Annotated in this window: 57 protein-coding genes and 1 tRNA gene (2 of these 58 cut by a window edge); 35 read left to right on the top strand and 23 right to left on the bottom strand. The window is 64.2% G+C overall.

Going from position 1 to position 54221, the window contains the following annotated elements; all coding sequences use genetic code 11:
* From ACTDI4_RS11900 to ACTDI4_RS11890, 3 genes are all read right to left on the bottom strand, one after another.
* Window positions 1–1499, bottom strand: partial view of a DHA2 family efflux MFS transporter permease subunit gene (locus ACTDI4_RS11900; protein WP_442841343.1) — the 5' portion only. Its footprint begins 37 nt before the window's first position; 1499 of the gene's 1536 nt are visible here — the first part of the coding sequence; it begins with the start codon at window positions 1497–1499; its stop codon lies off the left edge, out of view.
* Window positions 1500–1790: 291 nt separating this feature from the next.
* Window positions 1791–3005 carry an HlyD family secretion protein gene (locus tag ACTDI4_RS11895; RefSeq protein WP_442841342.1) on the bottom strand — a complete coding sequence of 405 codons (1215 nt, stop codon included), beginning with the start codon at window positions 3003–3005 and terminating at the stop codon, window positions 1791–1793.
* Window positions 3002–3481: a MarR family winged helix-turn-helix transcriptional regulator gene (locus ACTDI4_RS11890; RefSeq protein WP_442841341.1), complete on the bottom strand. Its 480-nt coding sequence runs from the start codon at window positions 3479–3481 to the stop codon at window positions 3002–3004. The genes ACTDI4_RS11895 and ACTDI4_RS11890 overlap by 4 nt, the downstream gene beginning before the upstream one ends.
* A 290-nt stretch (window positions 3482–3771) precedes the next feature.
* On the opposite strand from ACTDI4_RS11890, the gene groES reads away from it, so the two are divergent.
* The 3 genes from groES to ACTDI4_RS11875 all read left to right on the top strand — a co-directional run bounded on the left by groES (window position 3772) and on the right by ACTDI4_RS11875 (window position 6264).
* Window positions 3772–4068 (top strand): co-chaperone GroES, encoded by a 297-nt coding sequence (gene groES / locus ACTDI4_RS11885; RefSeq protein ID WP_442841340.1) that lies wholly within the window; start codon window positions 3772–3774, stop codon window positions 4066–4068.
* Between the two features lie 60 nt (window positions 4069–4128).
* Window positions 4129–5778 carry a chaperonin GroEL gene (gene groL, locus ACTDI4_RS11880; protein ID WP_442841339.1) on the top strand — a complete coding sequence of 550 codons (1650 nt, stop codon included), beginning with the start codon at window positions 4129–4131 and terminating at the stop codon, window positions 5776–5778.
* Window positions 5779–6084: 306 nt separating this feature from the next.
* Window positions 6085–6264 (top strand): CsbD family protein, encoded by a 180-nt coding sequence (locus tag ACTDI4_RS11875; protein WP_442841338.1) that lies wholly within the window; start codon window positions 6085–6087, stop codon window positions 6262–6264.
* Between the two features lie 72 nt (window positions 6265–6336).
* On the opposite strand, the gene ACTDI4_RS11870 is transcribed toward ACTDI4_RS11875, so the two are convergent.
* Window positions 6337–7476 carry a metallophosphoesterase gene (locus tag ACTDI4_RS11870; protein ID WP_442841337.1) on the bottom strand — a complete coding sequence of 380 codons (1140 nt, stop codon included), beginning with the start codon at window positions 7474–7476 and terminating at the stop codon, window positions 6337–6339.
* Window positions 7477–7623: 147 nt separating this feature from the next.
* On the opposite strand from ACTDI4_RS11870, the gene fumC reads away from it, so the two are divergent.
* A complete protein-coding gene (fumC, locus tag ACTDI4_RS11865) occupies window positions 7624–9021 on the top strand; it encodes a class II fumarate hydratase (protein WP_442841336.1) in 1398 nt (465 codons plus the stop codon).
* Window positions 9022–9128: 107 nt separating this feature from the next.
* Window positions 9129–9551: a DoxX family protein gene (locus ACTDI4_RS11860; protein ID WP_442841335.1), complete on the top strand. Its 423-nt coding sequence runs from the start codon at window positions 9129–9131 to the stop codon at window positions 9549–9551.
* A 67-nt stretch (window positions 9552–9618) separates the two neighbouring features.
* On the opposite strand, the gene ppx is transcribed toward ACTDI4_RS11860, so the two are convergent.
* Window positions 9619–11151, bottom strand: a complete 1533-nt coding sequence (gene ppx, locus ACTDI4_RS11855) for an exopolyphosphatase (RefSeq protein ID WP_442841334.1) — start codon at window positions 11149–11151, stop codon at window positions 9619–9621.
* Window positions 11151–13352 (bottom strand): RNA degradosome polyphosphate kinase, encoded by a 2202-nt coding sequence (locus ACTDI4_RS11850; protein ID WP_442841333.1) that lies wholly within the window; start codon window positions 13350–13352, stop codon window positions 11151–11153. Before ACTDI4_RS11850 ends, ppx begins: the two co-directional genes overlap by 1 nt.
* A 143-nt stretch (window positions 13353–13495) precedes the next feature.
* On the opposite strand from ACTDI4_RS11850, the gene ACTDI4_RS11845 reads away from it, so the two are divergent.
* Entirely contained in the window at window positions 13496–13741 is a 246-nt protein-coding gene (locus tag ACTDI4_RS11845; protein ID WP_442841332.1) for a zinc-finger domain-containing protein, read from the top strand.
* Window positions 13742–13766: 25 nt separating this feature from the next.
* Window positions 13767–14990 (top strand): FAD-dependent monooxygenase, encoded by a 1224-nt coding sequence (locus ACTDI4_RS11840; RefSeq protein ID WP_442841331.1) that lies wholly within the window; start codon window positions 13767–13769, stop codon window positions 14988–14990.
* A gap of 163 nt (window positions 14991–15153) precedes the next feature.
* On the opposite strand, the gene ACTDI4_RS11835 is transcribed toward ACTDI4_RS11840, so the two are convergent.
* The 4 genes from ACTDI4_RS11835 to ACTDI4_RS11820 form a co-directional block, all read right to left on the bottom strand.
* On the bottom strand, window positions 15154–15957 hold the full coding sequence (locus ACTDI4_RS11835; RefSeq protein ID WP_442841330.1) for an amino acid ABC transporter ATP-binding protein: 804 nt from the start codon (window positions 15955–15957) through the stop codon (window positions 15154–15156).
* A 25-nt stretch (window positions 15958–15982) separates the two neighbouring features.
* The gene (locus tag ACTDI4_RS11830) at window positions 15983–17143 is read right to left on the bottom strand and encodes an amino acid ABC transporter permease (protein WP_442841329.1); all 1161 of its coding nucleotides are present in this window, start codon (window positions 17141–17143) and stop codon (window positions 15983–15985) included.
* 3 nt (window positions 17144–17146) lie between these two features.
* A complete protein-coding gene (locus ACTDI4_RS11825) occupies window positions 17147–18331 on the bottom strand; it encodes an amino acid ABC transporter permease (RefSeq protein WP_442841328.1) in 1185 nt (394 codons plus the stop codon).
* 100 nt (window positions 18332–18431) lie between these two features.
* Complete coding sequence (locus tag ACTDI4_RS11820) at window positions 18432–19460, bottom strand: amino acid ABC transporter substrate-binding protein (RefSeq protein ID WP_442841327.1); 1029 nt, start codon at window positions 19458–19460, stop codon at window positions 18432–18434.
* Here ACTDI4_RS11820 and ACTDI4_RS11815 point away from each other — a divergent pair.
* Window positions 19411–19782 carry a hypothetical protein gene (locus ACTDI4_RS11815; RefSeq protein ID WP_442843444.1) on the top strand — a complete coding sequence of 124 codons (372 nt, stop codon included), beginning with the start codon at window positions 19411–19413 and terminating at the stop codon, window positions 19780–19782. The two genes, ACTDI4_RS11820 and ACTDI4_RS11815, sit on opposite strands and share 50 nt — an antisense overlap.
* A complete protein-coding gene (locus tag ACTDI4_RS11810; protein ID WP_442841326.1) occupies window positions 19779–20945 on the top strand; it encodes a cystathionine beta-lyase in 1167 nt (388 codons plus the stop codon). Before ACTDI4_RS11815 ends, ACTDI4_RS11810 begins: the two co-directional genes overlap by 4 nt.
* A 54-nt stretch (window positions 20946–20999) precedes the next feature.
* Here ACTDI4_RS11810 and ACTDI4_RS11805 read toward each other — a convergent pair whose 3' ends face one another.
* Window positions 21000–22661 (bottom strand): alpha/beta hydrolase, encoded by a 1662-nt coding sequence (locus ACTDI4_RS11805; RefSeq protein WP_442841325.1) that lies wholly within the window; start codon window positions 22659–22661, stop codon window positions 21000–21002.
* Between the two features lie 327 nt (window positions 22662–22988).
* Here ACTDI4_RS11805 and ACTDI4_RS11800 point away from each other — a divergent pair, with 327 nt between their 5' ends.
* The 18 genes from ACTDI4_RS11800 to ACTDI4_RS11715 all read left to right on the top strand — a co-directional run bounded on the left by ACTDI4_RS11800 (window position 22989) and on the right by ACTDI4_RS11715 (window position 39780).
* A complete protein-coding gene (locus ACTDI4_RS11800) occupies window positions 22989–24146 on the top strand; it encodes a tyrosine-type recombinase/integrase (protein WP_442841324.1) in 1158 nt (385 codons plus the stop codon).
* A gap of 219 nt (window positions 24147–24365) precedes the next feature.
* Complete coding sequence (locus ACTDI4_RS11795) at window positions 24366–24572, top strand: helix-turn-helix transcriptional regulator (RefSeq protein ID WP_442841323.1); 207 nt, start codon at window positions 24366–24368, stop codon at window positions 24570–24572.
* Window positions 24573–24908: 336 nt separating this feature from the next.
* Complete coding sequence (locus ACTDI4_RS11790; RefSeq protein ID WP_442841322.1) at window positions 24909–26606, top strand: AAA family ATPase; 1698 nt, start codon at window positions 24909–24911, stop codon at window positions 26604–26606.
* A 173-nt stretch (window positions 26607–26779) separates the two neighbouring features.
* Window positions 26780–27844 carry a hypothetical protein gene (locus tag ACTDI4_RS11785; protein ID WP_442841321.1) on the top strand — a complete coding sequence of 355 codons (1065 nt, stop codon included), beginning with the start codon at window positions 26780–26782 and terminating at the stop codon, window positions 27842–27844.
* 245 nt (window positions 27845–28089) lie between these two features.
* A complete protein-coding gene (locus ACTDI4_RS11780; RefSeq protein WP_442841320.1) occupies window positions 28090–28515 on the top strand; it encodes a hypothetical protein in 426 nt (141 codons plus the stop codon).
* Window positions 28516–28588: 73 nt separating this feature from the next.
* Window positions 28589–29884 carry a phage portal protein gene (locus tag ACTDI4_RS11775; protein ID WP_442841319.1) on the top strand — a complete coding sequence of 432 codons (1296 nt, stop codon included), beginning with the start codon at window positions 28589–28591 and terminating at the stop codon, window positions 29882–29884.
* A gap of 14 nt (window positions 29885–29898) precedes the next feature.
* A complete protein-coding gene (locus ACTDI4_RS11770) occupies window positions 29899–31662 on the top strand; it encodes a prohead protease/major capsid protein fusion protein (RefSeq protein WP_442841318.1) in 1764 nt (587 codons plus the stop codon).
* The gene (locus tag ACTDI4_RS11765) at window positions 31663–31890 is read left to right on the top strand and encodes a phage head-tail joining protein (RefSeq protein WP_442841317.1); all 228 of its coding nucleotides are present in this window, start codon (window positions 31663–31665) and stop codon (window positions 31888–31890) included.
* Window positions 31887–32213 (top strand): DUF2190 family protein, encoded by a 327-nt coding sequence (locus ACTDI4_RS11760; RefSeq protein WP_442841316.1) that lies wholly within the window; start codon window positions 31887–31889, stop codon window positions 32211–32213. Before ACTDI4_RS11765 ends, ACTDI4_RS11760 begins: the two co-directional genes overlap by 4 nt.
* Entirely contained in the window at window positions 32213–32368 is a 156-nt protein-coding gene (locus ACTDI4_RS11755) for a hypothetical protein (protein WP_442841315.1), read from the top strand. Before ACTDI4_RS11760 ends, ACTDI4_RS11755 begins: the two co-directional genes overlap by 1 nt.
* Window positions 32349–32606, top strand: a complete 258-nt coding sequence (locus ACTDI4_RS11750; RefSeq protein WP_442841314.1) for a phage tail assembly protein — start codon at window positions 32349–32351, stop codon at window positions 32604–32606. The genes ACTDI4_RS11755 and ACTDI4_RS11750 overlap by 20 nt, the downstream gene beginning before the upstream one ends.
* Before the next feature lie 270 nt (window positions 32607–32876).
* Entirely contained in the window at window positions 32877–35030 is a 2154-nt protein-coding gene (locus ACTDI4_RS11745) for a phage tail tape measure protein (protein ID WP_442841313.1), read from the top strand.
* Complete coding sequence (locus ACTDI4_RS11740) at window positions 35030–36145, top strand: phage late control D family protein (RefSeq protein WP_442841312.1); 1116 nt, start codon at window positions 35030–35032, stop codon at window positions 36143–36145. The genes ACTDI4_RS11745 and ACTDI4_RS11740 overlap by 1 nt, the downstream gene beginning before the upstream one ends.
* A 1-nt stretch (window position 36146) precedes the next feature.
* Window positions 36147–36710: a hypothetical protein gene (locus tag ACTDI4_RS11735; protein ID WP_442841311.1), complete on the top strand. Its 564-nt coding sequence runs from the start codon at window positions 36147–36149 to the stop codon at window positions 36708–36710.
* Window positions 36711–36845: 135 nt separating this feature from the next.
* On the top strand, window positions 36846–37364 hold the full coding sequence (locus tag ACTDI4_RS11730; protein WP_442841310.1) for a hypothetical protein: 519 nt from the start codon (window positions 36846–36848) through the stop codon (window positions 37362–37364).
* Entirely contained in the window at window positions 37288–39075 is a 1788-nt protein-coding gene (locus ACTDI4_RS11725; RefSeq protein WP_442841309.1) for a phage terminase large subunit family protein, read from the top strand. Before ACTDI4_RS11730 ends, ACTDI4_RS11725 begins: the two co-directional genes overlap by 77 nt.
* Window positions 39076–39094: 19 nt before the next feature.
* Window positions 39095–39469 carry a hypothetical protein gene (locus ACTDI4_RS11720; protein ID WP_442841308.1) on the top strand — a complete coding sequence of 125 codons (375 nt, stop codon included), beginning with the start codon at window positions 39095–39097 and terminating at the stop codon, window positions 39467–39469.
* Window positions 39469–39780: a hypothetical protein gene (locus ACTDI4_RS11715; protein ID WP_442841307.1), complete on the top strand. Its 312-nt coding sequence runs from the start codon at window positions 39469–39471 to the stop codon at window positions 39778–39780. Before ACTDI4_RS11720 ends, ACTDI4_RS11715 begins: the two co-directional genes overlap by 1 nt.
* Here the strand turns inward: ACTDI4_RS11715 and ACTDI4_RS11710 are convergent.
* Together ACTDI4_RS11710 and ACTDI4_RS11705 are read right to left on the bottom strand one after the other, a co-directional pair.
* A complete protein-coding gene (locus ACTDI4_RS11710) occupies window positions 39764–40111 on the bottom strand; it encodes a hypothetical protein (RefSeq protein ID WP_442841306.1) in 348 nt (115 codons plus the stop codon). The genes ACTDI4_RS11715 and ACTDI4_RS11710 overlap by 17 nt on opposite strands.
* A gap of 833 nt (window positions 40112–40944) precedes the next feature.
* Window positions 40945–41115 carry a type II toxin -antitoxin system TacA 1-like antitoxin gene (locus tag ACTDI4_RS11705; RefSeq protein WP_442841305.1) on the bottom strand — a complete coding sequence of 57 codons (171 nt, stop codon included), beginning with the start codon at window positions 41113–41115 and terminating at the stop codon, window positions 40945–40947.
* 115 nt (window positions 41116–41230) lie between these two features.
* Between ACTDI4_RS11705 and ACTDI4_RS11700 the strand changes: the two genes are divergently transcribed.
* Both ACTDI4_RS11700 and ACTDI4_RS11695 read left to right on the top strand, forming a co-directional pair.
* Window positions 41231–41431, top strand: a complete 201-nt coding sequence (locus tag ACTDI4_RS11700) for a hypothetical protein (RefSeq protein WP_442841304.1) — start codon at window positions 41231–41233, stop codon at window positions 41429–41431.
* A complete protein-coding gene (locus tag ACTDI4_RS11695; RefSeq protein WP_442841303.1) occupies window positions 41428–41565 on the top strand; it encodes a hypothetical protein in 138 nt (45 codons plus the stop codon). The genes ACTDI4_RS11700 and ACTDI4_RS11695 overlap by 4 nt, the downstream gene beginning before the upstream one ends.
* 135 nt (window positions 41566–41700) lie before the next feature.
* Here ACTDI4_RS11695 and ACTDI4_RS11690 read toward each other — a convergent pair.
* A tRNA-Ser gene (locus tag ACTDI4_RS11690) sits at window positions 41701–41790 on the bottom strand.
* A gap of 288 nt (window positions 41791–42078) precedes the next feature.
* Between ACTDI4_RS11690 and ACTDI4_RS11685 the strand changes: the two genes are divergently transcribed.
* On the top strand, window positions 42079–42324 hold the full coding sequence (locus tag ACTDI4_RS11685; protein ID WP_442841302.1) for a DUF982 domain-containing protein: 246 nt from the start codon (window positions 42079–42081) through the stop codon (window positions 42322–42324).
* 33 nt (window positions 42325–42357) lie between these two features.
* On the opposite strand, the gene ACTDI4_RS11680 is transcribed toward ACTDI4_RS11685, so the two are convergent.
* Together ACTDI4_RS11680 and ACTDI4_RS11675 are read right to left on the bottom strand one after the other, a co-directional pair.
* The gene (locus ACTDI4_RS11680; protein ID WP_442841301.1) at window positions 42358–42660 is read right to left on the bottom strand and encodes a Dabb family protein; all 303 of its coding nucleotides are present in this window, start codon (window positions 42658–42660) and stop codon (window positions 42358–42360) included.
* A 151-nt stretch (window positions 42661–42811) separates the two neighbouring features.
* On the bottom strand, window positions 42812–42946 hold the full coding sequence (locus ACTDI4_RS11675; protein WP_442841300.1) for a hypothetical protein: 135 nt from the start codon (window positions 42944–42946) through the stop codon (window positions 42812–42814).
* Window positions 42947–43126: 180 nt separating this feature from the next.
* Here ACTDI4_RS11675 and ACTDI4_RS11670 point away from each other — a divergent pair, with 180 nt between their 5' ends.
* Window positions 43127–43744 (top strand): 5-formyltetrahydrofolate cyclo-ligase, encoded by a 618-nt coding sequence (locus ACTDI4_RS11670; protein WP_442841299.1) that lies wholly within the window; start codon window positions 43127–43129, stop codon window positions 43742–43744.
* A 27-nt stretch (window positions 43745–43771) separates the two neighbouring features.
* Here ACTDI4_RS11670 and ACTDI4_RS11665 read toward each other — a convergent pair whose 3' ends face one another.
* On the bottom strand, window positions 43772–44245 hold the full coding sequence (locus ACTDI4_RS11665) for an Lrp/AsnC family transcriptional regulator (protein ID WP_442841298.1): 474 nt from the start codon (window positions 44243–44245) through the stop codon (window positions 43772–43774).
* 153 nt (window positions 44246–44398) lie between these two features.
* Between ACTDI4_RS11665 and ald the strand changes: the two genes are divergently transcribed.
* Window positions 44399–45517, top strand: a complete 1119-nt coding sequence (gene ald / locus ACTDI4_RS11660; RefSeq protein ID WP_442841297.1) for an alanine dehydrogenase — start codon at window positions 44399–44401, stop codon at window positions 45515–45517.
* 213 nt (window positions 45518–45730) lie between these two features.
* On the opposite strand, the gene ACTDI4_RS11655 is transcribed toward ald, so the two are convergent.
* The 5 genes from ACTDI4_RS11655 to ACTDI4_RS11635 form a co-directional block, all read right to left on the bottom strand.
* Entirely contained in the window at window positions 45731–46288 is a 558-nt protein-coding gene (locus tag ACTDI4_RS11655; RefSeq protein ID WP_442841296.1) for an OmpA family protein, read from the bottom strand.
* A gap of 79 nt (window positions 46289–46367) precedes the next feature.
* Complete coding sequence (locus ACTDI4_RS11650; protein WP_442841295.1) at window positions 46368–46940, bottom strand: GNAT family N-acetyltransferase; 573 nt, start codon at window positions 46938–46940, stop codon at window positions 46368–46370.
* Window positions 46937–47788 carry a 3-mercaptopyruvate sulfurtransferase gene (sseA, locus tag ACTDI4_RS11645; protein WP_442841294.1) on the bottom strand — a complete coding sequence of 284 codons (852 nt, stop codon included), beginning with the start codon at window positions 47786–47788 and terminating at the stop codon, window positions 46937–46939. Before sseA ends, ACTDI4_RS11650 begins: the two co-directional genes overlap by 4 nt.
* Window positions 47789–47813: 25 nt before the next feature.
* Window positions 47814–48557, bottom strand: a complete 744-nt coding sequence (locus ACTDI4_RS11640; protein ID WP_442843336.1) for an alanyl-tRNA editing protein — start codon at window positions 48555–48557, stop codon at window positions 47814–47816.
* On the bottom strand, window positions 48557–49591 hold the full coding sequence (locus ACTDI4_RS11635) for a cysteine synthase A (protein ID WP_442841293.1): 1035 nt from the start codon (window positions 49589–49591) through the stop codon (window positions 48557–48559). The genes ACTDI4_RS11640 and ACTDI4_RS11635 overlap by 1 nt, the downstream gene beginning before the upstream one ends.
* Before the next feature lie 202 nt (window positions 49592–49793).
* Between ACTDI4_RS11635 and ACTDI4_RS11630 the strand changes: the two genes are divergently transcribed.
* A complete protein-coding gene (locus ACTDI4_RS11630) occupies window positions 49794–50618 on the top strand; it encodes an SDR family NAD(P)-dependent oxidoreductase (protein WP_442841292.1) in 825 nt (274 codons plus the stop codon).
* Between the two features lie 3 nt (window positions 50619–50621).
* Here ACTDI4_RS11630 and ACTDI4_RS11625 read toward each other — a convergent pair whose 3' ends face one another.
* Window positions 50622–52007, bottom strand: coding sequence for a DEAD/DEAH box helicase (locus ACTDI4_RS11625; RefSeq protein WP_442841291.1), 1386 nt, complete (start codon window positions 52005–52007; stop codon window positions 50622–50624).
* A 389-nt stretch (window positions 52008–52396) separates the two neighbouring features.
* On the opposite strand from ACTDI4_RS11625, the gene ACTDI4_RS11620 reads away from it, so the two are divergent.
* Window positions 52397–53929, top strand: coding sequence for an acyl-CoA carboxylase subunit beta (locus ACTDI4_RS11620; protein ID WP_442841290.1), 1533 nt, complete (start codon window positions 52397–52399; stop codon window positions 53927–53929).
* Window positions 53930–54160: 231 nt separating this feature from the next.
* Window positions 54161–54221 carry the beginning of an IS110 family transposase gene (locus tag ACTDI4_RS11615; RefSeq protein WP_442839992.1) on the top strand. The gene runs 866 nt beyond the window's last position, so 61 of the gene's 927 nt are visible here — the first part of the coding sequence; it begins with the start codon at window positions 54161–54163; its stop codon lies off the right edge, out of view.

Here is a 54221-nt window from a genome sequence, read left to right as displayed (position 1 = left end):
AGGGCATATCGCGGCCGGCGCAGCAGAAACACCAACGGCAGGGCGCACAGCGTCACGATCATCATCAGCTTGAAGTCGTTGATGTAGGAGATCATCAGCGCCTGGATGTTGACCAGCCCGTCGATCTGGGACAGGGCGGTCGGGTCGCCCTGCGCGGCGGCCGGCGAAGCCGCCAGCAGATTCGGGTTGTAGGGGTTGATGAAGGCGCCCAGTTCGGCGTGGTTGACCTGCACGTTGCGCGTCAGCATGACCGTGACGATGGAAATGCCGATCGACGAGCCGATATTGCGCACCAGGCTGAACAGGGCCGTGGCGTCGGTCCGGTGGCGTGCATCCAGCGTGGCGAAAGCCACCGTCGACAGCGGCACGAACACCAGCCCGAGCCCCAGCCCCTGGATGACGCCCGTGGTCAGGATCGGCCAGTCGTCCATCTCCGGCGAGAAGCCGGACATGTCGTAGAGCGAATAGGCGGTCAGCAGCAGGCCCGCCACGACCAGCAGGCGAGGATCGACGACGCGCACCAGCCGCCCGACCAAAAGCATCGAGATCATGGTGCCGACCCCGCGCGGCGCCATCACCAGGCCGGTCGTGATCGTGGGATAACCGAAGATCGTCGACAGCATCGGCGGCAACAGCGCCAGGCTTGCCAGCAGGATGACGCCGATGACGAAGATGAAGACCAGGCCGGTTGCGAAATTGCGGTCGAGAAAGATCTTGGGGTCGATGAACGGGTGCTCCGCCGTCAGCATGTGGACAATGAAGACCCAGAAGCCGATCAGCGACAGGCCAAGCTCGATCCAGATCTCCAGAGAGGAGAACCAGTCGGCGTCGGCGCCGCGGTCCAGCATGAGCTGGAGCGCGCCCACCCCGAGCGACAGCATGGCGAAGCCGAAGAAATCGAAGCCGCGCACGCGCTTGGCAATCTGGGGCAGATAGGCGGCCGAGCCGAGGAAGGCGACGATGCCGACGGGAAGGTTGATGAAGAACACCCAGCGCCAGTTCAGCGTCTCGGTCAGCCATCCGCCCAGCGTCGGCCCGATGATCGGCCCGACCATGATGCCGGCGCCCCAGATGGCCATGGCCTGGCCGTGCCGCTCCTTGGGGTTGATGTCCAGCAGGAAGGTCTGCGACAGGGGAACGATGGCCGCGCCGAACACGCCTTGCATGAGGCGAAAGGCGACCATGGAGGTCAGGCTGCCGGCAAGGCCGCAGGCCATGGAGAAGATGACGAAGCCAACCACCGAGATGAGGAAAAGCTGCTTGCGCCCGAGCCGGTCGGCAAGCCATCCGGTCACGGGCGTCATGATTGCCGCCGCGACGATGTAGGAGGTCAGCACCCAGTTGATCGTGTCTTGCGAAGCGCCGAGATCGCCCGTCATCGACGGCAGCGCCACGTTCGCGATGGTCGTGTCGAGCACCTGCATGATGGTGCCCAGCATGATCGAGACCGTGATCAGGCCACGGTGCGGCACTTCGCGATGGGTTTCTTGCGTGCTCATCTGTGGCTTCTGCGCATAAAGCGAGGGTAGTGGGAGCAAAGGGCGGCAGCCTGCCCGTGGCGGGCCTGCCCTTCCCTGCTGGCTTCCCGGACGGCGGGCGACCCGTTGAAGCGCCGATCGACTGGGGGTTTGTCGACCGGCGCCCCGATACAGGACGGCCGCCGCCCGGGAACTCGTAAAGCGGAACGTCGGAAATCGTCAGGAGATGCTCGACGCGGGTTCCGTCACACCCGCCGGCCGGCCCCTTTCAATCTCCGGCGTCATCCGCCGGAAAAGCGCTCCTTGCCCGTTTCAGTTGTTCCTGGCGGGCGCGCCGGTGTTCTGGCCGGCCTCGCCCGCGAAAGCATGGCCGAACAGCGCGCCGAAGCCGCGTGCCACGCCGGTGTCGACCGTAACGGCCGCGCTCATGCCGGTGCGCACGGCAACGTCCGAATCCGGGTCGTCGAGCTTCAGATAGACCGGGATACGCTGCGTGACCTTCACCCAGTTGCCAGTGGCGTTCTGTGCCGGCAGCAGCGAAAATTCCGCGCCCGTGCCCGCACCGACCGCCTGGATGGTGGCCTTGAACGTCTTGCCGGGATAGGTATCCAGCTCCACGTCGGCCTGCTGGCCGGGCTTCATGTGAGTGAGCTGCGTCTCCTTGAAATTGGCTTCTATCCAGGTGTCACCGGTCTCGACCAGGGCGAACAGGGGCGTTCCCACCGTCACGTACTGGCCGACCTTGAAGGAGGACGCCTGGTAGATGATGCCGTCGCCGGGCGACCGCACCGTGGTCTGGGCCAGGTCGTAGGCCGCCTTGTCGCGCGCGGCGAGTGCGGCAAGCACGGACGGGTGCTGGTCGGTAACGATATCCGGATTGCCGCCGAGCGCAGCCTTGGCGCTCTCTATGCCCTGGTTGGCCACCGCAAGCTGCTGCTTGGCCTTGTCGAGGTCGTTGCGGGCCTGGTCCAGCGACGAAGTCGCGCTGATGCCCTTCTGCGCCAGATCGGCGGCCCGGCCATATTGGGATTGCGAGAAATCGACCTCGCTTTGCGCCGATTTTTCCTGGGCCAACGCCTGATTGTAGGCGGCGCGCAATTGCTCAACGTTCAGGCGTGCGGCGGCCAGGGAGGCATCAGCCTGCGCCAGGGCAATGCGGTAGGGCTCCGGGTCGATGACGAACAGTTCGTCGCCCTTCTTCACCACCTGGTTGTCGGAAACGTCCACCTTGACGATGCGGCCGGCGGTGTCGGCGGCGATGGCTACCTTGGCCTGCCGCAGATTGGCGTTGTCGGTCTCCTCATAGCGGCCACCGGTCACCCAGAAATAGGTGCCGCCCACCGCCAGAAGCAGCGGCAACGCCAGCATGAGGGCGAAGCGGCCGGTCCGGCGCTTCTTCTTTTTGGGTGAGGGTGCAGGGGTTTCCTGCACGGCAGCGGGCATAGCCACGGGCGCCGCCGGCTGCGCCGGGGCTTCCATCTCCAGCTTTAATGCCGCGTCCTCGTCTATCTTGGATACCGCATTCATGACGCTACGCTTTCCGTAACCTTGGGCTGTTCGCACGACGGTGTCTCGCCGTCCGAAAGGTTGTCTATGACGCGAGAAAGCCCCTCCACCAGGGCGCGGCGCGCCTCCGCCGACAGGCCTGCCAGAGCTTCCTCGTAAACTTCGCCGGCCAGGCTCTTCACATGCGCATAGGCGTCACGCGATTTGGCCGTGGGATAGATAGTGCGCACCCGGCGGTCCGTCGCATCGGCGCGACGCTCGATCCAGCCGCCCTCCTCCATGCGGTCGATCAGGCGCGAAACGCTGATCGGCTCGATTTCGAGCAGCTCGGCCAGACGGGCCTGGGCCACGCCCTCTTCCTTCGCCACGCGCACCAGCAAGCGCCACTGCGCGGCAGAAAGGCCGAAGCCGCTGGCGCGCGCCTCGAAGCGCCGGCGCATCAGCCGCGCGGCGTCGTGGAGCAGAAAGCCAAGCCTATCAAGACCGTCGGAAACCATGAGCGGCATATATAATAAGCGTGCTCATCATTCAAGTTTCCGCGCCGCACAATTGCCATGCAAAAATGCATGGCTGCCATGCAAGCTTCCCGTCGGAACTCGACCGCCGCTCGCCGGCAGCGGCGAAAAACCGGCGGCAGGCGAGTTTACCAGGCAAGTGCTTATTGACTCCGTCGTGGCGGATGCTTATTTCACTGCAGCGTTAGCACTCACCCGTGGCGAGTGCTAACGAGGTCCAGCCTCGCTGGACGGAGGGAATCCTTTCTCATCATTTTGACCGAGGAAATCAAATGGCAAAGTCGAAGTTCCGCCCGCTTCATGACCGCGTGGTCGTTCGCCGGGTCGAGTCGGAAGAGAAGACTGCCGGCGGGATCATCATCCCCGACACGGCCAAGGAAAAGCCGCAGGAAGGCGAGATCATCGCCGTCGGCTCCGGCGCCCGCGACGAAAGCGGCAAGCTGGTTCCGCTGGACGTGAAGGCCGGCGATCGCGTGCTGTTCGGCAAGTGGTCCGGCACCGAGGTGAAGCTCAATGGCGAAGACCTTCTGATCATGAAGGAATCCGACATCATGGGCATCATCGGCTGATCGAGCCCTTCCACCCGCACCTCAATCTGAATTTCGGGCACAGCGCCCAGGAGCTCAACAATGGCTGCTAAAGACGTAAAATTCTCCCGTGACGCCCGCGAGCGCATGCTGCGCGGCGTCAATATCCTCGCCGACGCGGTGAAGGTCACGCTCGGCCCCAAGGGCCGCAACGTCGTCATCGACAAGTCCTTCGGCGCCCCGCGCATCACCAAGGACGGCGTTTCCGTCGCCAAGGAAATCGAGCTGGAAGACAAGTTCGAGAACATGGGCGCCCAGCTGGTCCGCGAAGTCGCTTCCAAGACCAACGACAAGGCCGGTGACGGCACCACCACCGCGACCGTTCTGGCCCAGGCCATCGTTCAGGAAGGCCACAAGGCCGTTGCCGCCGGCATGAACCCGATGGATCTCAAGCGCGGCATCGATCTGGCCGTTTCGGAAGTCGTGGCCGACCTCGTCAAGAAGGCCAAGAAGATCAAGACCTCCGAGGAAGTCGCCCAGGTCGGCACCATCTCCGCCAACGGCGAGAGCGAAATCGGCGAGATGATCGCGCAGGCCATGCAGAAGGTCGGCAACGAAGGCGTCATCACCGTCGAGGAGGCCAAGACCGCCGAGACCGAGCTTGAAGTCGTCGAAGGCATGCAGTTCGACCGCGGCTACCTGTCGCCCTACTTCGTCACCAACCCGGACAAGATGGTTGCCGAGCTGGAAGACGCCTACATCCTCCTCCACGAGAAGAAGCTCTCCAACCTGCAGGCGATGCTGCCGGTCCTCGAGGCCGTCGTTCAGACCTCGAAGCCGCTGGTCATCATCTCCGAGGACGTCGAAGGCGAGGCTCTGGCCACGCTGGTCGTCAACAAGCTGCGCGGCGGCCTGAAGATCGCTGCCGTCAAGGCGCCCGGCTTCGGCGACCGCCGCAAGGCCATGCTGGAAGACATCGCCATCCTCACCGGCGGTCAGGTCATCTCCGAAGACCTCGGCATCAAGCTTGAGAATGTCGGCCTGAACATGCTCGGCCGCGCCAAGAAGGTGTCGATCTCCAAGGAGAACACCACCATCGTCGACGGCGCCGGCAAGAAGGCCGAGATCCAGGGCCGCGTTGCCCAGATCAAGCAGCAGATCGAGGAAACCACTTCCGACTACGACAAGGAGAAGCTGCAGGAGCGTCTGGCCAAGCTCGCCGGCGGCGTTGCGGTGGTCCGCGTCGGCGGCTCGACCGAAGTGGAAGTGAAGGAGAAGAAGGACCGCGTCGACGACGCGCTCAACGCGACCCGCGCGGCCGTTGAGGAAGGCATCGTCCCCGGCGGCGGCGTCGCGCTTCTGCGCGCCACCCAGGCGATCAAGTCCGAAGGCGCCAACGCCGACCAGGCTGCCGGCATCAACATCGTGCGCAAGGCTCTGCAGGCTCCGGCCCGCCAGATCGCGTCCAACGCCGGTGCGGAAGCTTCGATCATCGTCGGCAAGATCCTCGAGAACAAGAGCGCGACCTACGGCTACAACGCCGCCAAGGACGAGTATGGCGATCTGATCGCGCTGGGCATCGTCGACCCGGTCAAGGTCGTTCGCACCGCTCTGCAGGACGCTGCTTCGGTTGCCGGCCTGCTGGTCACCACCGAGGCCATGATTGCCGAAGCGCCGAAGAAGGAAGCTGCCGGCGGCATGCCCGGCGGTATGCCCGGCGGCATGGGCGGCATGGGCGGCATGGATTTCTAAGAAATCCGTCGCGAAAGAACTGGGAAGGGCGGCTGCAGAGCCGCCCTTTTTCTTTGGGACCACAGCCCCGGAGCCGGAAGGGAACCATGCGCCGCCCACCCACGTTTTCCCGGCTTCACAGGCGGCCGAAGGAGCGATCCGACGCAAGCCGAGGGCACCAGACGCCCTTTGCACATCGATTTGCGTAAGAGGCTTTTTCTATTGAACTCTGCTCGCTATGCGTGAATCTTCATCTGGTTCATGAACTTACGGAACCCTTTCGCGTCAGCCTCGTTTGTCTTGGCCACGTTAACCAGGAGATGCGAAATGGTGAACAAGGATCAGGTTTCCGGCGTTGCCAAGCAGGTCAAGGGCTCCGTCAAGGAGGCGATCGGCAAGGCCACCGGCGACAAGGGCACACAGGCCGAAGGCATGGCCGACAAGGCTGCCGGCAAGGTGCAGAAGACCTATGGCGACGCCAAGCAGAAGATCAAGGATTCCTTCTGATCCTGCCGAAGGGCAGCCGAAAGTCCGGGGCGGCCGCAGAGCCGCCCTTTTCCATGGCGGGCCTGTCTCCTCTCAAGCCGGCAGGGCGCGGCTGAAGGCGTCGGTGAAGACGACGTCGCCATGCGCGCCCGCCGCCTCGCCCAGCACCACGTCCATCGCCGAGGAGGTGATGCGCGCCAGCGCGAAACCGCCCATGAACGCGGCCTTCGGCTTGAAGACGTCCAACCCGTCACGCTGGTAGATCATCGGCGTCTGGTGCTGATGGCCGTGGAAGATGCCGACAACGTTGTAGCCGTGCAGCGTCGCCAGCAACGCCTGCCGCTCCGCCTCGCTCCACCAGTGCGGCTGGCCCGAGCCCTCGTCGTCGAATGTGGATCTTGCCGGGTCCCATCTTTCCGTCGAGAAAGCGTCCCAGCCATAGTGCTGGAAGATCACGACCGGGCGCCCGTCCGCGGCGTAGGCGGCCAGATTGCGCTTCAACCACGGCAGGCTGCTGGGGGCGCCGTGGCCGGTGTCGCCGGCGAAGCGGTGGGTCTGTACCAGATGCAGGCCGCCCCAGTCCCAGGAATAGCAGTCGGAATCGGCGTCGTAGTCGTTGGCCGGCACGGGCGGCTTGAAGAAGACGCCGGGACGGTGGTTGATCTCGACATAGTCGCGCATTTCGCGCCGATACCAGTCGACATGCGGCGCCGGACCGTTCTGGTCGAGGTCATGGTTGCCGAGCCCCACATAGACGGGAAAATGCACCCTGTCGTCGCCGACGCCCTGCTGGTAGCGCTGGCTGAACTGGAGAAGCTGGGTGCCTTCGCTCGGCTGCGTCACCTGTCCGCCGCCGTCGTCCGTCATGTCGCCGCCGACGATGATGCCGAGCGGCGTGCCGATGCGGCTGCCGGCCCCTCGCAAGCCGGTTGCCACGCCGCCTATCGCGGCCGGCCACTGCTTGTCGGCGATGCCGTTCAGCGCCGCCACGTTGCGCAGCAGGTTGGCGTCGGTCTTGCCTTCCTTCTGGCAATTGGGGCTGAGGCCGCCGGCCATGCGACAGGCATGGACATCCGCGACGAACAGGAAGGTGGCATCTATGGGCAACACCTGGCCGGCCGCCCGGGCTCGCTCCGGCCACGGCAGCGCGGCCGATGCCGCCATTCCGGCTAGCCCGGCAAGGACGCTGCGGCGGGGGAGAACGGTTGCGGAAGAAGGGCTCATGGCGGCCATTTCAGCATGGGTCCGGCCTGTCCGTCCAGTTCCGCGGCACGCTCGACGCCCTGAAACGATTTGCATCGGCCGCCGGGGTAATCTTCGCTTGAAGCCCGTTGTGCAACGCGGTAGGCCGGTGCCGAAATATTGAACGGAGACAGGCTCGTGAGCGCTGAAAAGACCAGAATCGAAACCGATACGTTCGGGCCCATCGAGGTTGCCGCCGACCGCTACTGGGGTGCCCAGGCGCAGCGCTCGCTCGGCAATTTCAAGATCGGCTGGGAAAAGCAGCCGGCCTCTATCGTGCGCGCGCTGGGCATCGTCAAGCGCGCCGCCGCCGAAACCAATATGGACCTCGGCAAGCTCGATCCGGCGCTGGGCAAGGCCGTCGTCGAAGCCGCGCAGGAGGTCATCGACGGCAGGCTCAACGACCACTTCCCGCTGGTGGTGTGGCAGACAGGTTCGGGCACGCAGTCCAACATGAACGCCAACGAGGTGATCTCCAACCGGGCGATCGAACTGCTCGGCGGGGTCATGGGCTCGAAGAAGCCGGTGCACCCCAACGACCACGTCAATATGAGCCAGTCGTCGAACGACACCTACCCGACGGCCATGCACATCGCCTGCGCCGAGCGCATCGTCCACGACCTGCTGCCGGCGCTGAAGCACTTGCACGCCGCGCTCGACGCCAAGGCCAAGGCCTTCGACCATATCGTCAAGATCGGCCGCACCCACACGCAGGACGCCACGCCTCTCACGCTCGGCCAGGAATTCTCCGGCTATGCCGCGCAGGTAGCATCCTCCATCAAGCGCATCGAACTGACGCTGCCGGGCCTGTGCGAACTGGCGCAGGGCGGCACGGCCGTCGGCACGGGCCTCAACGCGCCGGTCGGCTTCGCCGAAAAGGTCGCCGAGCGCATCGCCGCCATCACCGGAATCCCGTTCACCTCGGCGCCGAACAAGTTCGAGGCGCTGGCCGCGCACGATTCCATGGTGTTCTCGCACGGCGCCATCAACGCCGCCGCCGCCGCCCTGTTCAAGATAGCCAACGACATCCGCTTCCTCGGCTCCGGCCCGCGCTCGGGCCTCGGCGAACTGTCGCTGCCGGAGAACGAGCCCGGTTCGTCGATCATGCCGGGCAAGGTCAACCCCACCCAGTGCGAGGCGCTCACGCAGGTCTGCGTGCAGGTGTTCGGCAACAACGCCGCGCTGACCTTCGCCGGCAGCCAGGGCCATTTCGAGCTCAACGTCTACAATCCGCTGATGGCCTACAATTTTCTCCAGTCGGTGCAGTTGCTTTCCGACGCCTCGGTCTCCTTCACCGACAATTGCGTGGTCGGCATCGAGGCGCGCGAGGACAACATCAAGGCCGCGCTCGACCGTTCGCTGATGCTGGTGACCGCGCTCGCGCCGACCATCGGCTATGACAACGCCGCCAAGATCGCCAAGACCGCCCACAAGAACGGCACGACGCTGCGCGAGGAGGCCGTCGGCGGCGGCTATGTCAGCGAGGCCGACTTCGACCGCTTGGTGCGGCCGGAGGACATGACCCATCCGGGATAGACCGCCAGAATGCAATATTAAGTGAACGATGCGTTATCGAATTCGCATCTTTGGTGAACAGTGGAGATGGTATATTTAGTGGGCATCGCAACTCCTGGAGAGATCACATGTCCACTATCCCTTCCGCCGCCGGTTCCGGCGTCACCAACGCCCCGGTCGTCGTGCTGGCCGGACGCGTGCTTCTGTCGATCCTGTTCATCATCGCCGGTTTCGGCAAGCTGACCTCGCTTGCCGGCACCGCCGGCTTCTTCGGCAGCATCGGCCTGCCCCTGCCGATGGTAACTGCCATCGTCGTCGGTCTAGTCGAACTGCTCGGCGGGCTTGCCGTGCTGTTCGGCTTCAAGACCCGCATCGCCGCGATCGTGCTGGCCGTCTTCACGCTGGCCGCCACCGCCGTCGCGCATCTGGACTTTTCGCAGGCAGGCAACGCACTGATGCTGCAGAAGAACCTCGCCATCACCGGCGGCTTCCTGCTGCTTGCCGTTCTGGGTGCCGGCCGTCTTTCGATCGACAGCCGTCTGGGCGACTGACCCGACGTTTCGGGGTTATTTTCAGGAGAAAGGCGCGATCTCGCGCCTTTTTTCGTTGGCGCGGACGCTACTTGGCAGATGTGCTCGGCCCGCCCTCCACCGCCAGGGACAGCTTGCGGCCGGTGACCTTGGCCAGTTGTGTCAGCCGGCCGGCCGGCCGCTCTCCATATAATCCGGCAAGGTCCGAGGGAATGACCAGCGCCAGCCGGTCGCCGCCGAACCTCTCCCAGCGCAGCCGCGGCATCACCCCCGGCATGGCTGCCGTCAGCAGATAGACCACGCGCATCATCGCCGCCAGGATGCGGGCGCGCTCCAGGTTGCGCGGTCCGGCCAGTGCGCGTAGTTCCGCCACGGACTCGTTGAACACCCCCTCGTGCCGGAACAGGTTGGTCAGCGCCAGAAAGGCACGGCCGGGATGGTCGACGCCGATGAAGGAGGCATGCGCGATGATGTTGAGCGATTGGGTGCCCCGATATTCGGGATGCGCGCGCCAGCCGATGTCGGCCAGCAGGCAGGCCGCCTGCCGATAGCGCGCTTCGTCCGCCGTCTCCTCGATGCCGAAGGTGGCGAACGCCTTGCCGGACCATTCGACCAGTTCCCGCGCATGCGCGACAGAGCGGGAGCGCAGCCGCGCCAGTTCCTCGGCCGCCGAGATCAGCGGGTCGACCTTCTGCTGCTCCGCATCGAGAAGGGAATAGAGGAAACCTTCGCGCACGCCGAAACCCGAGACGAGGATCTTCGAGGGCTGCATGGCCCTGATGATCTCCTGCATGACGATGGCGCCGTAGGGCAGCAGCGAACGGCGATTCTTCGAAACCCCTTCGATGCCCTTGATCTTTTCCACCTCTCCCTTGGCCACCTGCCTGAGGAAGGCGACGGCGCTTTCCGTCGAAATCTCGTAGCCGTGCATGACCTCGAGCGGATAGTTCGTCATCTCCATGTGCAGCCGCGCGAGATTTCGCCAGGTGCCGCCGACGGCGTAGAACGGCTTGCCCTTTCCGCTTGCCAGCACCTGCGCGCGCGCAACTTCCCGACGCGCGATCGCGGCAGCGGCAGAGAGCGAGCCTCCCGCCATGTCCTGGAGCCGGAGGCCGCCCAGCGGCAACGTGATGCCGTCGCCGACGGAGGTTCCATTCACCTCGACCAGTTCCAGGCTGCCGCCGCCGAGATCGCCGACGACACCGTCGGCCGGGTGGAAGGAGGAAATGACGCCGAGCGCGGAATAATACGCCTCCTGCCGGCCCGACAGGACGCGGATCGGCGTCTGCAGCACCTTCTCGGCCCGATGGATGAAATCCTGCCCGTTTTCCGCCTCACGGGCCGCCGCGGTCGCAAGCACGTGAACCTGTTCGGCCCCCGCCTGATCCGACAGGGCGCGGAACCTGCGGAATTCGTCCATCGACCGCGTCACCGCCTCGGGATCGAGCCTGCCGGTGGAGACGATGCCGCGCCCGAGGCCGGCCAGCATCTTCTCGTTGAACAGGACGGTCGGCGAACGCGCCAGCCCCTCATAGACCACGACGCGGATCGAGTTGGAGCCGATGTCGATGATCGACAGCGGCCGGCGGTCCTGAAGTCGACCCTGCGAGCCTGCGGGCATCAACCGGCCGTCGCGCTGTGCTTCTTGCGGCGCATGAACTGCGCGATACGCTTCGGCGCGTGCGACTTCAGTGCATCGCCCCGTCCAGACAGGCTAGGATTCGTCATGAAATATTCCTGCGCGTTGAACGGTTCTTCTCCCTCGTCCGGAACGATCCGGCGCGAGGTGCCGTCAGCCAATACTTCGAAACTTTGCTGGTTGTCCACAATGTTGCCCAGCATGATCTGGTCCAGCACCTGGGCGTGCACCGTAGGATTGGCGATCGGCACCATCGTCTCGACACGGCGATCGAGATTGCGCGGCATCATGTCGGCGGAGCTGATGTAGACGATCGCCTCGTCCGAAGGCAGGCCATGGCCGTTGCCGAAGCAGTAGATGCGGCTGTGTTCGAGGAACCGGCCGACGATCGACTTCACGCGGATGTTTTCCGAAAGCCCCGGCACCTGGGGGCGCAGACAGCAGATTCCGCGCACGACAAGGTCGATCTCGACGCCGGCGCGGCTTGCATCGTAGAGCGCGTCGATAACGGTGGGATCGACCAGGGAATTCATCTTCATCCAGATGCGCGCGGGCCTGCCGTTGCGGGCATGCCCGATCTCGTCCTCGATATGGCCGAGGATGCGGCTTCTCAGCGTGTAGGGCGAAAGCGCGATGCGCATTTCGCCGGTGGGCTCGGCATAGCCGGTGATGAAGTTGAAGACCTGCGAGACGTCGCGGGCGATGTGCGGATCGGTGGTGAAGAAGGACAGGTCCGTATAGATGCGCGCGGTGATCGGATGGTAGTTGCCGGTGCCCAGATGCACGTAGTTGCGCAGCCGCCCGTCCTCGCGGCGCACCACCAGCGACATCTTGGCGTGCGTCTTCAGCTCCAGGAAGCCGAACACCACCTGCACGCCGGCGCGCTCAAGATCGCGCGCCCAGCGTATGTTGGCCTCCTCGTCGAAGCGGGCCTTCAGTTCCACCAGCGCCGTCACCGACTTGCCCGCCTCGGCCGCATCGATCAGCGCGCGCACGATCGGGCTGTCGTTGGAGGTGCGATAGAGCGTCTGCTTGATGGCCACCACCTCCGGGTCGGCCGCCGCCTGGCGCAGGAACTGCACCACCACGTCGAACGATTCGTAAGGGTGGTGGACGACGATGTCCTTCTCGCGGATGGCGGCGAAACAGTCGCCGCCATGCTCGCGGATGCGCTCGGGAAAGCGCGGATTGTAGGGCGTGAACTTCAGGTCGTCGCGCGCCACCGCCACGAATTCCGAAATCTGGCTGAGCGCCAGCGGCCCCGACAGCACGCTGACGCGATTGCCCGAAACGCCGAGTTCGCCCGCCACGAAATCACGCAGCTCCTCGGGCATCGACCGGTCGAACTCGATACGGATGACCGAGCCGCGCCGCCGCCGCTTCAGCGCCGTCTCGAACAGGCGCACCAGATCCTCCGATTCCTCCTCGACCTCGATGTCGCTGTCGCGGATGATGCGGAAGGTGCCGGCGCCCTTGACCTCATAACCGGGGAACAGCTTGCCGATATAGAGCCCGACCACTTCCTCCAGCGGGATGAAGCGCACCGTGTCCTTGCGGTCCGGCAGGCGGATGAAGCGTTTGAGGGCCGGCGGAAGCCGCAGCAGCGCGCTCATCATCTCGCCGTCCTTGCGGTGGCGCAGTTGCAGGGCGATCGAGAAGCCGAGATTGGGAATGAACGGGAACGGATGCGCCGGGTCGATCGAAAGCGGCGTCAGAACCGGGAATATCTGCTCCTGGAAATGCTCCTCCAGCCACGGCCTTTCGTCCTTGGTGAGTTGGTGGCCGGTGATGCTGGCGATGCCTTCCCGCTCGAGCAGCGCCATAAGGTCGGACAGGCTCTTCTGCTGGTCCTCCTGCAAGCGCTGCACCTCGCGCAGCAGGTGTTCGAGCTGCTGCTCCGGCGTGCGGCCGTCCGGGCTCCTGAGCTTTATGCCCTGCCGCACCTGTCCCGCGAGGCCGGCCACCCGAACCATGAAGAACTCGTCCAGATTGTCCGCAGAGATCGACAGGAAGCGCACGCGTTCCAAGAGCGGATGGTTGGCGTTGTGCGACTCCTCCAGCACGCGCCGGTTGAATTGCAGCCAGGAGAACTCCCGGTTGACGAAGCGATCGGGATTTCCGCTCACTTCAGCGGCCGTTTCGGCGGCGGTGAATTCGGCCTGCACCGGCTTCAGTTCGGTCATAATGCTGCTTCTCTCCAGCGTGCGCCGTTTATCCGGCTCAACTTACCCTCTGACACGCTTTCGCGACAGTTTCATTTCGGCGATCTTGCAAACGCGCCGCTTATGTTCCAAACGCATCGGAACGAAGCGAGACGGAGACGACGATGGCCGGCGAGTCCATCCCCCATTTCCAGAACGACGCGGGACATGCGGCGATCGAGATCGGCGTGAAGGAATTCATGTGCGTAGGCGCCACTCCGCCCCAGGACCATCCCCATGTCTTCCTCGACATGGGCGCCGACGGCGAAAAGATCTGCCCCTACTGCTCGACGCTGTATCGCTATTCGCCGGCGCTCAAGGCGACCGAGACCGTCCCGCCGGGCTGCCTCTACATCGCGGTCCCCGTCTGAGCCCGCGCCGGCATCCGGGACGAGGATGGGCACGGACGAACGGCCGATCCTGATCGCCGGAGCCGGCGTTGCCGGCCTCACCGCCGCACTGGCCTTTGCCCGGCAAGGCTTTCAGGTCCGCATCTTCGAGCGTGTGCCCGAGTTGGAGCCGGTCGGTGCCGGGCTCCAGCTCTCGCCCAACGCCGCCCGCATATTGCGCCGCCTAGGCGTGCTTGACGCCATGGGACCCGTCGCGGTGCGACCGGGTGCCGTGGTGCTGAAGGACGCCGCTTCGCTGCGCGAGCTGGCCCGCGTGCCGCTGGGCGAGGCCGCCGAACGGCGCTGGGGCGCGCCCTACCTCGTGGCGCACCGCGCCGACCTCCAGAAGGCGCTGCTCACTTGCGTCGGCGCGGAACCGGCCATCGAGCTCGTGCTGGGAGCATCCCTGCAAAGGGCGGAGACGAGTTCCGACGGTGTGAACCTGTCCATCGAAGCCGGCGGCAGTCCCCTTCGGGCGCAAGGCGTGCTGCTGGTCGGAGCAGATGGGGTATGGTCGACGGCCCGCGGCTTCGTCGACGGCCGCCACGGCAAAAGCCGCTTCGCTGGCGAACTGGCCTGGCGCACCACGGTGCCGGCGCAAAGTCCCGCGGGCGGGATCGTCAGCCGCCTCGGCGGAGCCGGCCACGTCCTTGCCTTCCTGCATCCGGGCTTTCACCTGATCGCCTATCCGGTCAGCGGCGGGGCGGCCTTCAATCTCGTCGCCTTCACGAAAGGCGAACGTATCGCGGAAAGCTGGTCCGGCGAGGCCGACCCGGAAATCCTGTCGCGCGCGATGCGCGGCACGGCGCCGGAGCTTGCCCGCCTTGCCGGCGAGGCCGCGCCGTGGCTGGCCTGGCCGCTGCACACCGTAGATCCCCGCCGCCCATGGACCCTGCACGGCGGCATCGCCCTGATCGGCGACGCCGCGCATGCCATGACGCCCTTCGCCGCCCAGGGCGCGGCCATGGCCATCGAGGATGCCGAAACGCTGGCCCATGCCGTGGCCGCCGCGCGGCACGGTCCGGCCAACGCGCTTGCAGGGTGGGAGCGGGACCGGAAACCGCGCGTGGCCAAAGTGGCGCGGCGCGGCGCGCTCAACCATCTGGCCTGGCATGCCGCCGGACCCGTGGCGCTGGCGCGGGACCTTGTCCTCAAGCTGCGGTCGCCGGACAGCCTGGCGGCCGATCTCGACTGGCTCTATGGCTGGCGCGCGCCCCAGGACGTTGGATAGCCCCTGTCCGTCATGCCTCTTCGAGGCTCGTTACACTCGCCTCGAAGAACCGGTCCGGACCCCTGGAGCTGTTCCGCTTTTCTCCGAATCGCGAAAACGCTCTATCTTGTTGTTTTTACGCAATTCCGGACGGAAAACCGGTTCCCGCTTTCCTGGAATTGCTCTAGTGCAGGATCTGGCTGAGGAACAGCTTTGTCCGCTCGTGGCGCGGATGGTCGAAGAACTCGGCCGGCGTGTTCTGCTCGACGATCTGCCCGGCGTCCATGAAGATGACGCGGTTGGCCACCTTGCGTGCAAAGCCCATCTCATGGGTCACGCACAGCATGGTCATGCCCTCTTCGGCCAGGCCCACCATGGTTTCCAGCACTTCCTTGATCATCTCCGGATCGAGCGCCGATGTGGGCTCGTCGAACAGCATGATGCGCGGGTTCATGCACAGCGAACGGGCGATCGCCACGCGCTGCTGCTGCCCGCCCGAAAGCTGGCCCGGATATTTGTGCGCCTGCTCGGGAATCTTCACGCGCTCCAGGAAGTGCATGGCGGCTTCCTCTGCCTGCTTCTTGGGAACCTTGCGCACCCAGATCGGCGCCAGCGTGCAGTTTTCCAGGATGGTGAGGTGCGGGAACAGGTTGAAGTGCTGGAACACCATGCCCACCTCGCGGCGCACCTCGTCGATCTTCTTCAGGTCGTTGGTCAATTCCTTGCCGTCGACGATGATCTTGCCCTTCTGGTGCTCTTCCAGCCGGTTGATGCAGCGGATCATGGTCGACTTGCCGGAGCCCGAAGGCCCGCAGATGACGATCCTCTCGCCGCGCATCACCTTCAGGTTGATGTCCTTCAGAACATGAAAGTCGCCATACCATTTGTGCATGCCGATGATGTCGATGGCCACGTCCGTGTCGGACACCTGCATCTTGTTGGTGTTGACCTTGATCTCTTCCGCGCTGACGGCATTTTCCGTGGCCATGGGCCGTTTTCCCCTTCGTGTCTGCCTATCTCTTATAGCTCGTGTCGAGCCGGCGTTCCATGAACATCGAATAGCGGGACATGCCGAAGCAGAAAATCCAGAAGATCGCCGCGGCGAAGACGTAGCCGGTCTTGGCCGTCTGCGGTGTCGCCCAGGTCGGATCGCCCGAAATATTCTGTTTCACCACGCCCAGAAGATCGAACATCGAGATGATGAGAACCAGCGTGGTGTCCTTGAACATGCCGATGAAGGTGTTGACGATGCCCGGGATGACGAGCTTCAGCGCCTGAGGCATGATGATGAAGCCCATCTTCTGCCAATAGCTGAAGCCCAGCGAATCGGCCCCCTCGTACTGGCCCTTGGGAATCGCCTGCAGGCCGCCGCGGACGACCTCCGCCATATAGGCCGAGGCGAACAGCGCCACGCCGATGAGCGCGCGCAGCAGCTTGTCGAAGCTCATGCCCGGCGGCACGAACAGCGGCAGCATGAAACTGGCCATGAACAGCACCGTGACCAGCGGCACGCCGCGCACCGTCTCGATGAAGATCACCGACAGCAGCTTGACGATGGGCATCTGCGAGCGGCGCCCCAGCGCCAGAATGATACCGAGCGGCAGCGACACCACGATGCCGACATAGGACAGCACCAGCGTGACCATGAGGCCGCCCCAGACCGGCGTCTCGACATAGGGCAGCCCGAAGGCGCCGCCGACCAGCAGGAAGAAGGCGACGAACGGGAACACACCGAAGAACAGGATAGCGTTCAGCCCCTTGTAAGGCACCTTGGGGATGAGCAGCGGCGCCAGCAGGGCCACGAAGATCGCCCCGGTCAGGACAACGCGCCAACGTTCCTCGAAGGGATATCGGCCGAACATGAACTGGCCGATCCTGCCGCTGACGAAAGGCCAGCACGCGCCCGACCATCCGGCCGGCAGCTGCCCGCCCTGCTCCGTCGTCAGGCAAGCGGTCCGGTCCGCGCCGACCCACACCGCACTGAAGAAAACCCAGTTCAGCACCTGCGGCACGGCCCAGGCGAGCAAGAGCAGGCTGGCCAGCGTCATGGCGGCATCTGTCGGCGTCGCGAACAGGTTCTTGCGAATCCAGGCGCCGGGACCGACCTGCGAACGGGGCGCAGCCTCGGCCAGGACCATTTCGGTGCGCACCCAGGACATGTCATGTTCGTCCATGGCTCACCTCTCCTTCAAGGCCATCTTGGCGTTGAACCAGTTCATGATCAGCGACGTGGCGATGCTTATGCCGAGATAGACGATCATGAAGATGACGACGACCTCGATCGCCTGGCCGGTCTGGTTCAGGATCGTGCCGCCGACCGCATAGAGGTCGGGGTAGCCGATCGCCACCGCCAGCGAGGAATTCTTCGTCAGGTTCAGATACTGGCTGGTCAGGGGCGGGATGATGATGCGCATGGCCTGAGGGATGACCACCAGGCGCAGCCCCGTCCCCCGCCGCAGGCCGAGCGCGGAATAGGCTTCGGTCTGCCCCTTCGGCACGCCCAATATGCCGGCGCGCACGATCTCGGCGATGAAGGCTGCGGTGTAGAAGGACAGGGCCAGATAAAGCGACAGGAACTCGGGCTTGACGTTGATGCCGCCCGTCAGGTTGAAGGTTCCTTTCTGCGGATACTCGACGGAAACCGGCAGGCCGGCCAGAAGGAACGCAAGAAGCGGCAGGCCGACGATGAGCGCCAGGCTTGTGAGGAAGACGGGAAACCGCTGGCCTGTCGCCATCTGCCGGGCCTTGGCGCGGCGCGCCACGTACCAGCTCAACGCGATGGCGACGACGAAGCCGGCGAACACCAGCCACGATCCGGGCCCCCACATCAATTTCGGGAAGTAGAAGCCGCGATTGTTCAGATAGGAGCCGGCAGGCAGGGACAGACTGTCGCGAACGCTCGGCAGAAGCGCCAGCACACCCTGATACCAGAACAGGATCACCAGCAGCGGCGGAATGTTGCGGAACAGTTCCACATAGGCCGTCGCCAGCTTGCGGATGAGCCAGTTGTTCGACAGGCGTCCGATACCGACGAGGAAGCCCAGTATGGTGGCGGTGACGATACCCGCCGCGGCGACGGCGGCGGTGTTCCAGATGCCGACCAGCAGCGCCCGGCCGTAGGAATCGTCGGACGTGTATTCGATGAGCCGTTCGGAGATATCGAAACCGGCGCGCCCGCGCAGGAATCCGAACCCGGTCGCGATGTTGGAGCGGTGCAGGTTGTCGATCGTATTCTGGACGATCCACCATATGCCGAGCGCGAGGGCAACGACCAGAACCAGTTGGAAAACGAAGCCCCGGACTCTCGGGTCGTAGATCAGGGACGCTCTTGCAGGTGCGTCGTGGATAGCCTCTTGTGCCACATGGTTCCCCTTACCGTGACGTCAACCCGGCGGCCTGTTCTTGTTGTGGCTCGCCGGGCAAGGAGGCCGGAGAGGGCACTCTCCGGCCTGGCCGGGCCGATCAGCGGATCGGCATGCCGTATTGCAGGCCGCCCTTCGTCCACAGGGCGTTGATGCCGCGAGCGATCTTGAGCGGGCTGCCGCTGCCGACGTTGCGCTCGAAGATCTCGCCATAGTTGCCTGTGGCCTTGACGATATTGACCACCCAGTCGTTGCTCACGCCGAGATCGGTGCCGATCTTGGTTTCGGCCTCCGAGCCGAGCAGGCGGCGGATGTCGGGATTGTTGCTGTTCTTCATCTCGTCGACATTGGCCTGCGTCACCCCCGCCTCCTCGGCGTTAAGCAGCGCGAAGTAGGTCCAGCGCACGATATGGAACCACTTGTCGTCGCCCTGGCGCACGGACGGGCCGAGCGGCTCCTTCGAGATGATCTCGGGCAGCACCACGTGGTCGTCCGGCGACGACATCTGCAGGCGCACGGCGTAGAGACCGGACTGGTCGGTCGTGTAGGCGTCGCAGCGGCCGGAATCGTAGGCGGCATTGGCCTCCTCGAACTTCTCGAACACGACAGGGTTGTATTCCATCTTGTTCCCCCGGAAATAGTCGGCGAGGTTGAGCTCCGTCGTCGTGCCGGCCTGCACGCAGACTGCGGCGCCCGAGAGCTGCAGGGCCGAATTGACGCCAGGCAGCTTCTTGGCGTTGATCATGAAGCCCTGGCCGTCATAGTAGGTCACCCCGGCAAAGTTCAGGCCGAGCGCCGTGTCGCGGTTGATGGTCCATGTGGTGTTGCGCGAAAGGATGTCCACTTCGCCCGACTGCAGGGCCGTGAAGCGGTCCTTGGCGCTGAGCCCGGTGAACTTGACCTTGGTGCCGTCGCCGAAGACGGCGGCCGCAACCGCGCGGCAGAAGTTGACGTCGAGGCCGGTCCATTCGCCCTTGTCGTTCGGCGCGGAGAAGCCGGCGAGGCCGGTGTTGACGCCGCACTGGATGAACCCCTTGGCCTTGACATCGTCGAGCGTGTCCGCCGAGGCGGCCGCTGCCATGAAACCGAACGCGGCCGCCCCCAGAATGCCGATTGCAATATTCTTCATCACCCACAGACCCTTTTCTGTTGTTCAGGCAAAACCCTGTTTTTTTCGTGTGAACGCAGCCAAACGTCCCCGGCCCACTTCCGAAGCGCGGCGAAATCTGCCGTTGAAAGGCTACCTCCCATTCACGGTACGTATCGAAGGCGATTATTCAAAGCAGGTCAAGAAAAATGACCAAACCGATAGCCGCACCGTATCAATCCGGCTGCCCGACGGTTCAGCCGCCTGGCCCAGCCCTATCCGCGCCGCTGGCGTGGCGGGTGCGGTTGCGCGGTTTGCGCCGCCGCACTATCCCATTCTTTTCCCATGGGGCACGCGATCATGACGAAGAACGACAGGCAGCAGGGCACCAACACGCGGCTGGCGCATGCCGGGCATGACCCTCATGGCTATTTCGGCTTCGTAAACCCACCGGTGGTGCATGCCTCCACCGTGCTCTATCCCGATGCCGCCACGATGGTCTCGCGCAAGCAGAAATACACCTACGGCACGCGCGGAACGCCGACCACCGACGCGCTGGCACAGGCCATCGACGAACTGGAAGGGTCCGCCGGCACCATCGTGGTTCCCTCCGGCCTCACGGCGGTGACTATCCCGCTGCTCGCCTTCGCCGCGGCGGGCGACCATATCCTCATCACCGATTCGGTCTATCACCCGACGCGGCATTTCGCCGACACCATGCTGACGCGCATGGGCGTGGAGGTGGAGTATTACGATCCTCACATCGGTGCGGGCATAGCGGGCCTGCTCAGGCCCAACACCAGCATCGTCTTCACCGAATCGCCGGCCTCCAACACCTTCGAGGTGCAGGACATTCCGGCCATCGCAAAGGCCGCGCGCCAAGCCGGCGCGGTGGTCATGATGGACAACACCTGGGCGACGCCGCTCTATCTCAGGCCGCTCGACCACGGCGTGGACATCTCCATCCATGCGGCGACGAAATATCCGGGCGGCCATTCCGACGTGCTGCTCGGCACGGTCTCCGCCAACCAGGCGTGTTGGGAACGGCTTCACGAAGGCTTCGTCACGCTGGGCTGCTGCGCCGGGCCAGACGACGTTTATCAGGTTCTGCGCGGCCTGCGCACCATGGGCGTGCGCCTGGAGCACCACCGCAAGAGCGCTCTGGAGATCGCGGGCTGGCTGGAAGGCCGGCCGGGCGTTGCGCGCGTGCTCCACCCTGCCCTGCCCAGCCATCCGGACCATGCATTGTGGAGACGCGACTTTTCCGGTGCCAGCGGCGTCTTTTCGATCGTGCTGGACGGCGGCGGGCAGAAGGAGACGCACGCCTTCCTCGACGCGCTTGAGATCTTCGGCCTGGGCTATTCCTGGGGCGGCTACGAGAGCCTGGCGGTGCCGGTCTTCCTGGGCGACCGCATCATCGCCAAGGGGCCTTACGAAGGCGGCCTGATCCGCCTGCAGATCGGGCTGGAGGACGCCGAGGACCTGAAGGCAGACCTGGAAAGGGGTTTGGCCGCGGCGGCGCGCTGAGGGGCCAAATCTTCGGGCCGAAGGGCCCGAGCCTGGATCGGGACTCTCAAGGTCCTAACCGCCTCTGCCATCATAGGCCTGGTCCGTCGCGCCGGCCGGCGCTCTCGCGCGCGCCGCAAGATACGCCTTCAGCGACTCGATCGCCGCGGGCGACCAGCCGTCCGCGCCCGCGACCGCGACCCAGGCATCGACATAGTGCTCCGGGGCATAGACATGGCCGTAGCCCATCGGCGTTCCGGTGGCCACCGCCATGTCGAGCGCCAGTTGCAGCATGGTCACCACCGGATACCATTTCAGTTCCGAAGAGACATCCGGGCCGCGCGGGGCCTCCAGCCAGGCCGGCCGGCGATAGAGATCGCGATAGTCGAAGAAGACGATCGGATCGCTGGCATATTGCAGGTAGACGATGCGCATCGGGCCCCAGGGCGAGCCGGGAGGAACCGTTCCTCCGGCCTGGTTCATGAAGCGGAAGAGGCGCCCGTCCCTGTATTCGGGCAGCCATTCGGGCGAGCCGGCGTTGCGGGCGTCCGTCACCGAGCGCCAGATCCTGCTTGCGAATGGCGGGCCGCTCCACAGCGCGCCGTCAACGGGGTCGCCGATCATCTCGAAGAGGTCCATCGATTTCTCGGAATTCATCGCACCGAGGCTGAGCCCCTGGAGATAGAGCTTCGGCCGGCGGTCCCTCGGCAGGCCGGTCCAGTAACGGTAGATCTCCCGGAAAAGTGCCCGGGCCGTTTCGCTGCCATATTCGGGTTGCACCAGGAGCGACAGCGGACTGCTCAAATAGGAATATTGCACCGCCACGCTGGCCGTATCGCCGTGGTGGAGATATTCGACCGGGTCCATGGCGGCCGGATCGACCCAGCCCGTCCCGGTCGGGGTGATGACGATCAGGATCTTGCGCTCGAAGCCCCCTGCCCGCTTCAGTTCCTCCAGCGCCAGTCCGGCGCGGGCCTCGGCCGTGTCGGCGGCGCGAAGGCCGACATAGACGCGAACGGGCTCCTTCGCCGGCTGGCGGGTGAAACTGCCGATCTCTTCGGCTGTGGGCGCCGAAGCGATGAATTCGCGGCCGGCGCGGCCAAGCTCGTTCCATCTTATCAGCGAAGCTGCGCTGCCGGTCTTGTTCGCATCGGTCGGCTGCGGACGCTCGGGCTCGATCAGGGCGTCATATTCGCGATAGGACGAATCGAGCACGCGAAAGACGGTGTTTGCCAGCAGATTGTTGCCCAGGGACCAGAACAGGACGGCGGTGAGGGCGAGGCCGGCCAAGGTCGCAACCCGCCTGGGCAGGAAGGACTGCATGCGGCCGGTTGAAAGGCGGGCCGCCAGGCCGAACAGGCGCGCGATCGCCAGCAGCACCGAGAATGTAACCAGCGCGATCACGCTCAGCTTCAGCGGATGCACGCTTTCGACCGGCTCCATGCCCATCGCCATGCGCACCGCGTTCTGCCATTCCGTCGCCTGCCGGAGAAAGACGATGGCCACGCCGATGCAGCACGCCAAAATCACCATATTGGCGACACGGCGCAGCTTCCCCCCCGGTTCGGGCAATTCCAGATAGGCCCAGACCCGGCGGCAAAGGACGCCCATCCCGTAACCGGCCGCAAGGCACGAGCCGGCCAGGATCCCCTGGGTGAGATAGCTTCTCGGCACGAGTGTCGGCGTCAGCGCGGCCGCAAAGAACAGGATGCCCAACGCGGCTCCGACGCCGGACATGGATTCCGCTCTTCGATGGAGGACTGTCGCCAGGTGCGCGCCGAACCGCAATTTCGCATGCCTTTCAAATCTTGACCGGCCGGCGGAGCCCGGCGGGTCGCAGGGTGCAACCCGCTTCGGGATACTGCCACAGGCCAGCGTGGCTGCAAGCGCCAAGCGGAAACCTGGCGATCCCATGGGCAACATTGGCGAAGCTAGAAGGAACGGTTGATGGCGGAGGGAGTGTCCGCGCCCGCGTGTAAACTATTGATATTGCGTGCTTAATTTCTTGCAATTTACCGTATTTTCCCTATTTTCGCTATGCCGGTTATGGCAACTGGAATCGGTATGGCCAGAAACAAACTTTCCGAAACACGGATTCGAACCCTTCCGGCAGGCATCCATTCGGATGGAGATGGCCTTTTCTTGCGTGTGCGCAAGGGCGGCTCGCGCCAGTGGTTTTTCATATATAGGCGAGGTACGGATCGGAAGGAGATCGGCCTCGGCGGATACGGCCAAGGCACCGCTCCAGTATCGCTGGCGCTTGCCAGAGAGAAGGCCGACGCCATCCGCGATCGTCTGGCACGCGGCGAAGACCTGATCCGGCGCCGCACCTTCTCCGAGGTAATGGAAGACGTCATCGCCGTGAAGACGGCCGGCTTTCGCAACGAAAAGCACAAGGCCCAGTGGAGGATGACGCTCGACAAGTATGCTGCGCCGCTCCACGCCAAACCGATTGCGGACATCACGCGCGACGACATCGTTGAGACGCTGAAGCCGATCTGGACGGAGATCCCGGAAACCGCCGACCGCACCCGCATGCGCATTGCCGCTGTCCTTGATCATGCCAAAGCGCGTGGACTGTACGCCGGCGACAATCCGGCCGACTGGCGCGGCGGTCTGAAAGAGCTATTGCCGGCCCGGCAGAAGCTATCTCGTGGTCATCACGCTGCTGTCGGCTACAAAGACCTGCCTGCCGTGATAGCGCGCCTACGCGCCTCAACGGGCGTTTCTGCGCGGGCTGTAGAGTTCGCCGCGTTGACGGCTGCCCGTTCCGGCGAGGTGCGCGGTGCCGTCCGCAGCGAATTTGATCTCGACCAGGCAATCTGGACCGTCCCCGCGGAGCGGATGAAGGCTGGCCGTGAGCATCGTGTGCCGCTCTCGGACCGGGCCATCGAGATCGTGAAGGCCGCAATACAGCGGTCGACATGCGACCTGATCTTCGAAGGCGGCATTGCCGGCAGGGGAATTTCCGACACGGCTATGGTTAAGGCCTTGCGCGCCGCAGGGGCTGGCGATGCTACCCTTCACGGGCTGCGATCCAGCTTTAGAGACTGGGCAGGCGACGAGACTCATTATCCGCGGGATCTGATAGAAACGGCCCTGGCGCATGTTCTGAAGGACAAGACCGAGGCGGCATATCGCCGATCTGACGCTTTGGCAAAGCGGCGTGCCCTCATGGAAGAGTGGGAAAAATATTGCACTCCTGCGAATAAAGAGGCTTGACACCGATTAATTTCCGGTGGGTGGTATTGACACTGCAGGCGGAATTGGCACTAATAGCGCTACGGGCACTGGATTTGACCAGATATTGATGCCTGTTCATGTGTCGCCTCCGTGCGGCGCCCTGCGGATTTTGCCGCCCACTTAGGCCAACAGGCCATTCCGTCACACCTAATCGAGTCTCACTGCGTGCGGATTCCATCCGCCGCGAAAGGAGTCAATATGAAGTCTGCGAACGACAACGCGCCGCTCATGGCGCCTAAAGATGCCGCTGCAGCCACGTCGCTCAGCCGCACATTACTAGCGCTGATGGCCGAGGCCGGGGAGTTCCCCCGACCTGTCAAACTCGGCCAGCGCAGGACAGCCTATGTCCGCGCCGAAGTCGAAGCATGGATCAACGAACGTATCGCGGCGAGGGCTGCGGCGTGATTGCCATAGCCCCCTAACCAGCCCGCCAAGGGCCACTAAGCAAGACCGGCGCCCAGCCGGCTTCACCTATTCCGACAACGGGAACACCATCAATGCGCATTAGATCAGCGCGACGGGTCTACCAAAGCCCGTCAGCGAGGGGCTTTCACACCCTCGCGAAATTCAACCTTCAAGTCACAGAAGACATCATGATTTGCGACTGCACACTGGTGCAGGCGCCAGATAAGCGCGTCCTTCTTTACGGGCCAGGCAATGGCTCCGGCGGCTTGAGTGTATCGCCAATGGCGCGCCATGAAATTGTTGAAATGGCGCTTGCCGCCGTGGGGATGAATACGAATGCCGCAGCCGCAATTTAGTCCAGACGAAACTCGTGACCTGATTTTCGGCATCTGCGATCGCCTATGCGACCACGGGCACTGCACTACCGATGTGGTGCTTGCGCCATCCGCGGACGATGGCGAGCCTGACTGGGAGCGCACCAGCCCAGCCAACGTGGAAGCCCTACCTGCAGACGAATGGCCAGACGACGAGCAGGCCGCCAGGCGCGCATGCGTCATCGTCAGCAACGTCGACGGGTGCGATCCAGAAACAACGCTGATTGTGCGCCTAGACCCTTCTCCGCATGTCCAGCACGTACACGGACCCGAGGCCGACCGCATCGTCGCTGAGCAGATTATCTTGCGCGACATCGAAGCCGAGCCGTCTATCCCGCCGAAAACAGATCTCATGAAGTCGCTCGATGCGCTGGCAGACAAGTTCGAGCGGGAGACGGAAGAAAGGCATGCCACGTTCGACCGCCTCGTGCCCTATGCCGAAGCCTACGGCGGAGAAATCCGCGGCAGCACATTGTTCGGTGCAAAGGTTGACGGCGCCCTCGGCCAGATTGCTTTCGCGGCCAGCGGCCGAGCATGGTTGTATACTGACCGCGGCTCCAAGCCGGTTGACCTGCCGGAAAAGAAGGCAGGCGACATCAAAATAATCGACCCCGCTGACTGGCATGGCCGCGCTATCCCGGATCGGAATTGGTACATCGACGGAATAGTCCCTGGCCGACAGGTGACCATTCTGTCTGGCGATGGTGGCACCGGAAAGTCGCTGCTCGCTTATCAAATAGGAGTCGCTGGCGCGCTTGGCATCGAGACTGTCGGCCTTGCGCCGGCCAAGGGTCGAGTTGTCTACCTTGCGGCTGAAGACGATGAAGATGAGTTAATACGGCGAGGCGACGACATCTTGCGCAATACGGGGCACAGCTTCGCCAACCTGAAGGGCCAGATGCGCATCATACCGATGGCGGGCCGAAATGCCGAACTGATGTTCATCAACCCGAACCGCGAGATGCAGACCAGCGACATGGCCGCCAAGATTGAAGAACTGGTCAGAGCATTCCGGCCGGAACTGCTGATACTGGATACCAGCGCCGACCTGTTCGGTGGTGACGAGAACAACCGGGTGCATGTGCGGTTCTTCGTCACCATGCTGCGGAGGCTGGCCATGGACCACAAGGTTGCGGTGCTGCTGCTTTCGCATCCATCCGTTGCGGGGATGATATCCGGTTCCGGCACGTCCGGCTCGACTGCCTGGAACAATTCGGTGCGCTCGCGCCTCTATCTCACTGCCGACAATGATGACGAAGACGTGCGCGTCCTGAAGGGAATGAAGGCCAACTATGGACGCAAGGGCGGCGAGATACGCATGCGCTGGCGGGAAGGTGCCTTCGTGCTTGACGACGGCAAGCCGTCCGCTGCGACTGGATTGCTGAACAAGCGCGCCGACGAGAAGTTTCGCGAATTGCTTTCCGCCATCAATCGCACGGGCCAACGCGTCGCCCCCACAAAGGGGATCAACTACGCGCCGGCCGTCATGGCAACGCGGCCGGATGCGGAGGGTATGACGAAGAAGGCGCTGGAGGGGGCAATGCAGCGGCTGTTGGCTGCCGGGCTCGTCAGGGTGGTTATGGACGGGCCGCCCTCGCGCCAGCGTCAGCGCCTTGTCGTTTCTGCGGAGGATTTCGGACCGGAGGCGGAGGCCGCTTAGGGCTTCCAGCATCTCTTCCACCACCCTTCCACCCCTGTTCCACCGGGTGTTCTTCCACCCCCCTATAACCCCCCGGTGGGTGGAAGCACCCACCCCGGCTGGAACGCCGGGGGGCACTCCCACCCATGAAGAGCCAGCCGCCACAAAGAGCGGTACGCAGCATAGGAGAGATCATGACCTACAACCTCCCAGCCATTCGGTGGCTGGCAAAGCAAGATCCAGAAGCGGCCCTGGCTGTGCTTCAACGCATACGTGACGAAAACTGCAGTTACGGTGCGGAGAAAACGCCTGCATATCTGGACCCAAGGGATCGCAGTGCCGACGACACGGAATCCCATGTTGTCCCCGACCATCCGTTGACATCGGAAACCATGGCGGAGCCGGTTCAGGATGGGCCGGACGAAATCTGGCCCGAGATGCTCCACGAGGTGAAGCCTGACATCCACTCCATGCTGCGAAGCGCTGGCGGCTTCGCCTGGCCGTGGTGTGGCGAGCGCTGGCGTAACAAGCGAACCGGCAAGGTGAGCAGGAGTGGTGGGCCGTGGGCATACACATATAGTCGTACACCGCATGCTGCCGCGCCGCACATCGTCACGCTGGGCGGGCTCACGTTCTACACGCGGCAAGGTGCCAGGCGCGGTGCCGATGGCGGGATGCTGGTTTCTTATGTTGACGATGCCGGCAATGTGCGATTCCCCACCTACAAGGCCAACAAGCCCCGCGGCGGGAGGCGGCCATACCGACTTGACGCTGCCGGATACCTGGCTCTGAAGCCGACAACGCCATCGCCGCTTCACGCGGAGTCGTATCAGCGCCCGCTCTCTGGCGAGCCGGCTCTGGCGCCGATGTATGGGCCGCTGGGTGGCGTCGAGGCCAACCGTGACACCCTGCGTGCGTTTGGCGTCGACGGGTCGGTGTCGTTTGAACGGCTGCACTTTCCGGCAACAAAATGCCCGACAGTGATTGCGAAGGGGGCTCGCTTCATTGCTGGCATATCGGGCCGCAGCCAAACCGCATCGCCCGCGGTGATCGGCAAGGTAGAGGAGCCGCCGAAGCTTGATACAAGGCACGCGGCTGTTATCGAAGAAGTGGCTTCCCGCGGGAAACTCGCATCAATCGGGCGACGGCTTGGCTATCGTGGCGGCTATGCCGATCGCGCAGGCGGCAAAGCCCTCTTGGACGCTGGAAAGGCGGTTCTGGCGGCAAATGACAATAATCTTAAGAAGGCCGCTGCATAGTGTGCCAAATCGCTCCTCCCCGGCGCGTATAATGTGAGGGAGTACGATCTCTCTGCCCATGCAATTTTAAGGAGCCGCCGGGCTCCTTCTTTTTTTGGCATTCCCACACCCCATCCGCCCCTGTCTTCTCCAGCGGCGTTGATCCCGGCCCTTGGCGTTTTTTTACCTTTCCGCCAAGGGCCGCCGGCTTTTTTTAAACCCCGCAAACTTGCGACAATTCAAATCTAACAAACGGGAGGTTTGTCATGTTGGCAGCCGCGCCGCCTGTCGGTATCGCCATTGGTGAACCGACATGGCTTCACACCCACAAATTCACAGTCAAACAGGTCTCGACCATCACCGCCACGCCGCAGGGTACGGTAAATTATTGGTCCTCCGTTGCCGACCTGTCCGGCTTTGCGCTCTACATCGTGCGAATGCACCGGCGCCTGTTCACCGCGCACGGCGTCTACGTCATCGCCATCCTCGCCGCGCTTGCGGCGGCTGGCGTCACGATCGGCAACGGCGTCATTAAGGCCGTACTGGAAACCGTCCACCATGACGGCCAGCCGCGCCTGCCGGCACTGTTCGATCAGCTTCACTTGACCGAGGGATTCGTTACCACCGAGGTCGAACTGTCGCAGATCTGGATGGAGGTCTCCACTAAGCTTGAGGCGCTCCATGCTCAATAGGCTCCGCCGCCTTCTAGGCGTCCGTTCATACGACGGAGCAGCTGGTGGCCGCCGCTGGCGAGGGCAACCTGCTATGCCGCTGCAGCAGCAGTCGATGCTGGCCAGCCGCGGCACGCTCGCCTCCCGCGCGCGTTACCTGGCCGGCAACAATGCGCTGGCCGCCAGCGCTGTCGAGGCATGGGTTTCAGCCCTGGTTGGCACCGGCGTCAAGGCACAGGCCCAGCATCCCGACGATGCGATCCGTGCCGCCCTCAACCTTGCGCACGAACTCTGGACCGACGAGGCGGATGCCGACGGGCTGACGGACTTCTATGGCCTGCAGGCTCTTATGGTCAGGCGGCTGGTGATTGACGGCGAGTTGTTTGCCATCCTCGGCAATGTCGACGATCGGCTGCGCATCCGCGTGGTTGAAGCAGAGCAAGTGGACGGAAGCCTTAACCGCGACCTTGCTTCTGGGCGCATCGTGCAGGGCGTGGAGTTCGATCGGGCCGGGCGGCGTGTCGCATACCACGTCTACCCCGAGCGGCCCGGAATGCCGTTTGCCGTCGTTCAACAGCCGGTGCGCATCCCCGCTGAGGATGTCGCGCATCTGTTCCGGCCAGAACTACCGGGCCAGGTCCGCGGCATATCGTGGTTCGCGCCGGTCATAATGCGGATGGCGGACCTCGACGGCTGGCGCGATGCGCAATTGATGCGCCAGCGTGTCGCCGCCACGCTCGCCGGCTTCGTCACCACGACGGACGGCAGCGGCGCGCCCTTCGACGGCGAACAGCGCGGCGCAAACCTGATCGGCGGCCTCGAACCCGGAACATTAAAATACCTCGACCCAGGCCAGGACATCCGCTTTTCGACGCCCGCCAACGTCGGCGCCGAAGTGATCGACTTCGCCACGCTGACCGAACGGGAGATCGCGGTCGGCCTCGGCCTGCCGGCATCGATCCTGACCGGCGACCTCAGTGATGTGAACTATTCCTCCATCCGGGCCGGCCTCGTCGAGTGGCGCCGCCGCATTGAGGCGTTGCAGCACGGTGTTCTGGCATTCCAGGCGCTGCGCCCGATCTGGAGGCGGTGGGCGACGCTTGAGGTGCTGTCAGGTCGCGTTGAAACGACGGTCGACGCAGCAATGGGCGTGAAGTTCATAGTGCCCAAGCAACAATGGGTCGATCCGGCGAAGGACGTGCAGGCCGAACTCGACGCCATCGCGGGCGGGCTCATGTCGAGGCGGGAAGCCGTCACGTCGCGCGGCGTGGATGTCGAGGCGCTCGACGCCGAGATCGCCGCCGACAATCAGCGCGCAGCCTCCCTGGGGCTGACGTTCCAGCACCGCCCCGCCGCGAACCAAAACCAGCCGCCTGCAGCTGCGGCCTAACATCAGGAGACAACATGCCCGAACCGAACGGCCCGTTGACGCGGGCCGCACCCCTTCGCGCGTCCTCATGGAACGCCGAAACCTACACCGTGGATGCCGTCCTTTCGACGGGCGCTGCGGTCGAGCGATACGACAGTCGCGGCGCCTACGACGAGGTGCTGTCGCTGGACCAGCAATGGCCGGCGAGCATCCCGCTACTGGATTCGCATTCTCGCGGTTCCGTCGACGATCGCCTCGGCGAAGTCGTTGACATCAAGACTGTCGGCTCAGAACTGCGCGGAACGGTACGCCTGTCCAAGCATAATGAGCGGGCAAAACGCGTCGCGGCCGAACTTACCGACGGCGCGTCCTACGGCGTCAGCATTGGCTACGCTGTCACCAAATGGTCTGAGACCGCCAAAGGCCGCAGGCGCACCAAGACTGCTGTCTCTCTCGACCTCCTCGAAGCATCCCTCGTCACAATCCCGGCCGACAGCGGCGCGGGCCTTAGGAGCAATTCTCACATGCCTGAACAGATTATCGAGTCCCAGCCCGTCGTCGCTACGCGCGCTGAAATCAACACCGAAATTCGCAGCATCGCCAAGACCACTGGCCTCGACCAGTCATGGATTGACAGCCAGATCGACGCCGACGCCACGCTCGACCAGGCCCGCGCCGCTGCACTCGACGCCATGAGCAAGCGCTCCCCGGCAATCAGCAACATCACGGTCGGCACCGACCACACCGACCCGGCCAGCATCCGCTCGGCAATGGCCGACGCGCTCGCGCATCGCCTCGCCCCCGCCGCCTGCAAGCTGGAAGGCAGGGCGGTCGAGTTCCGTGGCCACCGCGTGCTCGACATGGTCGGCGATCTTGCTGTCGCATCCGGCGAGCGCGTCAATCTTCGCGATCAGGACGGCCTGCTTCAGCGTGCGGTCGGCGCACACTCCACCAGTGATTTCCCGCTGCTGCTGTCCGATGCCGCCAACAAGGCGCTTCTCGCGCAGTACCAGGTGGCCGCCCCGACCTATCGCAAATGGGCCGCCCGCAAGCCCTTCGTCGACTTCAAGGATCACCAGTTCCTGCGCGTCGGCGACTTCCCCGCCTTTAGGGAAATCGGCGAGGGCGGCGAGGTCAAGTACGGCACCATCAGTGAGAATGCGGAGAAGGTCCGCGCCAAGGAGTTCGGCACCGGCATCGCCATCGGTCGACGGGCGCTAATCAACGACGACCTGTCGGCTCTGTCGGACTTCAGCAACGGTCTCGCCATCACCGCGGCCAATGACGAGAACAAACTGGCCTATGGCGTAGTGAAGGCGAACGCGGCGCTGTCGGATGGCAAAGCGCTCTTCCATACCGACCACGCCAACCTACCTACCGCAGCCGCGTTCGGCGCGACGACCATTGCCGCCATGGTCAAGGCCCTGCGCGCGCAAACCTCACTGGACGGCCTGCCGTTGAACCTGCAGCCCGCATATCTCGTCGTCGGCCCCGACCTGGAGGTCGCGGCGCGCACGCTTCTCACGGCAATCGCCGCCACCAAGACTTCGGACGTCAACCCGTGGGCAAACTTTGCCGAACTGGTCGTTGACGCGAATCTCGGCGCCACCGAGCATTACCTGTTCACCTCCCCGGGCGCGGCGCCCACCGTCGTTTACGGTTACGTCGCCGGCTCGGAAGGCCCGCAGGTCCGCACCGAGCGGGATTTCGACACGCAGGCGGTGAAGGTCGCCGCCGGTCTCGACTTTGCCGTGGGCGCCATCGACTTCCGCGGCGCGGTCAAGAACGCCGGCGCGTAAATGACCCACGCCGAGCTTCTAGAGCAGCGGGCCTCTCTGATAGAGGCCCGCAACAGCGGCGCGCTCCGTATCGTCTTCCACTCCGGCGGCACTCGACGCGAAGTCGAATACCGATCCGTTCGGGAAATCCAGGCGGCCATCGACGCCATCGACCGTGACATCGCGGCCAATGCCGGCACGCGCATCAATGTCTTCTATCCCACCTTCTCGAAAGGCTTTGACGAATGAAGAACTTCATCTCCAGCGGTGACATCGTTACCGTACCCGCTCCAGCCAATGTGAAGGCAGGCGATCTTGTTGAGGTCGGCAAGCTGGTCGGCGTTGCCTGCGCAGACGCCGCATCAGGTTCGCCGGTCAACATCAAGACCAGCGGCGTGTTCTCAGTGAAGAAGGTCTCTGCCCAAGCATGGACCGTTGGCGCGCTGGTCTATGTCGACGGCGGCGAGGCTACCACCACGGCCAGCACGAATACCCCGCTAGGTCACGCGCTTGCCATCGCAGCGAATCCCAGCGCAACGGGCATCGTGCGGCTGGGCGGGAAGGCTGCCTGATGTTCGCCGCGCTTTCCAGCTTCGCAGCCCGCGTGGCTGCGCAGCGGCCCACGCTGCCCGAGGGCAAGCCGCTGCAGCCCATCCCCAGGATCGGCACGCCGATCACAGTGAACGTCAAAATCGAGGACCACCGCAATGCACACAATCAAGCTTAATACGCCGATCACAGATGCCGGCAAGACCTACACCGAACTGACGTTCCGCGAGGCCAAGGTCGGCGATCTGGTGTTGGCCGACGCCGTGCAGGGCGAGGTTGCGAAAATGCTGGCTATCCTGGCCGGCATGTCGGGCACCACGCTGAATGCCATGCGTGAACTGTCGATGGCGGACTTCAAGCGCATCTCGGCGGAGGTCGCACACCTGATGGGGGAATCGGAAGCGACGGTGTCATAGACGCCGTCGCACTTGTCGCATCAGAATTGTCAACGCCCATTTCAGAAATAGAAGCCTGGCCGACAGCCAGGCTTTCTCTTTTTTACGACGCAGCCGTCCGGCTGATCAAGGCGAAGAACGGAACCTAGAATGGCCACCAAAGAATCTCGTCTTATCGTCAGTCTAATCGACAGGCTGACCGCGCCGGCTCGTGGCGTTGCCGCCGCCATGGATCGCCTCACGGCTGCCAGCAGGGCCAACGCGGCTCGCCTGGCCGCTGTGCGCGGCCAGATGCTGGACGCCGCCGCAGGCGCGATGGTGCTTTACAAGGGCATCTCCGCGCCGGTGAAGGCGGCCATGGCGTTCGAGTCGAAGCTCGAAGACATCGGCCAAAAGATCAACGCTCCGATCAAATCCCTGCCGCAACTCGGGCAGGAAATCCGCAAGGTAGCCCGCGACACCACGCAATCGGCATCGGCCATGGCCGAGGGCATGGATATCCTGGCCGGCATGGGCGCGGGCCGTGACGACGCGCTCGCCCTGCTCAATCCGATCGGTAAGGCGGCCACCGCCTACAAGGCCGACGTCGCCGATCTTGCCCAGGCTGGTTACGCCGCGCTCGACAATCTGAAGGTGCCTGCGCTGGAGTTCGGCAGGGCGCTGGATGTCATGGCCGTGGCCGGCAAGGAAGGCGCCTTCGAGCTGCGGGACATGTCGCGGTACTTCCCGCAGCTCGGCGCCGGCTACCAGGCCCTGAAACAGACGGGCGTTCCGGCGGTGGCCGATCTGTCGGCGGCCTTGCAGATCGTTCGCAAGGGCACCGGCGACAGCGCCAGTGCCGCGACCAACCTTTCGAACATCCTGCAGAAGATCAACGCGCCGCTGACGCGCAAGAACTTTGCCAAGATGGGCGTCGATCTCGAAAAGGAGATGGCCAAGGCGGCGAAGAAGGGCATGACGCCGATCGAGGCCATTGCCGAGATCACGAACCGGACCCTGAAAGGGGACCTTGGCCGGCTCGGCGACCTGTTCAACGACGCTCAAGTGCAGCAGGGTTTGCGTCCGCTGATCCAGAACATCGAGGAGTATCGCCGCATTCGCGCGGCGGCTATGGCTGCGCAAGGCGTGGTCGAAGAAGATTACCAGCGCCGGCTCCTCACCGGCGAGATGGCCGCAAAGCGCTTTTCCATCGCCGTGGAGAACATCAACAATGCCGTCGGCGCTGCCTTGCTGCCCGCGCTTTCCGATCTTGCCGGCGCGCTGGTGCCGATCGTCAACCGCATGGCCGACTGGGCCGAGGCCAATCCGGCGCTGACGCGTGGACTGGTTACCGCGATGTCGGCCCTGGTCGGCTTCAAGGTTGCCGCCATCGCCGCCAATTATGCCGGCCTGTTCATCAAGGGCGCGTTCCTCGATGCCGGCATTGCCGCGCTGTCGGCCGCAAGGTCGCTTGGAAGCATCGCTATCGCGCCCGTTGTGGCAGGGTTCAACGCGCTTCGGACCGCGATGATCGGCTATGCCGCCGCAGCCGCAGTAGGCGGCCACGGTGCGGCGCTTTCGGCGATGGGCGGAAGCCTGCTCAGTTTGCTCAATCCGCTGCGGCTGGTGACCGCCGCATTCCAGGCGCTGAAGTTCGCCGTCATTGGGACGGGCATCGGCGCCATCGTCGTCGGCATCGCAATGGCTGGCGCGTGGATTTACAATAATTGGTCCGGCATCAGCACCGCCTTTGAGGCGTTCAAGGGGGCGTTTTCTCGCGCGATCGAACCAGTCATGCCTACCCTTCAACCGGTGCTGGACGGGTTCTCCTGGCTATGGGAGAAGGTTTCAAGCCTGCTCGGCCCGATAGACGAAATGGGCGGCGGGTGGACACGAGCCGGCCTTGCTGCCGGGACATTCGTCGGCGATACCCTCAAGGCAATAATTGAACTGCCCGGCAAGGTCGCGGCCTTTGCCGGCGACATGCTCAAATCCGGCATGACGCTGGCGCAGTCGATGTGGGACGGCATCAAGGCCAAGATCGATGAGATGCTGGCATGGTTCAAGGGTCTTCCCGGGCGCATCATCTCCGCCATCGGCTCGATCGACATCGGCTCGCTGATCAAATGGCCGTCGCCGCCGGCCTGGCTGTCCCGCATGTGGGGCGGGGGCGATACGGTGCGGGTCGACGGTCCCACCGTGGACGGCGCGCGCGCCTCGGGCGGTCCCGTGCGGGCCGGCGGCTCTTATCTTGTCGGTGAGCGCGGGGCGGAGATTTTCAGACCGCGTCAGAGCGGAACGATCGTGCCCAATCACGCTATCGGCGGTGGCGGCGTTACCAATTACAACACGTTCAACATCAACGGAGCGAACATGGATCTTAATGCTGTGGTCAGCGCCGTTGTCGAACGGCTGTCGCGGGCAACGAGATCATCCGTGCAATCGCAATTTATGGGGGCATATTGATGCATCCGATCATTGAAGTAACTGTTGACGGCACCCCCGTCGCCGGGGCGTTCTATGAGCGCCTCATCGACATCAGCATTGTAGATAAAGAGGGAATAGCGTCAGACACGTTTAGCGCCAACCTGAACGACGGCCCGCCAGATTTTCTAGCCTTGCCGCGCACCGGGGCCATTGTCGACATTCGACTTGGCTATCGAGAAACTGGCGTTGCCAGTGTGGGGCGATTTACCGTTGACCAGATCAATGGGAAATGCCTCCCCTATAGCGTTAGCATCTCCGGCAAGGCGGCCGATCTGCGCGGCGATGGCCTGAAAGAGCGCAAAGAGCGCCACTGGGATAAGAAGCTGAAGGACATTGTAGAGGAGGTTGCGGGTGAGTGCGGCTTATCCGCCTCTGTAGATTCCGAGATCGGCGAATATCAATATGAATGGTTTGCACAACAGGACGAATCCAATATCGCGTTCTTGGAGCGATTGGCTAAGCGGCATAATGCTATCTTCGCTGTCAAGCAGGGTAGGATGATATTCTCGAAACGAGGCGGCGGTACATCAGTCAGCGGGGCCTCCCTTGGCTCCGTTATTGTGACGCCAAGCAATATCGTTCAGGGAACATGCAGTTTCGAGGCGCAGGACGGTGACCGCTTCCAGAAAGTGGTCGCTTACTATCAAGACAAAGACAAGGCCGAGCGCGTCGAGGTGGAGGCCGATGCTGACTCCGAAGCCGATGGCGTCTATCGCATCACCGAGCCGTTTGCTGACGTGGCTGAAGCTGACAAAGCCGCTCATTCGAAAGCTAAAGACCTGCAGCGTGGGCGCGGCTCCGCTTCCGTCACGATCGTCGGAGACACATCTGTTATCGCCGGAGCGCCGTTGCTGTTCTCAGGTGTTCGGCCCGGGCTCGACGGCGTGCCGTACATTATAGATTCCGTGACGCACGAATATTCCAAGAAGTCCGGGTTCACGACGAAAATCAGCGCCAAGCTGTATGACGGCAAGTCGGCTAGCGGTGCCGACAAAAGCAAGGGCGGCAAGGTCGCGCCCGATGCTCCGGCGGGAACACCGACAACCCCTGCGGAGTTCTTGCAGCCCCGAGCTACAGGCATCGGGCACGCCTGATATGACAACCATAAGCATCACCTGGGCCGACGCCGAGTTGAAAAAGTTCGGCGAGCGGCTCGACCGCCTTCAGCGCGAGTTCCCGAAGGTGATCCCTCGTGAGGTCAACAAGGTCGGCAATCGGGCCAAGACCCAGGTCATCCGCAACCTGACGGCGCAGACTGGCCTGCCGCGCAAGACCATCGTAAAAGCCGTCGACGTCACCATGGCCGGCGGCAAGCGCCTCAGCTACGACATGGTGACGCGCGGCGGCAATATCCGCCTCAAGTATGTCCGCCCAGCCGAAAGCAAGGCAGGCGTAAGGGCCTCACCTTGGAACAGGCGCACCCTGTTCGCCGGTACCTTCATTCTGGGCGGCGCATTCCCGCAACGGCACGGCCTGGTCAAAGGCGGCCACGTCATGCGCAGACTAGACACATCCGGCACCAAGCTGACGTTCGCGCGCTCTGGCATGTTCATCCCGACCGAGATGACGGCGGGCGCCACTGCGGCCGCCTTTGAAGCGACGGCCGCTCCCCTCCTGCAGGAGCGTATAGGCAAGGTGCTCGACAGGCTCGTGCCGTAGCCGGCCCGCAGCAGGGGCGGCCCATCTGTTGCAGTTGTGCAACACTGGCCCAACGGGTCCTTCCCACTGTTGGGCCAGCGGGGGCGCGCGACCCCGGAATATCGCTCTAGGCAATTTTTCCTAAGGGGGGATGAAATGAACGACACGGTCGGAGCCGGCGAACTGGCCGGCTGGCTTGGCGTGTCTAGCCAAGCCATTGCCGCATTCGCAAACGACGGCAAGGTTGTCCGCCTCAGCCGCGGCAAGTACGATCTTAAAGCATCGGTGCACGCCTACACCTCCCACCTGCGAGAGGTGGCTGCCGCACGAGGCGGCGCCAATCAAATCCTCGACCTGACGCAAGAGCGCGCGCGCCTCGCCCGTGAGCAGGCGGACGGCCAGGAGCTGAAGAACCGGCAGTCGCGCAAGGAGCTTGTTCTTGCCGCGGACGTCGAGCGCGAGTGGTCAGACATCTTGCGCAAGGTGCGCGCCGGCATCCTGGCCGTGACCAGCCGCGTGCGGGCCGCTGCGGGGCTTACCGCGGCCCAGGCGGTCGAACTCGACGCCGAACTGCGGCGCGCATTGACGGATCTTGGAAATGATTCACACGACGAGACGGGCGGCGCTGAAGGCGCTGATCCCGCCATTGAAGGTGCCCCTATCGGAATGGATTGAGGGCAACCTGGTACTGCCGGACGATGTGTCGGCGCTGCCCGGCAAGGTGCGGCTCTATCCCTACCAAACGGGCATCGCCGATGCCATCTCGGACCCGCTGATCGAGCGTGTCACGGTCGTGAAGAGCGCCCGCATCGGCTACACCAGTCTGCTGGTGGGCGCGCTCGGCCACCACGTCGTGAACGACCCCGCGCCGGTGCTCTTCGTGCTGCCGACCGAGGACGACGCCAAGACCTTCGTCACCAGGAACGTCGAGCCGACCTTTGCGGCCTCGCCTGCGCTGACCCGCGCCCTGTCCGGCGACATGGTGGAGAAGAACCGCAACACCATGCTGTCCCGGCGCTTTCCTGGCGGAAGCCTGAAGGTGGTGGCCGCGAAGGCACCGCGCAACCTGCGTGGCCTCAACATCCGCGTGCTGATCGTCGACGAGACGGACGCCATGGAAGTCACGGCCGAGGGCAACCCGGTCCGGCTTGCCGAAATGCGTACGCAACAGTTTGACGACCGCAAGATCGTGGTCGGCTCGACACCTATCTACACCGAAACCAGCTTGGTGCTGGCCGAATATGCCAAAAGTGACCAGCGGGTGTTCGAGGTGCCTTGTCCGCATTGCGGCGATCACCACGTCATTGAATGGAAGGACATCCGCTGGCCTGAAGGCGAGCCGGAGAAAGCCGCCTGGTGGTGTCCCTCCTGCGGCACGGAAACCGCCGAGTCCTACAAGGCCGGCATGGTCGCCAAGGGCCGCTGGCGCGCTACCAGGCCCGACGTGAAGGGCCATGCGGGTTTCCGTATCAACAGCCTGGTGTCGCCGCTGGGCAATGCTGCCTGGGGCAAGCTGGCGGCCGAGTTCCTGGCGGCCAAGGATCGGCCCGACGAACTGCAGACATTCATCAACCTGGTGCTTGGCGAAGGCTGGCGCGAGGCCGGCGAGGAACTGGACCAGGATGCCCTGGCGGCTGGTGCGGAGCCGTTCGGGCTTGGCGGTGCCGAACAGCAGCCATTCCCGCGGGAGGTGCTGGCGATCACCGCCGGCGTCGACGTACAGCGGGACCGCATCGAGGTAACATTCATCGGCTGGGACGAAGACAGGACGGCCTATGTGCTTGGCCACAAGGTGCTGTACGGCCTGCCGGCAGACGCCGAGACCTGGGCTGATCTCGACGATCTGCTCAAGATGAAGTGGAAGCATCCGCTTGGTGGCGAGATTGGCATCGATGCCGTTGCGGTGGACTCCAGCGACGGCGAGACCATGGAAGCGGTCTACCGCTTTTGCCGGCCGCGAACGCACCGCAAGGTGTTCGCCATCAAGGGTGACGGAGGCCGCCGGCCCTGGATCGAGCGGACCCGAAACAAACAGGCCGGACTGCTGTTTATCGTCGGTGTCGACGGGCTCAAGGGCCACATCTTCAGCCGGGTGACGCGCGGCAACACAATGCGGTTCTCGAAAGACCTGCCGCCCGTCTGGTTTGAGCAATTGACCGGCGAGCGGGCCGTGATGCGGCGTGTTGGCGGGCAGATGGTCCGCAAATGGGAACCTGTGCCCGGCCGCCGCAATGAAGCGCTCGACTGTACCGTGTACGCCTTCGCTGTGCGGGAGCTTTTGAACATCAACTGGTCCAGTCGCGCCGAGCAACTCGCGACGGGCCTCAAGGTAGCGCCGCCGCCAAGAGCAGCGCCGTCGAACTGGATACAGACAGGCGCCATATAGGCGCCGGAGGGAGATGAGGATGATCAACGACATCCGCGTAATGAGTGTCGAACTCTGCAGCGGCAGCAGCAACCGCCTGGCCTTCTGCAAGATTTACGTCAACGGCGTGGTGGTCTCGAACATCGATGTTCACAATAATACCAACGGCACGCTATCTATCGGCGTTCCCAAGTTGTGGGAGCCTGGCGCTCCGCCCGGTAAGCGTAAGGCTTCCGTGCACTTCAGCGACGGGGTGTTCGGCGATGTGCAGCGCGCCGCCATTCAGGCCTATCGGACCCTTGCGGGCGACGGGGCATCGGTGCCTGCAACGCACTCCCAGCCAGCCGCCGACGAGGATGACGACGCCGGTCTGAAGCGGGCGATCGGCGAGACAATGGAAAGGGCGGGGTTGTGATGATTACAAACATGCAAATCGTGAACCACGTCCGTGATGATGAGCTACGTGTGCTCGCGATCTTTAATTTGGACGGTTGGGGCGACTGGCCGTGCCAATTGTGCGCCGACAATGAAAAGCAGGAATTTTTTGCGCTTGGAATGAACAGGACTGGGGGCGACCTGGGATGGGTAAGGTTGTCAGCTCCCGTAGTAGATGCCGCCATCGCCGTTTACGACGCCGACATGACAGCCATCTTCGGCGATGACTGGCGCAACATTCAAGACGGCACTGCACGGGTGCTGGAGTGGGTATTCACCCGCGCGGCTTAGGGTGCCAATCTAATCCAAGATTGCGTGCGATTTGATTTGGCTTCGCATATTCGAGGGATGACGCCAGTGCATCAAGGGCTGCCAACGCGGATTCTTTCAGCGATTCGTCGCCCGGCCGAAATATGGATGCGGAAAGATAGTATTCCTTGCTCTTCTCAACTGCGAGGTCAAGTAGACGCTGTACTTCCTGATCGGATTCCATCAAGTGAAGTATGTTGTCACGATGGGAATCGGCGTTCGAGACGTCACCGTCTACACTTGATATGTTCGCGGAGCGAATGTCTTTCCGCCACATATCGATATTGCCGGCTATTGGTTCTGGTAACATCATCCCCTCCCTGTTCCCGCGCCGATCTTGGCACGGCAGGGAGGGGAGTCAAGAAAAGCGGCCCGGCGGGGTGGGCTTGGCGGAGGGGCCGGGCCGCTACTGCGGGTGGCAGTGTAAGAACATTAAGGGAACATTCGGTGGGGAGTCAAGGCGTACAAAGCCCTCGACCCCAACCGCACCATCCACTGCTCAACGCCTGACGGGGCGGAGCGGCGGCGAAGAAACTACGAGAAATTCTCGCAGTTTAGGCGGGAGGGGGAACAAGGATTTTGCTTCCGAAGTGGCCGCCGTGGTCGGCAACGGTCGCAATCCTGAATCGGTGAAGCGCGATGTTCAGTTAAAAATCGCCCGCGCCCGCGAACTAGGCGCTGACATTCACCGCATTGCCGGCACGTCACTCGACAAAGGCGTTGAAATGGACGCGCTCATCAAGCTGCCAGCAACACAGCGTGCCGCTATCATTGACCGCACGGTGGTCGGCGACGGCGATCACCCGCAAACGTCTCCCTTCGCGTGTGCGCGCGAGTCGACAGGGCCTCGAAGGACAAATACCGCGAACTCTCGGTATGTCTCCCTTCGCGCGTGTGGACTGCTGGTACAAATCACTGGGTCTGTTTTCGACCCGGTGGTCTCCCTTCGCGCGCGGTCGGGGGGCGGTAGTTGATCTTGTTGGCTTTTTTGGGCGATCTGGCACTGAACAGTTCCGCCCGATCATCGCGCGTGGCTACTCCGTGAACGCAATTTTGCGCTGGCCGGCTGCCGTTAGTAACGGCAAATCGGCCGAAAAATCTCAATGGTTTCAGCCCTGCCGATCACGGAGGCGAACGCCCGGGCCGCTACTCGGCAGCTTGCACAGGCACAGGCAGGAAGCCTTTCGCCTCTAGATCTTCGGTGATGATCTTCTCCACATAGTTCGAGACCGTCCGCTTGTCGGCCCGTGCTGCCTCCTCCAGTGCGTCCTTTGTTGCCGGCGCAATACGCAGCGCCAGACTTGCTGTCTTTGCCATTGGTTCCTCTGCGTGGTGATATGGATGTATTACGATGTAGGACATTTTGTGGTTGACTGCCATACCCCATTATGTAATGCATTGTAATGCATCGCATTACGAAAAGGAATTAGGCATGTCCACTGAAGTTACTTCCACGTCAACGACCGGCAAGCACGGCAAGCGCGCCATCTTCAACGAGGCGGATGAGGAACAGCTGGCTGCCTGGAAGCGCGGGGAAATTGAGTTGTGGCGTATGGATATAATGGTGGATGGAGAGTGGGTGACACGATCCATGTACACTAGGCGCGATGTCGACCGGGAGATTTTCGAATGAGCCTTTCCGATATCCAAGCCAAGCGCCGCGAGAATCGGCGCATCATGAAGACCGCCGAGGGCGAACTACTGGACCTATGCCGCCAACTGGAAGACGTCCTGGCGGTCATGGCGTACCGGGCGAGGCGGGCTTAGAATCAACGCAGCCACCTTCCGGTCGAAACCCGTTGCCGCAGCGCTGCGTTGAGGCCCGTCGTTCGAAAGAGCGGCGGGCTTTCCGTTATGTCAAACGGCGAAAAATCCCAAAAAACATAATAAAATCAATGGCCATGGCGGAGGGAGTGGGATTCGAACCCACGGAGACATCGCTGCCTCGCCGGTTTTCAAGACCGGTGCCTTAAACCGCTCGGCCATCCCTCCAACTGGTTGACTTCGTTACGGTTATTGGCCTTTTCGTAACGCCCGCGAAGGCCGTTTGCAACCAATTGGTCTTCCGAGCGCTGCTTTTAGCCATTTGCAACGCCGCGTCAACTTGCCAGGCCGCACTTCCCGCAAGCACCCGCCGCGTTCGTTCATGCGACGGCAGCGCAGCCGAGGGCGTTTTTTCCGCTTATGCCGGGTTCACGTGGCGGCGCCGCGATCCTCGCTGGCAACGGAACCTCCGCCCGGGCGCGGCGTTGAGTGTCACACGGGGCTGGAGGTACTTCCATGCACGAAGGCTGGTTTGCCGAACCGGTGGCCATTACCGTCGGGATCGTCGGCGATATCCATCACATTTCAAGCGCCCGCCAGGCCGCGGCGCTGCTCACCCAGCATTGGCCCGACGCCGGCACGCCGAAATATCGGGCCGCGCGCCAGGCCTGCCTGGCGGCGGTTCATGGCGAAAGGCCCCCCGACGTCGCAAGGGCCGCCTTCATCGAGGCGGCGCGCGAAGCGCGCATCCTGGTGGACTGACCCTCCGGTTCAGTGCCGGCAGCGACGCGCCGCTCAGCGCGTCGGGCGCCCCCGGGATTCGACATCGGCGGAAAGGCGCAGTTCCCGCAGCGGCCGCACCTTGCGCGTGGTCTCGTCGTAGAGCGGATGCGCCTTGTAGGCGGCCAGCGCCGCCTGATCCTCGAACTCGGCATAGACCACCAGGTTGACCTCGTCCGACAACGGATCGACCTTGGTGTTGGCCACCACCTCGAAGAAGTTCGAATGTGGGATGTCGCCGAGCGCCATCAGCCCCTTGCGCACGGCCTCCACCTCGTCCTTGTGCCGGACGCTGAAGAAAACGATATGCCGGATCAAGCGGCCTCCTTCGCGCGCGGCCTCCCGGAGACACCGGCAACGCCGCGCAGGTTCAACGAATGTTCGACAAGGCGGGTTTGTCGACCAGCGGCCCTTCCGCGTCAACCCATGCGCGCGCTGCCTGCGGCGCCAGGCCCCGCGACGAATGCGCTCAGCCGGCCACGTAGGTCACCGCCTGCTTCAGCCCCTTGACGCCGGCGTCCATGTAGCGGCCCTGATTGTAGAGCCCGTCCCAGATCAGGAAGAAAGCGAAGGCGACGATGACGATGACGTAGCGCATGGCCAAGCGCTAGCGCATTTCGGACGGCACCGCCATAGCCGCTCCCGTTCCGGCCCTGCCCTTCCCCGTCTTTTTGCGATCGTCATTCAAGGGATTGCGACCCGAAACACGGCCCCCATGTCGCCGAAGGAACGCCCAGGGCGCCCGCCCGGGCGTAGGGTCTCCACAAATTGCAAGGAGGTGTCCGTGACCGCCAGTCCCGACGAACAGGCCCGCTCCGGCGCGGCATCGCACACGGCCGCCGGCGGGGACGGCATCCGGCAATGGCGCAAGGCCGAGCGCGAGCGCCTGATCGCCGCAAGGCTCGCCCTGCCGGCAGATACAAGGGCGGCGCTGTCGGCAAAACTGGCCGAAAGGCTGGATGACGAGATCGGCGACGTGCGCGGCCGCATGGTCAGCCTCTACTGGCCGTTCCGCGGCGAGCCGGATCTGCGGCCGTGGCTGGCCTCGATCAACAGGCGCGGCGGCCGCACCGCCCTGCCACTGGTGGTGGAAAAGGGCAAGCCGCTGGTCTTCCGCGCCTACGCGCCCGGGGACCGACTTGAAAAGGGCGTGTGGAACATTCCGATACCGGCCGAGGGCGAGGCGGTGCTGCCGGATATCGTCATCTCGCCCGTGGTCGGCGTCGATCCGCGCAACTACCGGCTGGGCTATGGCGGCGGCTTCTACGACCGGACGCTGGCGGCGATGGCCTCCAAGCCGCTGGTCATCGGCATCGGCTACGAACTGCAGCGCATCGCCACCATCCATCCGCAGCCCCACGACATTCCCATGGACCGCGTCGTGACGGTTTCCGAAGCCTGACGGGCAACTTGCGTTTCGAAAGGACCCTCAGGCCATTTCCGGCCTCAGGCCCATGGCGGTGCGATCGATGATCTCGCGCAGCGCGAAGGACGAATTGATCTTGGTGACATGCGGCATGGCCGAAAGCCATTCCTTGTGGATGCGCTCGTAGTCGGCAAGGTCCTTGGCGGCGATGCGCAGGATATAGTCGTATTCGCCCGACATCAGATGGCACGACAGCACGTTCGGGCAGCGCTTGATGGCGGTCTCGAAGTCCGACAGCGTCTTTTCGAACTGGCCCGACAGCGAAATGTGCACGATCGCCGTCATCTGGTGGCCGAGCGCGGCATTGGAGATGCGGGCATGATAGCCGCGGATGGCGCCGGACTTCTCGAGATTGTCGAGCCGGCGCGAGCAGGCCGACTGCGACAGGCCCACCTTTTCGGCAAGCGCGGCATTGGGTATCCGGCCGTCCTTCTGCAACGTGTCCAGAATGGCGATATCGATCCTGTCTAGCGGCATTTTTCGCGCTTCCTGCGAATATATGGATATTTTACGCAAGAATTAACGGTATCGCCCGCCGATCGCAAGCCTGTTCGCAAACATTCGCGAACCGTTCCGTGCTTGAATGTCTGCCCCGCAAATCCGCACTCTGAAACCGGGAGGAGGATGAGAATGCGCGTCGGCTGCCCCAGGGAAATCAAGAACCACGAATACCGCGTCGGCCTCACTCCGGGCTCGGTGCGTGAATATGTCGCCCACGGCCACGAAGTCCTGGTCGAGACCGGTGCCGGCGCCGGCATCGGCGCCGACGACAACGCCTATCGCGCGGCGGGGGCGGCGATCGCCCGCACCGCGGCCGACGTATTTGCAAAGTCGGACATGATCGTCAAGGTCAAGGAGCCGCAACCGCAGGAATGGGTGCAGTTGCGCGAGGGCCAGATCCTCTACACCTATCTGCATCTTGCGCCGGACCCCGAGCAGGCCAGGGGCCTTCTCGCCTCCGGGGTCACCGCTGTCGCCTATGAGACGGTGACGGACGAGCGCGGCGGTCTGCCGCTGCTGGCGCCGATGTCCGAAGTGGCGGGGCGGCTTTCCATCCAGGCCGGCGCCACCGCCCTGCAGAAGCCCAATGGCGGGCGCGGTGTTCTGCTGGGCGGCGTGCCGGGCGTGCCGCCGGGCAAGGTCACGGTGCTGGGCGGCGGCGTGGTCGGCCTGCATGCGGCGCGCATGGCGGCCGGCCTCGGCGCCGATGTCACCGTCATCGACCGCTCGATCCCGCGCCTGCGGCAGCTCGACGACATTTTCAGCGGGCGCGTGAACACGCGCTATTCCACGGTCGAGGCGCTGGAGGAGGAATGCTTTTCCGCCGACATCGTCGTCGGCGCCGTGCTGATCCCCGGCGCGGCGGCGCCGAAGCTCGTCACCCGCGAGATGCTGTCGGGCATGAAGAAGGGCGCGGTGCTGGTGGACGTCGCCATCGACCAGGGCGGATGCTTCGAGACCTCGCATCCCACGACCCATGCCGACCCGACCTTCGAGGTGGACGGCGTCATCCACTATTGCGTGGCCAACATGCCGGGCGCCGTGCCGGTCACCTCCGCGCATGCGCTGAACAACGCCACGCTGCATTACGGGCTGCAGCTTGCCGACAAGGGCCTGAAGGCGCTGGCCGACGATCCGCACCTGCGCAACGGGCTGAACGTTCACAAGGGCCGCATAACCAACCGCGCGGTGGCCGAAGCGCTCGGCTACGATCTGGCGGAGCCGAAGGCCGCTCTCGCGGCCGCCTGAGCCTCCCGCCGGGCGCGGCAGACGGCGGACAACAAAAAAGCGGGGTGTTTGCCCCGCTTCCTCGTTGGCCGGAGATCGCCGCCGGTACATCCGCGGTCGGCCGATCCTTCGACACCTGTCATCTACCGCGACAATGTAACGGCAGCGCGACAGTTCATGGCCATAGTGGCCCCGCTTTGGTTAATGAAAGGTTAACGCCGCCCGATCTCCGGTTCAGCGCACGAAATCGTCGAACCGGCGCAGCGTGACGCGGCGGTTGCGCCAGTTCTCCTGCTGTGTCGGCACGAGCAGGAATTCCTCGCCGTAGCCGATGGTCTCCAGCGCGCGCGACGGCACGCCGAACTCGCGCACCAGCACCCGCTTCAGCGATTCGGCCCGGCGCTCCGACAGCACCTGGTTGGAGGCGGCCGAGCCCACCGCGTCCGTATGGCCCTCGATCAGGATCTGGGCGCGACGGTTGCGGCGCAGCACGGCGTTGAGCGCGTCGGCGATGTTCTTCACCTTGCCGTACTGGGAAGGCGCCACTTCGGCCGAGCCGAAGGCGAAGTTGATCGACTGGATGTCGATGGACGGCGCGGCGCGGCGCAGGTCCGGCCGCCGCTTGAATTCGCGCACCGTCACCCGCTGGTCGGGCCGCAGCCGCATGCGCGGCGCAGCGTCAAGCTGCCGCTCGATCTGCGCGGCGGACGGCGTGGTGGCCTGCGCAAAGGCTGCGCCCGGCATGATGAGCGCGGCGGCGAGCGCGGTGATGGCGGTGCGGCGGTTCAGCATTCCATGTCTCCTTGTTCCGTCTGTCCGGATCGCGGGCGACAATGGCAAGGCGAAGGTGAAGGAGCGATGAACGGCGCGTTCAGGGGCGCATGACGCTTGCCATGCGCTCGGCAAAGGGCATCGGCCGCACCACTTCGCTCTTCTGCGCCACCGGCTGGAAGCCGAGCTTCTGGTAGAGCGGCAGGGCTGCTGGGTGGTCCAGGGTGCAGGTCTGCACCGAGATTCGCCTGGGCTGGTGCGACCAGCATGCCTCGATGGCCGCGCCCAGGAACCAGCGGCCGAGCCCCTGCCCCATCGCATGCTCCATCATGCCGAAATAGGCCAGCTCCGCCGTTTCCGGCAGGTGCGGGCGCACGTCGAAGAAGCCGGCCGGCGCGCCGTCGAGATAGAGCACGCGAATGTCGCGGTCCTCGCGGTGGAGGGTGGCGGCAAGTTCCTCGTCGGACAGCCGCAACACGTTCACCCAGTGCCATTTGCGCCCGACCCGGTCGGTCAGGTAGCGATAGAAATGCAGCGGGATGTTCTTCGTGCGCAGCAGCGCGATCTGGCGCCCGTAAGGCAGCGGCGGGTATCTCGCCGGCGGCGCTTCCATCTCCAGGAACGTCACCGTGACGTCGATCCTCTCCGGCACGCCCTCGCTCATTGATCTCATTCCCTGCCGGTCACCACCGGCGTGTCGGCCCGCGCGCCCCATTCCGCCCAGGAGCCGTCGTAGAGCCTGTTGTCGGTGTGGCCGAGCGTTTCCAGCGCCAGCGTCACCGCCGCCGCCGTCACGCCCGAACCGCAGGACGTGACGACCGGCCTGGACAGGTCGATGCCGGCCTCCTCGAATATCTTGCGCAGCCGTGCTTTCGGCAAGAGCACGCCGTTTTCGGACAAGGCCGAGGCCGGCACGCTGCGGGCGCCCGGCATATGGCCCGAACGCATGCCGGCGCGCGGCTCCGGCTCCGCGCCGGTGAAGCGGCCGCCGGGGCGCGCGTCGGCGATCTGGCTTTCGCGTGTGTCCACGATGCGCTGCATCTCGGCGAAGCCGACGACGCGGGCTGCGTCGAAGTCGGCATGGAACACGCAGGGAGCGATCTTCGTCGGCTCGGCCGTCACCGCCCGCCCCTCGGCTTTCCAGCGGTCGAGGCCGCCGTCGAGCACAAAGGTCTGGAACACGCCCATGACACGGAACATCCACCAGGCGCGCGGCGCCGAGAAGAAGCCCGGCCCGTCATAGACGACGATGGTGTCGTCGGCCGAGATGCCCATCGAGCCCACGAACTGCGCGAAATCGCCCGGCGAGGCCAAAGTGTGCGGCAGCGGCGAATCCTGGTCCGATATCGCGTCCTGATCCAGGAAGACGGCGCCGGGAATATGCCCGGCCTTGTACTCGGCCCGCCCGTCGCGCTTCTGCGCCGGCAGATACCAGGACGCGTCCACGACCGTAAGGCCGGGCTGGCCGAGGCGCTGCTGCAGCCAATCGGCATCGACGGTGAATGGGCTGTCCTCGGCCATGTCTCTCTCCCTGGAATTTCGACCTTCAGGCGGCCGGCATCGGCCCGAACCGGATGCGGAAGCGCCGGTTCTCCCGCCCCTTCTTCTCGATCTTGCCGATATGGATCTCGCCCACCTCGCCGGTGCGCGCCACATGGGTGCCGCCGCAGGGCTGGCTGTCGACCGTCGCATCCTCGCCGATGCAGACCAGCCGGATGCGGCCGGTGCCGCTGGGCGGGCGCACGTTCTTCGACTTCACCAGGCCCGGATTGGCGGCGAATTCCTCGTCGGTGATCCAGCGGATGAACAGCGGATGGTCGGCGTGCACCAGTTCCATCAGCCTCGCCGACACGTCCTCCTTGGTGTAGCCGACGTCGGGAATGTCGAAATCGACGCGCGAATCATCGACCGCCACCGCCGCGCCGGTGATGGGGAACGGGCACACGACGCTGAGCAGATGGCAGGCGGTGTGCATGCGCATGAGCAAATGCCGCCGCTCCCAGTCGATGCCGAGCCTCAGCTTCTCGCCGGGCTCGGGCAGGGGCTGGTCCGGTGCCGGCACGTGGACGATCTCGTCCTTGGTCTCGCCGGTAACGGTGGCGGCGACGGCGATGCGCCTGCCGTCTTCCCGCTCCAGATGGCCGGTGTCGCCCGGCTGGCCGCCGGAGGTGGCATAGAAGATGGTGCGGTCGAGGATGATGCCGCCGCGCTCGTTGACGGCCACGACCTCCGCTTCCGCCGTGCGCAGGTAGGAATCGTCGCGGAACAGCGTCTGCGTGCGGTACGCCATCATGCCACCTGCTCGAACGGCACGGGAATGTCGCTGGGCTTCTCCATCCACTCCGGCACCGGCAGCTTCTTTTCGCGCAGGAAGGCCGGGTTGAACAGCTTCGACTGGTAGCGCGTGCCGTAGTCGGCGAGGATGGTCACGATGGTGTGCCCGGGGCCGAGTTCGCGCGCCAGGCGGATGGCGCCGGCGATGTTGATGCCGGTGGAGCCGCCCACGCAAAGCCCCTCCTCCTGGATCAGGTCGAAGATGATCGGCAGCGCATCCTCGTCCGGGATCTGGAAGGAAAAGTCCGGCGCGAAACCTTCCAGGTTGGCGGTGATGCGCCCCTGCCCGATGCCTTCGGTGATGGAGTTGCCCTCCGCCTTGAGTTCGCCGCTGGTGTAGAAGCTGTGGAGCGCGGCGCCCAGCGGATCGGCCAGCGCCACCTTCACGTTCCTGCTGCGGGCGCGCAGGCCCGCCGCCACGCCGGCCAGCGTGCCGCCGGAACCGACCGCGGAGACGAAGCCGTCGATGCGCCCGCCCGTCTGGTTCCAGATCTCCTCGGCGGTGGTGCGGGCGTGGCCGTCGCGGTTGGCGACATTGTCGAACTGGTTGGCCCAGATGGCGCCGTTGGGCTCGGTCCTGGCCATCTGTTCGGCCAGCCGGCCGGAAAGCTTCACGTAGTTGTTGGGGTTCCTGTAGGGCACCGCCGGCACCTCGATCAGTTCGGCCCCGAGAATGCGGATCGTGTCCTTCTTCTCCTGGCTCTGCGTCTCGGGAATGACGATGACCGTGCGGTAGCCGAGCGCCTTGGCGACCAGCGTGAGGCCGATGCCGGTGTTGCCGGCCGTGCCCTCCACGATCACCCCGCCGGGCTTCAGCAGGCCCCGTCGCTCGGCGTCGCTGATGATGAACAGACCGGCGCGGTCCTTCACCGACTGGCCGGGATTCATGAACTCGGCCTTGCCGAGAATCTCGCAGCCGGTTTCCTCCGAGGCGCGTTTCAATCTGATCAGCGGCGTGTTGCCGATGGCTTCGATGACAGAACCATACATGGGGAGGAATCCTTCAATGCTTGCGAAAAGACCCTAGAAACGCGCAACGCCCCTTTCAAGGCAGGAATTTGCCTGGACCAGTCGCATTCCGGATCAATGTGGCGCGGCGGCGAAGCATGCGAACTGTCCAGCGCCGCCCAAAAGGCCCCTTTCCTTTCGTTTTTCGTCTCGCTAAGCCTTGCCGGCAACGTTTCGGAGCATCATGACTCTTTATCGCGCCAATCCGAAAGATGGTGTGGCCTGGATCACCGGAGGCAGTTCCGGTATCGGCCGGGAACTGGCCAGGGAACTGGCGGCACAGGGTTTCATCGTGGCCGTGACGGCGCGCGAGGAAGACCCGATCGACATGCTGGTGGCCGAAACCGCCGAATGCCGCGGCCATGTCGTGGCCTATCCCTGCGACGTCACCGACGAGCAGGGCATGGCGGCGACGGTGGCAACGATAGAGCGCGAGGTCGGGCCGATCGTGCTGGCGGTGTTCAATGCGGGCGCCTATGTGCCGATCGCCGGCGAGAACATGTCGGCGCGCAAGTTCCGCCGCAGCTTCGACGTCAATGTCATGGGCGTGGTCAACGGCCTCGTGCCCGTGGTCAGGCACATGCGCGAGCGGGCGTGCGGCCATGTCGTGCTTGTCGGCTCCGTCAGCGCCTATTTCGGCTGGCCGACGACGGCCGCATACGGCGCCACCAAGGCGGCGCTCAACCTGATGGCCGAATCGCTGAAGTTCGACTTCGACAAGATCGGCATCCGCATCCAGGTCATCAATCCCGGCTTCATCGATACGCCGCTGACGCGCAATGCGGGGTTCCGCATGCCGGCGCTGCTGCCGGCGCCGGTCGCCGCCCGGCGCATGCTGCGCGGCATCCAGCGCGGCGGCTTCGAGGTGACCTTTCCGCGCCGGCTGACCTGGGGCCTCAAGCTGCTGTCGATATTGCCGCGTCCGCTCTGCCTGCGGGCCATCGCGGTACTGACCGGCTGGAACCGGCGCCCGTTGAGCTTCGGGCGCCGCCTCCCTCGCAAGAACTGAGCGTCAGGCCGCGCGCGCCTGCTTGCTGCGGCCGCCGGGGCGACGCCGGGCGCGGAAGGGCTTCGCGCCCTCCGGCTTGCGCTCGCCCTTGGGCTTGCCGGTGAAGGGCCGCTTTCCGGACGGCTTGCCGTCGAAGCGCGGCTTGTCGGCGCCGTCCCGGCGCGGACCCCTGCCCGTGCGCTCGCCCGCCGGCTGGTCGTTGGCCGGCTGCCGCGGCTCGCGCTGCGGGTCGGGGCTGCCCAGATGGTCGGCGATGATCGGCAGCTTCATGCGGATGATGCGCTCCACCTGCCGCAGCTTGCTGTTCTCCGACGGGTTGACCAGCGTGATCGCCACGCCGTCGGCGCCGTTGCGGCCGGTGCGGCCGATGCGGTGGACATAGCTTTCCGCCTCGTCCGGCAGGTCGAAATTCACGACATGGCTGATGCCGGGCACGTCGATGCCGCGCGCGGCGATGTCGGTGGCCACCAGGATGCGCACCGAGCCGTCGCGGAAGCCGTTCAGCGCCTTCTGACGCGCATTCTGCGACTTGTTGCCGTGGATGACGGCCGCCTCGAAGCCGTCGCGCTCGAGGTCCTTGGTGACGCGGTCGGCACCGTGCTTGGTGCGCGCGAACACGATGACGGAGCGCATGGCCTCGTCGGCCAGCATGTTGGACAGCACCTGCCGCTTCTGCTTGGTGCGGGCGAAGACGACGCCCTGCACGATCTCGGCGGCGGTGGTGCCCTGCGGCGCCACCTCGACGCGCACCGGATCGCGCAGCAGGCCCTTGGCGAGATCGGCGATCTCGTTCGGCATGGTGGCCGAAAACAGCGCCGTCTGCCGGGCCGGGTGCGTGGCCTTGGCGATGCGGCGCACATCGTTGATGAAGCCCATGTCGAGCATGCGGTCGGCCTCGTCCAGCACCAGCCAGGTCGTCTCCGACAGGATGACGTCCTTCTCGCGCACCAGGTCGGTCAGGCGGCCGGGCGTGGCGATGAGGAAATCGACACCGGGGCCGATCTTCTTGACCTGGCTGAAGCGGGAGACGCCGCCCAGCACCAGGGCCGTGGACACATGGGCACCCTTGGCCAGCACCCTGATGGTCTCCTCGATCTGCACGGCCAGTTCGCGCGTCGGCGCCAGGATCAGCGCGCGAGCAGTCTTCGGCCGGCGTTTTGTCCCAAGCGCGATGATCTTGGACAGGATCGGCAGCGCAAAAGCGGCCGTCTTGCCCGAGCCGGTCTGGGCGATGCCGAGCACGTCGCGCCCTTCGAGCTGGGCGGGGATAGCCTGCTCCTGGATGGGCTTGGGCTCGGTGAAGCCGGCCGCCAGGGTGGCCTTCAGCAACTGGCCGGAAATTCCGAGTTTCGCGAAACCGTTCTGGTCCGCAGTGTTTTCGTCGGTCAAAATATGTCTTCTTTCATGCGGCGCAGGCCGCAGGCACAGGACGGCAGGGCGCAACCCGCCATCGCAGAATTGTTCGGAAAAACGACAAGGCGGCGGGTTCGAAAAACCCGCGCGGCTGCGCTGTCGTGCCCGCCGGCCTCACACCGGGGGACTTTTCGCCGCTTTGCCGGCGAGCCGGGAAAGGGGAAACAGACGCAACCAGTCTCGAACGGGGAGAAAGCCGGAATTCATGGGCCGGCCCAAGCGCCTATGCAGCGGCATATGGAGGAGTCCGGCCCGGAATGCAAGCCGATTATGCTGCGACGCAGCAAAGACGCATCGAAAGCCGCGCTTGCGCTGGATCATCGGCATGGCTACCAAAACAGAGCTTTTGAGCGAGGGACCATCCGATGAAGGACGTGCTGAAGGAACTCGAACGCCGGCGCGAGATCGCCCGCATGGGGGGCGGCAAGGCCCGGATCGAGGCACAGCACAAGAAGGGCAAACTCACCGCCCGCGAGCGGATCGAGGTGTTTCTCGACGAAGGATCGTTCGAGGAGTTCGACATGTATGTCGAGCACCGCTCGACCGATTTCGGCATGGAGAAGACCAGGATCGCCGGCGACGGCGTGGTAACCGGCTGGGGCACGGTGAACGGCCGGCCGATCTACCTCTTCGCCAAGGATTTCACCGTGTTCGGCGGCTCGCTGTCGGAGGCGCATGCCGAGAAGGTGGTGAAGGTACAGGAGATGGCGCTGCGCAATCGCGCACCGATCATCGGCCTCTACGACGCCGGCGGCGCCCGCATCCAGGAGGGCGTGGCGGCCCTCGGCGGCTATGCCGAGATCTTCCAGCGCAACGTGCTGGCCTCCGGCGTCATCCCGCAGATCTCGGTCATCATGGGCCCTTGCGCCGGCGGCGACGTCTATTCCCCTGCCATGACCGACTTCATCTTCATGGTGCGCGACACCTCCTACATGTTCGTGACCGGGCCGGACGTGGTCAAGACCGTGACCAACGAGACGGTGACGGCCGAAGGCCTCGGCGGCGCTTCGGTCCACACCACGAAGTCCTCCATCGCCGATGGCGCCTATGACGACGATGTCGAGACGCTGCTGCAGATGCGCCGGCTGGTCGACTTCCTGCCCGCCTCCAACACCGCCGAGATTCCGGAGATCGAATGCTACCAGTCGGTGACCGACGACGATCCCTCGCTCGACCGCCTCGTGCCCGACAACGCCAACAAGCCCTACGATATCAAGGAGCTGATCCTGAAGACCGCCGATGAAGGCGATTTCTTCGAGATCCAGCCGTCATTCGCCAAAAACATCGTCACCGGCTTCGGCCGCATCGACGGCCGCACGGTGGGCTTCGTCGCCAACCAGCCGATGGTGCTGGCGGGCGTGCTGGATTCGGACGCCAGCCGCAAGGCGGCCCGCTTCGTGCGCTTCTGCGATTGCTTCAATATCCCGATCGTCACCTTCGTGGACGTGCCCGGCTTCCTTCCGGGCACCGCCCAGGAATATGGCGGCCTCATCAAGCACGGCGCCAAGCTTCTGTTCGCCTATGCCGAGGCCACCGTGCCGAAGGTCACCGTGATCACCCGCAAGGCATTCGGCGGCGCCTATGACGTGATGGCGTCGAAACATCTGCGCGGCGACATGAACTATGCCTGGCCGACCGCGCAGATCGCCGTCATGGGCGCCAAGGGGGCGGTGGAGATCATCTATCGCAAGGACATCGGAGATCCGGAGAAGATCGCTGCGCACACCAAGGCCTATGAGGACCGCTTCTTGTCGCCTTTCGTGGCCGCCGAGCGTGGCTATATCGATGAGGTGATCATGCCGCATTCGACGCGCAGGCGCGTTGCACGGGCCCTGCGCAGGCTGCGCAACAAGGACCTGCAGAACCCCTGGAAGAAGCACGACAACATTCCGCTTTAGAGCCTTTTACATGGGGCCATGAAAGGCTTGTCTTATGACTTTTGCTGCCGAACGGGCGAAGAAGGGACCGCCGGGAGGGGTAGCAGCCCCTCGTCGGCGGCGAGGGTCGGATCGTTGAAATGCTGACCGTTGACGGGTCGAGCTAGAGTGTGATCGCCCTCGTCTTTCTCTTGAGGCCTGAACGGATACCCGCAGTTCGGCTGCGGACGACAAGCACAGGACAAGCGAAAGATGATGAACGATACCATCGGCGTCAACATCTCGAAAGACCATCTCGACGCCCACCGCATGA

Origin of the sequence: Mesorhizobium sp. PUT5, assembly GCF_052216645.1 — a bacterium.
In the GTDB taxonomy this organism is placed as follows: Bacteria; Pseudomonadota; Alphaproteobacteria; order Rhizobiales; family Rhizobiaceae; genus Mesorhizobium.
The sequence above is the reverse complement of the archived record's forward strand: the minus strand, read 5'-3'. Positions and strand labels throughout refer to the sequence as shown.

What these genes read in the sequence shown, in the direction of transcription:
- ACTDI4_RS11805 (WP_442841325.1), bottom strand. Translation starts at nt 22,661, where the DNA reads ATGTCCGGCGTCGGAGCCGCGTTGGGCATCCTGTTCTTTGCGGCCGCG.
- ACTDI4_RS11840 (WP_442841331.1), top strand. Translation starts at nt 13,767, where the DNA reads ATGGGCACGGACGAACGGCCGATCCTGATCGCCGGAGCCGGCGTTGCC.
- ACTDI4_RS11730 (WP_442841310.1), top strand. Translation starts at nt 36,846, where the DNA reads ATGAACGACACGGTCGGAGCCGGCGAACTGGCCGGCTGGCTTGGCGTG.
- ACTDI4_RS11745 (WP_442841313.1), top strand. Translation starts at nt 32,877, where the DNA reads ATGCTGGACGCCGCCGCAGGCGCGATGGTGCTTTACAAGGGCATCTCC.
- ppx (WP_442841334.1), bottom strand. Translation starts at nt 11,151, where the DNA reads ATGCCCGCAGGCTCGCAGGGTCGACTTCAGGACCGCCGGCCGCTGTCG.
- ACTDI4_RS11755 (WP_442841315.1), top strand. Translation starts at nt 32,213, where the DNA reads ATGTTCGCCGCGCTTTCCAGCTTCGCAGCCCGCGTGGCTGCGCAGCGG.
- ACTDI4_RS11775 (WP_442841319.1), top strand. Translation starts at nt 28,589, where the DNA reads ATGCCGCTGCAGCAGCAGTCGATGCTGGCCAGCCGCGGCACGCTCGCC.
- ACTDI4_RS11790 (WP_442841322.1), top strand. Translation starts at nt 24,909, where the DNA reads ATGCCGCAGCCGCAATTTAGTCCAGACGAAACTCGTGACCTGATTTTC.
- groL (WP_442841339.1), top strand. Translation starts at nt 4,129, where the DNA reads ATGGCTGCTAAAGACGTAAAATTCTCCCGTGACGCCCGCGAGCGCATG.
- ACTDI4_RS11695 (WP_442841303.1), top strand. Translation starts at nt 41,428, where the DNA reads ATGAGCCTTTCCGATATCCAAGCCAAGCGCCGCGAGAATCGGCGCATC.
- ACTDI4_RS11815 (WP_442843444.1), top strand. Translation starts at nt 19,411, where the DNA reads ATGAAACCGAACGCGGCCGCCCCCAGAATGCCGATTGCAATATTCTTC.
- ACTDI4_RS11640 (WP_442843336.1), bottom strand. Translation starts at nt 48,557, where the DNA reads ATGGCGTACCGCACGCAGACGCTGTTCCGCGACGATTCCTACCTGCGC.
- ACTDI4_RS11895 (WP_442841342.1), bottom strand. Translation starts at nt 3,005, where the DNA reads ATGAATGCGGTATCCAAGATAGACGAGGACGCGGCATTAAAGCTGGAG.
- ACTDI4_RS11830 (WP_442841329.1), bottom strand. Translation starts at nt 17,143, where the DNA reads ATGGACGAACATGACATGTCCTGGGTGCGCACCGAAATGGTCCTGGCC.
- ACTDI4_RS11760 (WP_442841316.1), top strand. Translation starts at nt 31,887, where the DNA reads ATGAAGAACTTCATCTCCAGCGGTGACATCGTTACCGTACCCGCTCCA.
- ACTDI4_RS11875 (WP_442841338.1), top strand. Translation starts at nt 6,085, where the DNA reads ATGGTGAACAAGGATCAGGTTTCCGGCGTTGCCAAGCAGGTCAAGGGC.
- ACTDI4_RS11780 (WP_442841320.1), top strand. Translation starts at nt 28,090, where the DNA reads ATGTTGGCAGCCGCGCCGCCTGTCGGTATCGCCATTGGTGAACCGACA.
- ACTDI4_RS11700 (WP_442841304.1), top strand. Translation starts at nt 41,231, where the DNA reads ATGTCCACTGAAGTTACTTCCACGTCAACGACCGGCAAGCACGGCAAG.
- ACTDI4_RS11750 (WP_442841314.1), top strand. Translation starts at nt 32,349, where the DNA reads ATGCACACAATCAAGCTTAATACGCCGATCACAGATGCCGGCAAGACC.
- ACTDI4_RS11630 (WP_442841292.1), top strand. Translation starts at nt 49,794, where the DNA reads ATGACTCTTTATCGCGCCAATCCGAAAGATGGTGTGGCCTGGATCACC.
- ald (WP_442841297.1), top strand. Translation starts at nt 44,399, where the DNA reads ATGCGCGTCGGCTGCCCCAGGGAAATCAAGAACCACGAATACCGCGTC.
- ACTDI4_RS11850 (WP_442841333.1), bottom strand. Translation starts at nt 13,352, where the DNA reads ATGACCGAACTGAAGCCGGTGCAGGCCGAATTCACCGCCGCCGAAACG.
- ACTDI4_RS11685 (WP_442841302.1), top strand. Translation starts at nt 42,079, where the DNA reads ATGCACGAAGGCTGGTTTGCCGAACCGGTGGCCATTACCGTCGGGATC.
- ACTDI4_RS11735 (WP_442841311.1), top strand. Translation starts at nt 36,147, where the DNA reads ATGACAACCATAAGCATCACCTGGGCCGACGCCGAGTTGAAAAAGTTC.
- groES (WP_442841340.1), top strand. Translation starts at nt 3,772, where the DNA reads ATGGCAAAGTCGAAGTTCCGCCCGCTTCATGACCGCGTGGTCGTTCGC.
- ACTDI4_RS11725 (WP_442841309.1), top strand. Translation starts at nt 37,288, where the DNA reads ATGATTCACACGACGAGACGGGCGGCGCTGAAGGCGCTGATCCCGCCA.
- ACTDI4_RS11665 (WP_442841298.1), bottom strand. Translation starts at nt 44,245, where the DNA reads ATGCCGCTAGACAGGATCGATATCGCCATTCTGGACACGTTGCAGAAG.
- ACTDI4_RS11765 (WP_442841317.1), top strand. Translation starts at nt 31,663, where the DNA reads ATGACCCACGCCGAGCTTCTAGAGCAGCGGGCCTCTCTGATAGAGGCC.
- ACTDI4_RS11620 (WP_442841290.1), top strand. Translation starts at nt 52,397, where the DNA reads ATGAAGGACGTGCTGAAGGAACTCGAACGCCGGCGCGAGATCGCCCGC.
- ACTDI4_RS11785 (WP_442841321.1), top strand. Translation starts at nt 26,780, where the DNA reads ATGACCTACAACCTCCCAGCCATTCGGTGGCTGGCAAAGCAAGATCCA.
- ACTDI4_RS11860 (WP_442841335.1), top strand. Translation starts at nt 9,129, where the DNA reads ATGTCCACTATCCCTTCCGCCGCCGGTTCCGGCGTCACCAACGCCCCG.
- ACTDI4_RS11650 (WP_442841295.1), bottom strand. Translation starts at nt 46,940, where the DNA reads ATGAGATCAATGAGCGAGGGCGTGCCGGAGAGGATCGACGTCACGGTG.
- ACTDI4_RS11720 (WP_442841308.1), top strand. Translation starts at nt 39,095, where the DNA reads ATGATCAACGACATCCGCGTAATGAGTGTCGAACTCTGCAGCGGCAGC.
- ACTDI4_RS11770 (WP_442841318.1), top strand. Translation starts at nt 29,899, where the DNA reads ATGCCCGAACCGAACGGCCCGTTGACGCGGGCCGCACCCCTTCGCGCG.
- ACTDI4_RS11845 (WP_442841332.1), top strand. Translation starts at nt 13,496, where the DNA reads ATGGCCGGCGAGTCCATCCCCCATTTCCAGAACGACGCGGGACATGCG.
- ACTDI4_RS11795 (WP_442841323.1), top strand. Translation starts at nt 24,366, where the DNA reads ATGAAGTCTGCGAACGACAACGCGCCGCTCATGGCGCCTAAAGATGCC.
- sseA (WP_442841294.1), bottom strand. Translation starts at nt 47,788, where the DNA reads ATGGCCGAGGACAGCCCATTCACCGTCGATGCCGATTGGCTGCAGCAG.
- ACTDI4_RS11705 (WP_442841305.1), bottom strand. Translation starts at nt 41,115, where the DNA reads ATGGCAAAGACAGCAAGTCTGGCGCTGCGTATTGCGCCGGCAACAAAG.
- ACTDI4_RS11870 (WP_442841337.1), bottom strand. Translation starts at nt 7,476, where the DNA reads ATGGCCGCCATGAGCCCTTCTTCCGCAACCGTTCTCCCCCGCCGCAGC.
- ACTDI4_RS11835 (WP_442841330.1), bottom strand. Translation starts at nt 15,957, where the DNA reads ATGGCCACGGAAAATGCCGTCAGCGCGGAAGAGATCAAGGTCAACACC.
- ACTDI4_RS11810 (WP_442841326.1), top strand. Translation starts at nt 19,779, where the DNA reads ATGACGAAGAACGACAGGCAGCAGGGCACCAACACGCGGCTGGCGCAT.
- ACTDI4_RS11715 (WP_442841307.1), top strand. Translation starts at nt 39,469, where the DNA reads ATGATTACAAACATGCAAATCGTGAACCACGTCCGTGATGATGAGCTA.
- ACTDI4_RS11635 (WP_442841293.1), bottom strand. Translation starts at nt 49,591, where the DNA reads ATGTATGGTTCTGTCATCGAAGCCATCGGCAACACGCCGCTGATCAGA.
- ACTDI4_RS11710 (WP_442841306.1), bottom strand. Translation starts at nt 40,111, where the DNA reads ATGATGTTACCAGAACCAATAGCCGGCAATATCGATATGTGGCGGAAA.
- ACTDI4_RS11890 (WP_442841341.1), bottom strand. Translation starts at nt 3,481, where the DNA reads ATGGTTTCCGACGGTCTTGATAGGCTTGGCTTTCTGCTCCACGACGCC.
- ACTDI4_RS11800 (WP_442841324.1), top strand. Translation starts at nt 22,989, where the DNA reads ATGGCCAGAAACAAACTTTCCGAAACACGGATTCGAACCCTTCCGGCA.
- ACTDI4_RS11740 (WP_442841312.1), top strand. Translation starts at nt 35,030, where the DNA reads ATGCATCCGATCATTGAAGTAACTGTTGACGGCACCCCCGTCGCCGGG.
- ACTDI4_RS11655 (WP_442841296.1), bottom strand. Translation starts at nt 46,288, where the DNA reads ATGCTGAACCGCCGCACCGCCATCACCGCGCTCGCCGCCGCGCTCATC.
- ACTDI4_RS11820 (WP_442841327.1), bottom strand. Translation starts at nt 19,460, where the DNA reads ATGAAGAATATTGCAATCGGCATTCTGGGGGCGGCCGCGTTCGGTTTC.